Annotated in this window: 51 protein-coding genes and 1 pseudogene (1 of these 52 cut by a window edge); 31 read left to right on the top strand and 21 right to left on the bottom strand. The window is 67.8% G+C overall.

What is annotated here, in order from left to right:
• The 3 genes in view from DPV74_RS04900 to DPV74_RS04890 are tightly spaced (at most 35 nt apart) and all read left to right on the top strand, a layout consistent with a single transcriptional unit that may run on beyond the window.
• Positions 1-339, top strand: partial view of a hypothetical protein gene (locus DPV74_RS04900; RefSeq protein WP_119336651.1) — the 3' portion only. Its footprint begins 243 nt before the window's first position; the window shows 339 of its 582 coding nt (coding positions 244-582); the start codon falls outside the window, past its left edge; it ends in the stop codon at positions 337-339.
• A gap of 32 nt (positions 340-371) precedes the next feature.
• Positions 372-1331 (top strand): chemotaxis protein CheX, encoded by a 960-nt coding sequence (locus tag DPV74_RS04895; protein WP_119336650.1) that lies wholly within the window; start codon positions 372-374, stop codon positions 1329-1331.
• Between the two features lie 35 nt (positions 1332-1366).
• Positions 1367-1732, top strand: a complete 366-nt coding sequence (locus tag DPV74_RS04890) for a response regulator (RefSeq protein WP_011355572.1) — start codon at positions 1367-1369, stop codon at positions 1730-1732.
• Positions 1733-1772: 40 nt separating this feature from the next.
• Here the strand turns inward: DPV74_RS04890 and DPV74_RS04885 are convergent, their stop codons facing one another.
• Complete coding sequence (locus DPV74_RS04885; protein WP_119336657.1) at positions 1773-2303, bottom strand: DMT family transporter; 531 nt, start codon at positions 2301-2303, stop codon at positions 1773-1775.
• A gap of 90 nt (positions 2304-2393) precedes the next feature.
• Here DPV74_RS04885 and DPV74_RS04880 point away from each other — a divergent pair, with 90 nt between their 5' ends.
• The 5 genes from DPV74_RS04880 to DPV74_RS04860 all read left to right on the top strand — a co-directional run bounded on the left by DPV74_RS04880 (position 2394) and on the right by DPV74_RS04860 (position 6554).
• Positions 2394-3299 (top strand): LysR family transcriptional regulator, encoded by a 906-nt coding sequence (locus DPV74_RS04880; RefSeq protein ID WP_119336649.1) that lies wholly within the window; start codon positions 2394-2396, stop codon positions 3297-3299.
• Between the two features lie 138 nt (positions 3300-3437).
• Entirely contained in the window at positions 3438-4025 is a 588-nt protein-coding gene (locus DPV74_RS04875) for a hypothetical protein (protein WP_060207592.1), read from the top strand.
• Positions 4026-4038: 13 nt separating this feature from the next.
• Positions 4039-4488: a DUF3592 domain-containing protein gene (locus DPV74_RS04870; protein WP_059683808.1), complete on the top strand. Its 450-nt coding sequence runs from the start codon at positions 4039-4041 to the stop codon at positions 4486-4488.
• 152 nt (positions 4489-4640) lie between these two features.
• Positions 4641-5585 (top strand): hypothetical protein, encoded by a 945-nt coding sequence (locus tag DPV74_RS04865; protein ID WP_119336648.1) that lies wholly within the window; start codon positions 4641-4643, stop codon positions 5583-5585.
• A gap of 174 nt (positions 5586-5759) precedes the next feature.
• Entirely contained in the window at positions 5760-6554 is a 795-nt protein-coding gene (locus tag DPV74_RS04860; RefSeq protein ID WP_059683810.1) for an enoyl-CoA hydratase, read from the top strand.
• 136 nt (positions 6555-6690) lie between these two features.
• Here DPV74_RS04860 and alr read toward each other — a convergent pair whose 3' ends face one another.
• Entirely contained in the window at positions 6691-7812 is a 1122-nt protein-coding gene (gene alr / locus DPV74_RS04855; RefSeq protein ID WP_060085072.1) for an alanine racemase, read from the bottom strand.
• Between the two features lie 301 nt (positions 7813-8113).
• Here alr and DPV74_RS04850 point away from each other — a divergent pair, with 301 nt between their 5' ends.
• Complete coding sequence (locus DPV74_RS04850) at positions 8114-8485, top strand: MAPEG family protein (RefSeq protein ID WP_060085073.1); 372 nt, start codon at positions 8114-8116, stop codon at positions 8483-8485.
• A 42-nt stretch (positions 8486-8527) separates the two neighbouring features.
• Here the strand turns inward: DPV74_RS04850 and DPV74_RS04845 are convergent, their stop codons facing one another.
• Positions 8528-9481, bottom strand: coding sequence for a LysR family transcriptional regulator (locus tag DPV74_RS04845; protein ID WP_060315225.1), 954 nt, complete (start codon positions 9479-9481; stop codon positions 8528-8530).
• Between the two features lie 118 nt (positions 9482-9599).
• Here DPV74_RS04845 and DPV74_RS04840 point away from each other — a divergent pair, with 118 nt between their 5' ends.
• The 6 genes and pseudogenes from DPV74_RS04840 to DPV74_RS04815 all read left to right on the top strand — a co-directional run bounded on the left by DPV74_RS04840 (position 9600) and on the right by DPV74_RS04815 (position 17935).
• Complete coding sequence (locus DPV74_RS04840; RefSeq protein ID WP_119336647.1) at positions 9600-13139, top strand: ABC transporter ATP-binding protein; 3540 nt, start codon at positions 9600-9602, stop codon at positions 13137-13139.
• A 441-nt stretch (positions 13140-13580) separates the two neighbouring features.
• Positions 13581-13994, top strand: a pseudogene (locus DPV74_RS04835) (ATP-binding cassette domain-containing protein); the annotation flags it as partial.
• Positions 13995-14014: 20 nt separating this feature from the next.
• Positions 14015-15064, top strand: coding sequence for a C45 family peptidase (locus tag DPV74_RS04830; RefSeq protein ID WP_119336655.1), 1050 nt, complete (start codon positions 14015-14017; stop codon positions 15062-15064).
• Positions 15065-15079: 15 nt separating this feature from the next.
• Positions 15080-16414 (top strand): aspartate aminotransferase family protein, encoded by a 1335-nt coding sequence (locus tag DPV74_RS04825; protein WP_119336646.1) that lies wholly within the window; start codon positions 15080-15082, stop codon positions 16412-16414.
• Between the two features lie 29 nt (positions 16415-16443).
• Positions 16444-16998, top strand: coding sequence for a carboxymuconolactone decarboxylase family protein (locus tag DPV74_RS04820; RefSeq protein WP_027791286.1), 555 nt, complete (start codon positions 16444-16446; stop codon positions 16996-16998).
• Positions 16999-17158: 160 nt separating this feature from the next.
• Positions 17159-17935, top strand: coding sequence for an extensin (locus DPV74_RS04815; protein ID WP_119336645.1), 777 nt, complete (start codon positions 17159-17161; stop codon positions 17933-17935).
• Between the two features lie 94 nt (positions 17936-18029).
• Here DPV74_RS04815 and ahpF read toward each other — a convergent pair whose 3' ends face one another.
• The 5 genes from ahpF to DPV74_RS04790 form a co-directional block, all read right to left on the bottom strand.
• Entirely contained in the window at positions 18030-19628 is a 1599-nt protein-coding gene (gene ahpF / locus DPV74_RS04810; protein WP_059492406.1) for an alkyl hydroperoxide reductase subunit F, read from the bottom strand.
• A gap of 128 nt (positions 19629-19756) precedes the next feature.
• Positions 19757-20320, bottom strand: coding sequence for an alkyl hydroperoxide reductase subunit C (ahpC, locus tag DPV74_RS04805; RefSeq protein ID WP_006488685.1), 564 nt, complete (start codon positions 20318-20320; stop codon positions 19757-19759).
• 336 nt (positions 20321-20656) lie between these two features.
• A complete protein-coding gene (locus tag DPV74_RS04800) occupies positions 20657-21022 on the bottom strand; it encodes a type II toxin-antitoxin system VapC family toxin (RefSeq protein ID WP_060358899.1) in 366 nt (121 codons plus the stop codon).
• Positions 21016-21234 (bottom strand): hypothetical protein, encoded by a 219-nt coding sequence (locus tag DPV74_RS04795; protein WP_021160898.1) that lies wholly within the window; start codon positions 21232-21234, stop codon positions 21016-21018. Before DPV74_RS04795 ends, DPV74_RS04800 begins: the two co-directional genes overlap by 7 nt.
• 90 nt (positions 21235-21324) lie before the next feature.
• Complete coding sequence (locus DPV74_RS04790) at positions 21325-22221, bottom strand: LysR substrate-binding domain-containing protein (protein ID WP_048026027.1); 897 nt, start codon at positions 22219-22221, stop codon at positions 21325-21327.
• A gap of 177 nt (positions 22222-22398) precedes the next feature.
• On the opposite strand from DPV74_RS04790, the gene DPV74_RS04785 reads away from it, so the two are divergent.
• Genes DPV74_RS04785 through DPV74_RS04775 form a run of 3 tightly spaced genes read left to right on the top strand, consistent with a single transcriptional unit; the run spans position 22399 to position 25402 of the window.
• Positions 22399-23565: a branched-chain amino acid ABC transporter substrate-binding protein gene (locus DPV74_RS04785; protein WP_119336644.1), complete on the top strand. Its 1167-nt coding sequence runs from the start codon at positions 22399-22401 to the stop codon at positions 23563-23565.
• A 54-nt stretch (positions 23566-23619) separates the two neighbouring features.
• The gene (locus tag DPV74_RS04780; RefSeq protein WP_021160901.1) at positions 23620-24144 is read left to right on the top strand and encodes an L-2-amino-thiazoline-4-carboxylic acid hydrolase; all 525 of its coding nucleotides are present in this window, start codon (positions 23620-23622) and stop codon (positions 24142-24144) included.
• Positions 24137-25402 (top strand): Zn-dependent hydrolase, encoded by a 1266-nt coding sequence (locus DPV74_RS04775; RefSeq protein WP_119336643.1) that lies wholly within the window; start codon positions 24137-24139, stop codon positions 25400-25402. Before DPV74_RS04780 ends, DPV74_RS04775 begins: the two co-directional genes overlap by 8 nt.
• 87 nt (positions 25403-25489) lie before the next feature.
• On the opposite strand, the gene DPV74_RS04770 is transcribed toward DPV74_RS04775, so the two are convergent.
• Both DPV74_RS04770 and DPV74_RS04765 read right to left on the bottom strand, forming a co-directional pair.
• Positions 25490-25972, bottom strand: coding sequence for a GNAT family N-acetyltransferase (locus DPV74_RS04770; protein WP_119336642.1), 483 nt, complete (start codon positions 25970-25972; stop codon positions 25490-25492).
• A 29-nt stretch (positions 25973-26001) separates the two neighbouring features.
• A complete protein-coding gene (locus tag DPV74_RS04765) occupies positions 26002-26838 on the bottom strand; it encodes a cytochrome c (RefSeq protein WP_027791293.1) in 837 nt (278 codons plus the stop codon).
• Between the two features lie 304 nt (positions 26839-27142).
• Between DPV74_RS04765 and DPV74_RS04760 the strand changes: the two genes are divergently transcribed.
• On the top strand, positions 27143-27298 hold the full coding sequence (locus DPV74_RS04760) for a hypothetical protein (RefSeq protein ID WP_162922947.1): 156 nt from the start codon (positions 27143-27145) through the stop codon (positions 27296-27298).
• Between the two features lie 46 nt (positions 27299-27344).
• On the opposite strand, the gene DPV74_RS04755 is transcribed toward DPV74_RS04760, so the two are convergent.
• From DPV74_RS04755 to DPV74_RS04715, 9 genes are all read right to left on the bottom strand, one after another.
• Positions 27345-28610: a hypothetical protein gene (locus DPV74_RS04755; RefSeq protein ID WP_119336641.1), complete on the bottom strand. Its 1266-nt coding sequence runs from the start codon at positions 28608-28610 to the stop codon at positions 27345-27347.
• A complete protein-coding gene (gene glmS, locus DPV74_RS04750; RefSeq protein WP_119336640.1) occupies positions 28607-30430 on the bottom strand; it encodes a glutamine--fructose-6-phosphate transaminase (isomerizing) in 1824 nt (607 codons plus the stop codon). The genes DPV74_RS04755 and glmS overlap by 4 nt, the downstream gene beginning before the upstream one ends.
• 127 nt (positions 30431-30557) lie before the next feature.
• Positions 30558-31046, bottom strand: coding sequence for a hypothetical protein (locus DPV74_RS04745; RefSeq protein ID WP_027791296.1), 489 nt, complete (start codon positions 31044-31046; stop codon positions 30558-30560).
• Positions 31024-32295, bottom strand: a complete 1272-nt coding sequence (pgaC, locus tag DPV74_RS04740) for a poly-beta-1,6-N-acetyl-D-glucosamine synthase (protein WP_060172567.1) — start codon at positions 32293-32295, stop codon at positions 31024-31026. The genes DPV74_RS04745 and pgaC overlap by 23 nt, the downstream gene beginning before the upstream one ends.
• The gene (gene pgaB, locus DPV74_RS04735) at positions 32292-34382 is read right to left on the bottom strand and encodes a poly-beta-1,6-N-acetyl-D-glucosamine N-deacetylase PgaB (protein WP_027791298.1); all 2091 of its coding nucleotides are present in this window, start codon (positions 34380-34382) and stop codon (positions 32292-32294) included. The genes pgaC and pgaB overlap by 4 nt, the downstream gene beginning before the upstream one ends.
• Before the next feature lie 15 nt (positions 34383-34397).
• Positions 34398-36776, bottom strand: a complete 2379-nt coding sequence (gene pgaA, locus DPV74_RS04730) for a poly-beta-1,6 N-acetyl-D-glucosamine export porin PgaA (protein WP_119336639.1) — start codon at positions 36774-36776, stop codon at positions 34398-34400.
• A gap of 105 nt (positions 36777-36881) precedes the next feature.
• A complete protein-coding gene (locus tag DPV74_RS04725) occupies positions 36882-37679 on the bottom strand; it encodes a hypothetical protein (RefSeq protein WP_119336638.1) in 798 nt (265 codons plus the stop codon).
• Positions 37680-37742: 63 nt separating this feature from the next.
• The gene (locus DPV74_RS04720) at positions 37743-38153 is read right to left on the bottom strand and encodes a hypothetical protein (protein ID WP_027791301.1); all 411 of its coding nucleotides are present in this window, start codon (positions 38151-38153) and stop codon (positions 37743-37745) included.
• A 725-nt stretch (positions 38154-38878) separates the two neighbouring features.
• On the bottom strand, positions 38879-39877 hold the full coding sequence (locus tag DPV74_RS04715) for a LysR substrate-binding domain-containing protein (protein ID WP_027791302.1): 999 nt from the start codon (positions 39875-39877) through the stop codon (positions 38879-38881).
• A gap of 587 nt (positions 39878-40464) precedes the next feature.
• Between DPV74_RS04715 and DPV74_RS04710 the strand changes: the two genes are divergently transcribed.
• The 7 genes from DPV74_RS04710 (at position 40465) to DPV74_RS04680 (ending at position 51703) form a co-directional block, all read left to right on the top strand.
• Positions 40465-41880, top strand: a complete 1416-nt coding sequence (locus DPV74_RS04710; RefSeq protein ID WP_021162097.1) for a circularly permuted type 2 ATP-grasp protein — start codon at positions 40465-40467, stop codon at positions 41878-41880.
• A gap of 64 nt (positions 41881-41944) precedes the next feature.
• Positions 41945-42886, top strand: coding sequence for an alpha-E domain-containing protein (locus DPV74_RS04705; RefSeq protein WP_021162096.1), 942 nt, complete (start codon positions 41945-41947; stop codon positions 42884-42886).
• An 8-nt stretch (positions 42887-42894) separates the two neighbouring features.
• Positions 42895-43872, top strand: coding sequence for a transglutaminase family protein (locus tag DPV74_RS04700; protein ID WP_060372336.1), 978 nt, complete (start codon positions 42895-42897; stop codon positions 43870-43872).
• Positions 43873-43968: 96 nt separating this feature from the next.
• Entirely contained in the window at positions 43969-47382 is a 3414-nt protein-coding gene (locus DPV74_RS04695; RefSeq protein WP_027791305.1) for a DUF2126 domain-containing protein, read from the top strand.
• Positions 47383-47596: 214 nt separating this feature from the next.
• Positions 47597-50203: a circularly permuted type 2 ATP-grasp protein gene (locus DPV74_RS04690; RefSeq protein ID WP_060085090.1), complete on the top strand. Its 2607-nt coding sequence runs from the start codon at positions 47597-47599 to the stop codon at positions 50201-50203.
• Positions 50197-51246 carry a transglutaminase family protein gene (locus DPV74_RS04685; protein WP_119336636.1) on the top strand — a complete coding sequence of 350 codons (1050 nt, stop codon included), beginning with the start codon at positions 50197-50199 and terminating at the stop codon, positions 51244-51246. Before DPV74_RS04690 ends, DPV74_RS04685 begins: the two co-directional genes overlap by 7 nt.
• 184 nt (positions 51247-51430) lie before the next feature.
• Entirely contained in the window at positions 51431-51703 is a 273-nt protein-coding gene (locus tag DPV74_RS04680) for a hypothetical protein (protein ID WP_027791308.1), read from the top strand.
• 72 nt (positions 51704-51775) lie between these two features.
• Here DPV74_RS04680 and DPV74_RS04675 read toward each other — a convergent pair whose 3' ends face one another.
• Together DPV74_RS04675 and pip are read right to left on the bottom strand one after the other, a co-directional pair.
• On the bottom strand, positions 51776-52669 hold the full coding sequence (locus tag DPV74_RS04675; RefSeq protein ID WP_119336635.1) for an alpha/beta fold hydrolase: 894 nt from the start codon (positions 52667-52669) through the stop codon (positions 51776-51778).
• A 177-nt stretch (positions 52670-52846) separates the two neighbouring features.
• A complete protein-coding gene (gene pip, locus DPV74_RS04670) occupies positions 52847-53779 on the bottom strand; it encodes a prolyl aminopeptidase (RefSeq protein WP_060171220.1) in 933 nt (310 codons plus the stop codon).
• Positions 53780-54068: 289 nt separating this feature from the next.
• Between pip and DPV74_RS04665 the strand changes: the two genes are divergently transcribed.
• The 5 genes from DPV74_RS04665 to DPV74_RS04645 form a co-directional block, all read left to right on the top strand.
• Positions 54069-54317, top strand: coding sequence for a response regulator transcription factor (locus DPV74_RS04665; protein ID WP_059696484.1), 249 nt, complete (start codon positions 54069-54071; stop codon positions 54315-54317).
• A 7-nt stretch (positions 54318-54324) separates the two neighbouring features.
• Positions 54325-54480, top strand: coding sequence for a LuxR C-terminal-related transcriptional regulator (locus DPV74_RS04660; RefSeq protein ID WP_230942755.1), 156 nt, complete (start codon positions 54325-54327; stop codon positions 54478-54480).
• A gap of 168 nt (positions 54481-54648) precedes the next feature.
• Positions 54649-55011, top strand: a complete 363-nt coding sequence (locus DPV74_RS04655) for a hypothetical protein (RefSeq protein WP_059696483.1) — start codon at positions 54649-54651, stop codon at positions 55009-55011.
• A 110-nt stretch (positions 55012-55121) separates the two neighbouring features.
• Positions 55122-56432 (top strand): DUF2589 domain-containing protein, encoded by a 1311-nt coding sequence (locus DPV74_RS04650; protein ID WP_080981948.1) that lies wholly within the window; start codon positions 55122-55124, stop codon positions 56430-56432.
• Between the two features lie 61 nt (positions 56433-56493).
• The coding region (locus DPV74_RS04645) for a hypothetical protein (protein WP_162922948.1) at positions 56494-56827 on the top strand (334 nt) is incomplete at its 3' end.

Here is a 56827-nt window from a genome sequence, read left to right as displayed (position 1 = left end):
ACGCGCCGCCGTTTCGCTGGCGCAACTGCGGGCGCCGGCAGCCAGCGGCCGCTGCCCGAAGCGTTCATGGAAGTCGCGAACCTGTGCTGCGGCGCGATCAACCAGGCGCTGACCGCGCCGTTTCCCGACCTGGGGATGTCGACGCCTTATCTGCTGAGCGGATCGAGCATCGATTACCTGGGCGCGCTTTCGCCCGATCACGTGGCCGCTTACGACCTGACGCTCGACGGCGACGTGCGGGTCGGCGCGACGCTGTGCGTATGCGCGAACGCGCCGGTCGATTTCCATGTGCCGGAAACGGCCGTGATGGAAACCGGCGGCGAGCTCGAACTGTTCTGATCGACCCCGACCGACCATTAGGAAACCTTGAGATGACCGTAGACCAACCCGTCAGCAAGGTGCTCGTGCTGGACGACAGTCGCGCGCACGCCGACGCGATCAAGCGTTTCTGCGACGAGCACAACCTGGTCGGCCTGACCGTGCGGCGCAACCGGCTGCTGAAGGTGCTGCGCTCGAACATCGACCTCGGCGCGATCCTGCTGGCCGAGGATTACGGCGGCTCGCCGGCCGAGAGCGCGATCATCGCGACGCAGATCGATGCGCTGCGCCCCGAGCTGCCGATCATTCTGCGCCGCGACGCGCACGCGTCGCGCGACGGGTTGCCGGAGGCGCTCGCGCGCGTTGCGTGCGCGGCCTACGTCGCGGACGACATGACGCCGCTCAAGCGCGCGATCGACGAATACCTGTTCGGCCGCGATTACCCGAACGCGCTCGTGCGCGGCATCTCGGAGATCACCGAGGCGCGCATCGACGGCCTGTTCCCGGGCACGACGATCGAGCACGAAACGCCGTGCATCGTGCGCGACCAGATCATCTTCGGCGAAGTGTTCAGCCTGATCGCGCTCGAAAGTGCGTGGTGCCGCGGCTACATGCTGCTGCAGACGAGCGAGCAGCCGCTGCTCGACATGCTCGGCGGCACGCGCGACGCCGGCCGCGCGCCGGATTTCCGCGACGTGAACAGCATGCTCGGCGAGCTCACCAATCTCGTGTGGGGCGCGTTCAAGAACCGCTATCTCGGCGACGCCGAGGCACTGGCGCGCCATCCGGTGCAGGTGCCGCTCGTTGTCAATCACAAGCAGAAGTTCATCTCGTTCGGAGGCGACTGCCCGCAGCTCTGCTTCAAGTACCGGATGACCGACCCGGCGTCGGGGCGCGCCGTCTGCATCGACCAGCGCTTCGTGTTCAGCCTGAGCTGGTCGCCGGAGGATTTCCGCGAATCGGTGCAGGACGTGGGGCCGATGGTCGAATCGGGTGAACTCGAACTGTTTTGAATGTTGAAGTCGCAACGAGGAAAGGGGAATACAGCATGGCAAAGATTCTGGTGGTCGACGATTCGGGCACGGTGCGCGACGAGGTCGCGGGTTTCCTGCGCAATCACGGGCTCGACGTCGCGACGGCCGTCGACGGCAAGGACGGGCTCGCGAAGCTCAAGGCGACGCCCGGCGTGCGCCTCGTGATCAGCGACGTGAACATGCCGAACATGGACGGCCTGACGATGGTCGAGAAGATCCGCGGCGAACTGGCGAATTCGACGGTCAACGTCGTGATGCTGACGACCGAAAGCAGCCCGGCGATGAAGGAGCGCGGCAAGGCCGCCGGCGTGAAGGGTTGGATCGTGAAGCCGTTCAAGGGCGACGCGGTGCTCGACGCGTTGAAGAAGCTCGCGGGCTGACGCACCGGTCGCCGGGGCGCGCCCGCGACCGGTCGCGCATTCAGCGCTGCGGTTCGGGTTGCGCGGTCGCCGTTTCGCCGGCTGCGGCCGGCACGCGTGGCGCGGGCGTCTGCCATTGCACGACGATCATCCCCGCGAAGATCAGCGCGACGCCCGCGAGGCGGCCGGGTGTCGCGAGCCGCTGCGCGAGCCCCATCAGCCCGTAGTGGTCGATCAGCAGCGACGCGAGCGTCTGCCCGGCGACGACGCACACGATGAAGGTCGTCGCGCCGAGCCGCGGCGTCAGGATCAGCGCGAGTGTGATGTAGATCACGCCCGCGAGGCCGCCGAGCCACATCCACAGCGGGCGCTGCAGCGCGTCGCCGACGAGGGGCGCGTTCGCGCGGGTGGCCAGCAGCACGGGCAGCACCGCGAGCAGGCTGACCGTCAGCGACGCGACGCTCGCCCACAGCGGGTGGCCGAGCGCGCGCCCGAGCGCGGCGTTGCTGCCGCCTTGCAGCGGCACGAGCGCGCCGGCGGCGAAAGCCGCGGCGGCGAGCGGAAGGGTGGCGAAGGAAAGGGACGTCGTCATCGTGGTCGGTCGCGAAAGGATATTGAAATGAGTGTCGTCCATTAAGATGGCGAATGGAAATTCGTTCTTCGGATGCTTCATATTCCTTTCATGAATAACCTGGCCCGCATCGACCTGAACCTGCTCGTGACGCTGCATGCGCTGCTGAGCGAAAGGCACATCTCGCGCACCGCCCTCCGGCTGCACCGCAGCCAGCCGGCCGTGAGCCACGCGCTCGCGCGGTTGCGCGAGATCTTCGGCGATCCGCTGCTCGTGCGGCGCGCGGGCCGGCTCGAGCTGACCGCGCGCGCGAACGAACTTGTCGAACCGCTGAACGCCGTCCTCGGCCGGCTCGGTGCGCTGATCGAGCCGCCCGCGTTCGACCCGTCCGCGGCCACGCGCGTGTTTCGCATCGCGATGTCCGACTACGGTGCGCGGATCGTGCTGCCGGCGCTCGTGAAGACGCTGCGTGCCGATGCGCCGGGCATCGAGCTGATCGTGTCGCAGGCCACGCGCGAGGCGATGCGGATGCAGTTGATGGACGGCGAGATCGACCTCGCGCTCGGCGTGCTGCCCGCGTTGCAGCACGACCTGCATGCGCAGCCGCTGTTCGTCGAATCGTTCGCGTGCGTGGCCGATGCGGGCCGCCTGCCGCGCCGCGGCGAACTCGCGCTCGACGCGTGGCTCGCGCGGCCGCATGCGCTGGTCGCGATGCGCGACGGGATGGACAACGAAGTCGATCGCGCGCTCGCGCGGCTGCGGCGCGAGCGGCACATCGCGGTGATCCTGCCGTTCTGGGGCGTCGCGAACGACCTGATCGCCGGCACCGACCTCGTGCTGACCGTCGCGCGACGCAATCTCGACCGCGTGCGCGACGATGCGCGCCTGCGCGTGTTCGAACCGCCGTTCCCGATCGATTCGTTCGAGTTCGCGCAGCACTGGCACGCGCGCCGGCACGGCGACGCCGCACATATCTGGCTGCGGCAGACGATCGCGCGAGTGGCGGGCGGCGGGTAGTCGCGCGGCGGGTCGGCCGCGTGCGCAATTTACAGCGTGCCGCGATGTCCGTATCCTGCGGGTGCCGAGGGCGGCGTGCCTGCGCGACATGCGCAGCACGCCCGGCATCCACAACAATCAGGAACGGGACACTTTCCCATGAAACACAAAATCGCTCGGGCTGCGCTCGTGCGCGCCGCATGCACGACGCTGGGGGCTGCGCTGGCAGGCGGGTGCGCCGGTACCGCGCAGCAGAATGCACAACAGGCCGCCGCCGTCGGCAGCGGTTCGTCGTACACGTGCTATCCCACGCAGGCCGATGGACAGGTGACGGCCGGCAAGGGCGCGAACGGGTGTTATTTCGTGCTGCACGATCCCGCGACGAAACAGCCACTACCGAACACGCACTATGCGTTTGCGCTGTACACGAGCGCGGCCCAGGACAACCAGGAACTCGAAGTCGAAGGCACCACCGACGCGCAGGGGCGCACGGCCTACGTGCGTTCCGCCGCGCCGATCGACGCGGCGCGCATGGTGCTCGTCCGCACGATCGGCGACGGCCCGATGGGGCGCATCCCGGTGCTGGTCCGGCCGACGGACGGCAAGCGCGTTCCGTTCGCGAAGTACAAGGTCATCGGCTGCAACGGGCCGTACGAAGGCACGACCGACGAAACGGGGCGCGGCGTGATGTACCGCTGCAAGACGCAGTCGAAGATCGACGTGTCGTTCTACTCGTCGCGCCCGTAAGGTGAGCGGCCGGGTGTCCGGATCCGGCGCCGCCGCCGCGCCGCAGACGGAGACGCTGATCGCGAAGGGCGTCGTGTTTACCGTCGTGGGCACGTGCATGCTGATCGCCATCGCGCTGTACGCGCAGTCGACGCGTGAATTCCTGCGGACCTCGGTCGTCGTGCCGGGGCGCGTCATCAAGCTGAACGCGGGTCCGCATCATCCGGAGATCGCGTTCACGACGCTCGCGGGCGAGAAGGTCGAATACGCCCAGGGCGGCGGTGTCAGCGTGCAGGACGGTGCGGCGGTCGAGGTGCGCTACGCGCCCGACGCGCCCAAGATGACCGCGCAGATGAATACGTTCGGTGCGATTTGGGGAACCGTACTGGCCCTCGGCGGGATGGGCATGGTCTTTTTCGTCGGCGGCGTCGTTCAACTGCGGTCGGGCGTGCGCGCGTGGCGCAGCGGGCGCACGCGCGCGTGACAGCTGGCGTCGTGCTGAATCCTGCCGAACCCCATCGAGCAAAACATCATGAAACCCATCACGAGACTGCCGGGCCGATTTCGTTGCCGCGCGGGCGATCGCATGCGCGACGTCGCTGCTGGCTGCCTCGTCACTTCACGGGACTTTCGGGCATGACCATCCGCTTGATACCCTGGTTGATCGTGATCGGCACCGCATGCACGGGCCTGGCCGCGCACGCGGCGGGCACCGCACATTCGCTTGACGAGGTGCCCGGGAAGTTCAGTTCGCCCGACGCACGCGCCGCGTACGCGCGCGACATGAGCGGCGTGCCCGAACAGGACGGTTTCGGCGTGCGCCTGCCGCCCGGCTTCACGAAAGAGGCATTGGTTGCGCAGCTTGCGCCGGGCCAGCCGCTCGGGCGCGTCGTGCTGGTCGGCGCGAAGCCGTGGCCGCAGCGCCCCGGTGCGTTTGTCGCGATCGTCTGTGCTGCACTGACCGACGACCTTGCGCGTGAAGTGCTGCAATTCCGCGCGCCAACCGATTGTGAGGGCTATGAGCGCCACCCCGATGCCGATGAAACGAAGGAGCTGGTCTGGCTGGGCGTGTTCGAGCGCAGTCCCGACGGTGCGCCGCGCCTCGTCGCGCGTACCGAACAGCCGCTCGACCAGGGGATTGACTGGAGCCAGACGAACATCGAGAGTCCCGACTCCTTCAGAAAGACGGACGATTTCGCCATACGGCCCCAGCGGTGGTTACGGTTCGATCTTGCCCCCTACGCACTGCGGGCGGGCGATGCGGCATTCGGCGTGCGTGCGGGCTGGTCAATCGGTTATGCGGGCGGTGGCGCATCGTTCGAGGCGCTGTACCTGTTCCGGATCGACGGCAAGACGCTGCGCATCGCGTTCGCGCAGCCGATGATGTTCTACCAGGACCTCGCCGGCGACTGGCATCGCGACGGCACGCGCGATCACGATATCTCGGAGGCCAGCAATACGCTGAACGTGCTGCCGACGTCGACGGAGGGTTTCCACGACCTGCAGCTGCGCCAGCGCGGCGGCAAATGGCGCCAGACGTTTCGCTGGTCGGTCACCGACGGAGCGTATCAGCCGCGCTGAAGTGGCGCGATCGCCGCCTTTGCCGCGCGGACGGCGGGCAACGCGAGTGGTATGCGACTGGACGCCGCACGGAATGTGGAGGACGATTTCAACACCGCGCCGTGAACGTGCGTGCATCACCGCCGCGCGTTCACGTCGTGCCGAATCCTGCCGAACCCCGTCGAGCGAATCATCATGGAACCCGATCAAGAGACTGCCGAGCCGATCCTGTTGCGCGACGCGCACGACGGCGTCGTCACGCTGCGATTGAATCGCCCGCAGCAATTCAACGCGTTATCCGAGGCGATGCTCGCGAGCCTGCACGATGCGTTCGATACGCTGGCGGCCGATCCGCACGTGCGCTGCGTCGTGCTGGCCGCCGAAGGCCGGGCGTTCTGCGCGGGCCACGACCTGCGGCAGATGCGCGGCACGCCCGAGCTCGATTACTACCGCACGCTGTTCGCGCAGTGCAGCCGCGTGATGCTCGCGATGCGCGCGTTGCCGGTGCCGGTGATCGCACGCGTGCACGGCATCGCGACGGCGGCCGGTTGCCAGCTCGTCGCCGCGTGCGATCTGGCCATCGCGGCCGATACCGCGCGCTTCGCGGTATCGGGCATCAACGTCGGGCTGTTCTGCTCGACGCCGGCCGTTGCGTTGAGCCGCAACGTCACGGCGAAGCGCGCGTTCGACATGCTCGTGACCGGGCGTTTCGTCGATGCGGCGACGGCCGCCGCGTGGGGGCTCGTCAACGAGGCCGTGCCCGAGGACGCGCTCGACGCGGCCGTCGCACGCAAGGTCGCCGAGATCGTCGCGAAGAGCCCGGCTGCGGTGCGGTACGGCAAGCAGATGTTCTACCGCCAGCGCGAGTTGCCGCTCGACGAAGCCTATGCGTATGCGGGCGACGTGATGGCGCGCAACATGATGGAAGAGGATGCGGGCGAAGGGATCGACGCGTTCCTCGAGAAGCGCAAGCCGACGTGGCGTTCGTAGTGCGACGTCGAAGGCCGGCGAACGGCGCAGAAGGGCCGTAACCCGGGCCTGTCCCGTACACCGGAAAACAAACGGGCTGCCCGAGGCAGCCCGCAACCGAAGCGGCACTTGCGGCGCGCCGCCGCAGCGACCCGTGTCAGCGCCCGTAGCTTCCGGTCCGCAGCGCCGGCTGTTCGCTCGACGCACCGGGCGGCACGATCACGACCGGCACGCGGCGCGCGAGCGCGCACATCAGCTCGTAGCCGATCGTGCCGCTGGCTTCCGCCACGTCGTCCACCTTCACCTGGTCGCCCCACAGCTCGACGCTCGACCCGATGCCCGCGTCCGGGCACGGCGTCAGGTCGACGGTCAGCATGTCCATCGACACGCGGCCGACGACGCGCGTCATCACGCCGTCCACCGCGATCGGCGTGCCGGTCGGCGCGTGGCGCGGATAGCCGTCCGCATAACCGCATGCGACGACGCCGATCCGCATCGGCCGGTCGGCCGTGAAGCGGCGGCCGTAGCCGACGGTTTCTTCCGGCGCGAGCGTCTGCACGCCGATGATCTTGCTCGTCAGCGTCATCGCGGGCATCAGCGGCGTGTCGGCGATATCCCGCGACGCACCCGTCGGCGATGCACCGTACAGGATCGTGCCGGGCCGCACCCAGTCGCGGTGCGCATGCGGATGCCACAGCACGGCCGCCGAGTTCGACGTCGAACGCTCGCCGGGAATCCCCGCCGTGGCCGCATCGAACTGTTCGAGCTGCCAGTCGGCCTGGCCTTCGTCGGCGTTCGCGAAATGCATCATCAGCGTGATCTTGCCGATCGACGGCGCGCCGGCCGCGCGCTCCCACGCCGCGCGGAAAACGTCGGGCCGGTAGCCGAGGCGGTTCATCCCGGAGTTCATCTTGAGCTGGATGTCGATCGGTTGCCGCGGCTTTGCCGCGATCAGCAGGTCGAGCTGTTCGTCGCAGTGCACGGACACCGTCAGCCGATGACGGTCGGCCAGCTCGACGTCGGCCGGCTCGAAGATCCCTTCGAGCAGCAGCACGGGCTTGTCCCAGCCGAGTTCGCGCACGCGCACGGCTTCGTCGAGGTCGAGCAGCGCGATGCCGTCGGCGGCGGCGAGGCCCGGATAGACCCGCTCGATGCCGTGGCCGTATGCGTCGGCCTTGACGACGGCCCACACGCGCGATTGCGCGGCGGTGCGGCGGATGAAGTCGAGGTTGTGGCGGATGGCGTCAGGGCGGATATGGGCGACGATGGGACGGGGCATGGCGATGTCTCGGATCGGATGTCGTTGGGCGCGCGCGGCGGCGTGGGTTCGGCTGTCCGGCGCGAAAACACGCCGGGCCAGTGTTGAGCGCTATCTTATTGGTGTTCGACCAGTTTTAATTAACGTATTTGTCGACGATTTGGTGGAAATTTTTGTGTTCGTCCCGGCTGGGCGCGGCTGTCGACAGGCCGCGCAGCCGAGTCTCCCGTCTAGAAAACCGGTGCGCGAACGGCATGACGCAATGCTAAGCTCTCGGCGATCTTGTCATTGATCAATGTAACGATAAAGGAGGAGACTTTTGATGACGACGTCCCAGCTGTGCCTGTTCATCGTCGCGCTGTTGCCGTTCACGATGACGTTTCTCGCGAAGGCCCGCAAGGGTTACGACAACCGCGCGCCGCGCGACTACCTGGCGAAGCTCGAAGGCTGGCGCGCGCGGGCGCAGGCCGCGCACCAGAACGCATGGGAGGCGCTCGCGCTGTTCACGGCCGCGCTGGTGGTGGCATGGCACAACGGCGCGAACGTGCATCGCGTCGACCAGCTCGCGATGGCGTTCGTCGCGATCCGGATCGTCTACATGCTGATGTACCTGCTGAACTGGGCGTCGCTGCGTTCGCTCGTGTGGTTCGGCGGGATGGCGTGCGTGGTCGCGTTGTTCTTCGCTGCGCCGTAGGTGCCGGCAGGCAAGGCGAGGCCGGCTTCGTGCGCCGGCCCGTCAGGCGCCGCCCGCGCCGCGCGCGTGGCTATCGTTGGATGCGGGCGCAACGATCTTTGCGAGCGTGGCGGGTGGCGCGGCTTCGGCTTCGCGACGCAGGAACGCGATCAACGGATCGAGCAGCCGGTGCCGCGCGGACGGGTTGCGACGCAGCACGAAGCGCCATGACGCATCGCGTGCGAGGCCCGGCACCAGCGGAACCAGGCGCCCGCTGCGCAGTTCGGGTTCGATCAGCGGCACGCGGCCGAGCGCGATGCCCGCGCCGCCGACTGCCGCGCCGATCACCTGGCTGAAACTGCTGTAACGGACGATCTTCGTCTCGAAGTCGTCCGGCAAGCCGAATTCCGATGCCCAGTTGTGCCAGTCGATCTCGGGGCTGTTCTCGTGCATCTCCTGCAGCAGCCGCGAGCGGCACACGTGCCCCGATGCGTACGGAAACAGCTCGGGGCTGCACACCGGGAACACCGTCTCCCGGATCAGCACGTCGTCGTCGTCCCGCAGCCGGTGCGCGGGCACGTGCACGATCGCCAGATCGACGCCGCTGCGCGCGAAATCCGGTTCGTCGTCGAGCACGACGGCGTGCAGCGGCGTGTCGGGATGAAGCGACGAGAATTCCGCGAGGCGGCGTGCGAGCCACATTGCCGAAAACGGCGCGTTGGCGGAAACGGTGAGCCGTTGCGCGGTGCCGCGAATCTCGGCGCAGGCATCGGTGAGGCGCGACAGCGCATCGCTGACGGCCGGCAGCAGGCGCTCGCCGGCCGGCGTGAGGCCGATGCCGCCGAGCCCCGTGCTGCGTTCGAGCAGCCGCGCGCCGAGCGATTCCTCGAGCGCGCGAATCTGGTGGCTGACCGCGCTCGTCGACACGTTCAGCTCGACCGCCGCGCGCGCGAACCCGCCGAGGCGGACGGCCGCCTCGAAAGCCCGCAACGCGCTGAGGGGAGGGAGGTGCGACATGGCGGGTATTGTAGTTGACTCAACACCCGTTGAAAAATCATCTTTTGCCGCGCGCGGGCCGCGCGGGTAGCCTCGATCCGGTCAAGAAAAATGCAACCAGACACTACCGGAGGGCTTCATGTATTTCGACCGACGACTATGGGCAATGATGGCGGGATTGCGCTGGCGGGTCGCCGCGGCCGTCGCGCTCGGACTGCTCGCGATGGGTGTCGGGATCCTGCGCTTCGTGTTCCTCGGCCGCGTGCTGGCGCTGGTCTTTTCCGGCGCGCCGGCGCGCAGCATCGGCGAAGCCGTCGTTGCAACGGCGGCCTGCGTGCTGCTGCGCGCGTGGCTCGACCATCGCCGCACGGTGCTCGCGCAGCACACGGCCGGGCGTGTGCAGGCCACGCTGCGCGCGCGGCTGTTCGACCGGATCGCGGCGCTCGGCCCCGCATGGTTCAGCGGCGAACGCACGGGCGGCGTGATGCTGGCCGTCGTCGACGGCGTCGAGCAGCTGCAGACCTTTTTCGGCACCTACCTGCCGCAGCTCGTGATCGCCGCCTGCGCGCCGGTGATGATCTTCGCGGTGCTCGCGTGGTGGGACGTGCCGACGGCCGCCATCCTGCTGGTCGCGGCGCTCGTCACGCTCGCGCTGCCGCAACTCGTGCATCGTGCCGACAAGCGCGCGGCGCTCGCGCGCTCGGCCGCGTTCAAGGCGTTCGGCGAGGAGTTTCTCGACGCGGTGCAAGGCCTGCCGACGCTGAAGGCGTTCGGGCAAGGCACGGCGTTCGGCGCGAAGCTGGCCGCGAAGGCACGCGCGCTGTCCGACAGCACGTTCTGGGTGCTCGCGCTCGGCCTGCTGACGCGGCTCTTCACCGATCTCGGCACCGGCCTCGGCGCGGCCGCCGCGATCGCGGTCGGCGCGTGGCGCGTGCGGCACGGCGACATGAGCCTCGAGGCGCTGCTGATCGTGCTGATGGCCGGCAGCGAGATCTTCCGGCCGCTGCGCGACCTGCGTTCGGTGTTGCATCAGGGGATGATCGGCCAGTCGGCGGCGAATGCGATCCATGCGCTGCTCGACGCGCAGAGCCACACGCCTTCCACCGATGCGCCGCGCGTGCAGGGCCTGCGGCCGGAGATCGCGTTCGACGCCGTCAGCTTCGCGTATCCGGGGCGTCGCGCCGACGCGCATGCGGCGCTGAGCTTCTCGGTTCGCGAAGGCGAGACGGTCGCCATCGTCGGGCCGAGCGGCGCGGGCAAATCGACCATCGTGCGCCTGCTGCTGCGCCAGCACGATGCGCAGGGCGGCGCGGTCCGCATCGGCGGCCGCGACGTGCGGACGCTCGATGCCGGCCAGGTGCGCGAGATGATCGCGGTCGTCGCGCAGGATGCGACGCTGTTCGACGGCAGCGTCGCCGACAACCTGCGGCTCGGCCGCCCCGACGCGAGCGACGCGGACATGATCGCCGCCGCGCGTGCGGCCAACGCGCACGATTTCATCTCGGCGCTGCCGGACGGTTATGCGACGCGCATCGGCGAACGCGGGCTCATGCTGTCGGGCGGCCAGCGCCAGCGCCTCGCGATTGCCCGCGCGCTGCTGCGCGACGCACCGATCCTGCTGCTCGACGAGGCGCTGTCATCGGTCGACGCGGAGAACGAAGCGTTGATCCAGCAGGCCCTCGACCGGCTCACGCGCGGGCGCACCACGCTCGTGCTCGCGCACCGGCTGTCCAGCGTGATCGGCGCCGACCGCATCCTGGTGCTCGACCAGGGGCAGGTGGTCGACGAGGGCACGCACGCGGCGCTGATCGCGCGTGACGGCCCGTATCGGCGGTTGATGGGGCCGCAACTGGAAGCGGTCGCCGAATCGGCCGGCGTGGCGACGACGGCCGGCGCGACCGCGCGCGCGTCGTCCGGCCCGCAAGTGCGGCCGCTGAACGACGATGCGGCGGAGATCGGCTGGCCGGAAACACTGCGGACGCTGCTGCGGTTCGTGCGGCCGTGGACGGGCAAGGTCGTGCTGACGGTGCTGTTCGGGATCGGCCGCGTGCTCGCGTTCATCGGCGTCGGCGTGATCGGCGCGCTGGTGGTCGGTGCGGTACCGGGCGGCCATGTGAGCCCGGCGCTCGTCACGGCGCTGCTCGTGATCGCGCCGGTGGCGGCCGTGCTGCACTGGCTCGAATCGTGGCTCGCGCACGACATGGCGTACCGGCTGCTCGCGGAAATGCGCATCGCGCTGTTCGCGACGCTCGAACGCCTCGCGCCGGCCGGGCTGCTGCGCCGCCGTTCCGGCGATCTCGTGTCGCTCGCGACGCAGGACGTCGAGACCGTCGAGTATTTCTATGCGCATACGCTGGCGCCCGCGTTCGTCGCGGTGCTCGTGCCGGCCGCCGTGCTGGTGCTGCTCGCGTCGGTCGCGTGGCCGCTCGCGCTCGCGCTGCTGCCGTTCCTGTTGTGGGCCGGGCTTGCACCGGTGCTGGCGCGGCGCGAGGTCGACCGGCTCGGCACCGGCGCGCGCGAAGCGCTCGGCCAGCTCGGCGCGCACCTGACCGAGACGATCCAGGGGCTCGCGGAGCTGACCGCGTTCCAGGCCGTCGCGCGCCGGCGCGAAGCGTTCGTGGCCGAAGTCGATGCATACCGGAAGCAACGCGCCAGGCTGCTCGACGATCTGTCGACGCAGAGCGCCGCACTGGAAGTCGCGAGCGGGCTCGGCGGGCTGGTCGTCGCGGCGCTCGGTGCGCTGCTGTGCGCGCGCGGCTGGTTTCCGCGCGAGTCGTTGCCGCTGCTGGTGCTGGTCGCGGTGGCTGCCTTCATGCCGGTTGCCGAAATCGGCCAGGTCGCGCGCCAGCTCGCCGACACGATCGCGTCGACGCGCCGCCTGCGCGCGCTCGAGAAGGAGCCCGTGCCGGTGACGGACGGCACGCATGCGCTGCCCGCCGATCCGGCGGTGCGCTTCGAGGCGACGTCCTTCACGTACCCGGGCCGCAACGTGCCTGCGCTCGACCGCGTGAGCTTCGAGATGGCGCCCGGCAGCACGGTCGCGCTCGTCGGTGCATCGGGCGCCGGCAAGTCGACGGTCGCGAGCCTGTTGTTGCGCTTCTGGGATCCGCAGCAGGGCCGCGTGACGCTCGGCGGCGTCGACCTGCGCGACCTGCGGCTCGACGACCTGCGGCAGCACATCGCGCTGGTTGCGCAGGATACCTACTTGTTCAACGACACGCTGGAGGCGAACATCCGGCTCGCGGCGAACGACGCGTCCGACGCGGACGTGCAGCGCGCGATCGAGCATGCGGCGCTCGGCGAATTCGTCGCGCGGCTGCCGGACGGGCTCGCGACGCGCGTCGGCGAGCGCGGCGTGCAGTTGTCGGGCGGCCAGCGCCAGCGCGTCGCGATCGCGCGTGCGTTCCTGAAGGATGCGCCCGTGCTGATCCTCGACGAAGCGACATCCCACCTCGATACGATCAGCGAGCAGCAGATCCGCGCGGCGCTGGAAGACCTGATGACGCAGCGCACGTCGATCATCATCGCGCACCGGCTGTCGACCGTGCGCAATGCCGACCTGATCCTCGTGATGGAGCAGGGCAGCGTGATCGAGGCCGGACGGCATGCGGACCTGCTGGCGCGGCAGGGTGCGTATGCGCGGCTCGTGTCGCATCAGGCAAGCGGGGTGGCGGTGTAAGCGACGTCGCATCGGCGCGCGGGCCTCGCTTCCGGCGGTTCCGCGCGCACGTCGCAACATTCGTTGAGACACGCCGGCGGTAGCCTGCGTCGCGGGGGACGCCGCCCCGCCACGGCACCGTACCCGATCGCCGACGCTTCACGCTGACAAACCCAATGCGCGGGCCGCGACGGTTGTCCGGGCGCCCGCGCCATCCTCCTCCTCTCGTGCGTGACGCCTGGGGCAGCAAGCCGGCCCGGTCACCGCCAACTACGCTCAGGCGCCGACGCCGTTCGGCGCGGGTGCTTCGCCCCGCGCCACACTCCCATTCTTCCGATTTATCCGCGCCGCGCGCCCCGGGTTTGTTTCGATGCATTTATCCGTTGCGCGTTTTTTTGTTGTCGTAGTATCGCGGTTGACAACACTTGTTGCACTAAGGTCTAATTCGACATCGCATGTTGCCAGGTGCGCGGCGCGTCACGTGCCGACGCACGCGACCAGGCGATGGCGCTGCTCGACAAGGTCGGCCCCGAATCGCGCGCGAATCATTACCCGTCGGAGCTGTCGGGCGGCCAGCAGCAGCGCGTCGCGATCGCGCGTGCGCTCGCGATCCGGCCGCGGCTGATGCTGTTCGACGAGCCGACGTCGGCGCTCGATCCGGAATTGCGCCACGAAGTGCTGAAAGTGATGCAGGATCTCGCCAACGAAGGGATGACGATGATCGTCGTCACGCACGAGATCGGCTTCGCGAAACGGGTCGGCACGCGCCTGCTGTTCATGGATCAGGGCGGCATTGCCGAGGACGGCCATCCGGTCGACCTGATCGACCGGCCGCCGACCCCGCGCCTGAAGGAATTCCTGAAACACGTGTCCTGAACGAAACCGAAATGGCCGACATGCCGCTTTCCCTTTCCCCCGTCATCGCCGGTGCGCCGTTCGACATCGGCGTGCGCCTCGGCGAGCTCGCCCGTCCCGTGTTCGACGCGTACATGCAGCAGAGCAGCGCGTGGCAGGCCGTGCGCCGCTGGCGCGGCCATCCGTTCGTCGATGCGCTGCGGCAGGCGGCGCTGGCCGCGTACCCCGATCTCGTCGCGGAACTGGACGGGATCGCGGCGGGTGTCGGCTGGCCGGCCGGGGATATCTTCCTGTGGAACTGCCGCGGCGAGCTGATCCACAACGCGCCGGACGGCTGCACGACGCTGGCCGCGCGCGACGCGGCCGGCACGCGCTGGATCGCGCACAACGAGGACGGCGATCCGTTCCTGCGCGAGCGCTGCCTGCTCGTCGACGTGCAGCCCGTGGGCAAGCCGGGCTTCGTCAGTTTCTACTACCCGGGCTCGCTGCCGGGGCACACCTTTGCCGCGAACCGGGCCGGGATCGTGCAGGCGATCAACAACCTGCGGATCAGGACGCCCGCGCCGGGCGTGCCGCGCATGATCCTGGCGCGCGCCGTGCTCGATGCGGCGTCGCTCGACGAGGCCGTCGACGTGCTGCGCGTGAATGCGCGCGCGAGCGGCTTTCACCATACGCTCGGCGCGACCGGCGACACGCGGCTGCTGAGCATCGAGGCGAGTGCTGCGCGCTGCTCGGTCGTCGACGTGGCGACGCTCGCCGGGCACGCGAATCATCTCGTGCATCCGGGCTGTGGAGCAGAGGCGCAGATCGTCACGCAATCGTCGGCCGACCGCCAGCGCCGCGTCGACGCGCTCGTTCCCGGTATCGACGCGATCGATGAAGCCGCGCTGCTGCGCGTGCTCGGCGATCGTGCACCGGAAGGGCTGCCGATCTACCGCGACGATCCTGCGGACCCCGACGACGAAAATACGCTGGCCACGGCCGTGTTCGCGATCGGCGCGGCGTCGATCGACGTCACCATTCACCAACAAGGCACGCAGCGTTTCGCGACGCGCATCGTGCCGTCCGGACGCGCGCACGACGCATCCTGATCCATGAGGCAACGCATGACGACCGTTTTCCATCGCGCTCCGCGCGCCACCTTGCCCGTCGCCGTCGCAGGCGACGGCATCGAGATCATCGACTCGACCGGCAAACGCTATATCGACGCGTGCGGCGGCGCGGCCGTTTCGTGTCTCGGCCACAGCAACCAGCGCGTGATCGACGCGATCAAGCGGCAGGCGCAGCAACTGGCCTACGCGCACACGTCGTTCTTCACGACCGACGCGGCCGAGGAACTTGCCGACCGGCTCGTCGAAGCCGCGCCAGCCGGCCTCGAACACGTGTATTTCGTGTCGGGCGGCTCCGAGGCGGTCGAGGCCGCGCTGAAGCTCGCGCGCCAGTATTTCGTCGAGAAGGGCGAGCCGCAGCGCCGCCATTTCATCGCGCGACGCCAGAGCTATCACGGCAACACGCTCGGCGCGCTCGCGATCGGTGGAAATGCGTGGCGGCGCGAGCCGTTCCTGCCGCTGCTGATCGAGGCGCACCACGTGAGCCCGTGTTTTGCCTATCGCGACCAGCTGGCGGGCGAAACCGACGAAGCGTATGCGCAGCGCCTCGCGGACGAGCTCGAGCAGAAGATCGTCGAGCTCGGCGCGGACAATGTCGCGGCGTTCGTCGCGGAGACGGTGGTGGGCGCAACGGCCGGCGCGGTGCCGCCGGTGCGCACGTATCTGAAGAAGATTCGCGCGGTGTGCGACAAGTACGGCGTGCTGCTGATCCTCGACGAGATCATGTCGGGGATGGGCCGCACGGGCTACCTGTACGCGTGCGACGAAGACGGCGTCGCGCCCGATCTGCTGACGATCGCGAAAGGGCTCGGCGCGGGCTACCAGCCGATCGGCGCGACGCTGGTGAGCGACCGCATCTACCGGACGATCGTCGACGGCTCGGGTTTCTTCCAGCACGGCCACACGTACCTCGGCCATGCGACCGCGTGCGCGGCCGCGCTCGAAGTGCAGCGTGTGATCGCCGAAGAGAAGCTGCTCGACAACGTGAAGGCGCGCGGCGAGCAGTTGCGCGCGTCGCTGCGCGAGCATTACGGCGCGCATCCGCATGTGGGTGACGTGCGCGGCCGCGGGCTGTTCGTCGGCGTCGAGCTCGTGCGCGATCGCGACACGAAGGCGACGTTCGATCCCGCGCTGAAGCTGCACGCGGCGGTCAAGCGCGAAGCGATGCAGCGCGGGTTGATGGTGTATCCGATGGGCGGGACGATCGACGGCGTTCACGGCGATCACATCCTCGTTGCGCCGCCTTTCATTTGCACCACGCAGCAGATCGACACGATCGTCGAGCGGCTGTCGGGCGCGATCGATGCTGCGCTCGCGTCGGCCGGCGCGTGAACGCATCCGCACCTCATCGGGACATGACCATGACAGACAGACTACCGCCGTTCGATCCCGCGTCGGCCACCGACGCACAGAAGGCCGTGCTGGCCGACATCCTCAGCGGCCCGCGCGGCAACCTGAACGGGCCGTTTCTCGGCTGGATCGCGAGCCCCGAGCTGGCCCAGCACGCGCAGAAGCTCGGCGCGTTCTGCCGTTATCGCACGGGCCTGCCGCTGCGGTTGTCGGAACTCGCGATTCTCGTGACGGCCGCGCGCTGGCGCTCGCAGGCCGAGTGGCACATCCACCATCCGATCGCGCTCGAAGCGGGGTTGCCGGCCGCGACGGCCGACGCCATTCGACTCGGCGTCGCGCCCGCATTCGAATCGGACGACGATGCGCTGATCCACGCGTTCGCGAGCGAGTTGTACGACACGCGGCGCGTGAGCGACGCGACGTTCGCGCGGGCGCAAGCACGCTTCGGCCACGAAACCGTCGTGAATCTCGTTGCATTGCTCGGCTACTACGCGCTCGTCGCGATGACGCTGAACACGTTCGGCATGCGCGCGGACGGGCAGACCGAATTGCCGTTTCCGGAGTAAGGGCGGCGTTCCGGCCGTGCCGGAGCGGGGCGGCGATACGTCTGACGAACATCGTGACGACCTGCTGCCGGCACAATGCAACCAAATGTATTCATGCGGGATCGGCGGCCGATCGCCGCGTATGATGGCTTGTTCACGTCGACATGATCGGTGAGCAAGCATGACGAGTACCCGCAAGACCTTGATGATCGCCGGTGGGCTCCTGGTAGCCGCGGCCGGCACTGCCTACGTGATGCTCCTGCGCGCGGACCACCGTGCGATCGAAGACGCCGGCATCGGCGATTCGGCCGCGCCGGCGGCCGTGGCACCGGCGAACAACGATCACGCGGTGCAGGGCGCCATCGCGCCGCCGGCCCCGGCGGCCCGGGCCGATACCGCATCGAAGCAGGCAGCCGTTTCCCCGCAGCCACCCGCCCCGGCAACGCCCGCACCCGCACCCGCGCGTGTCAGTGCCGCACCCGCATCCGTCCCCGCCGTTCCTGTCGTCAGCGAGAAAGCGCAGCCGAGCGCGCCGCCGCCGAAGGTCAACGTCGTGACCGTCGATGCGCAGGATTCGACCCCGCCGGCCGCAGCGCCGGCTGCGAAACCTGCCCGGGCGGTTGCCCCCGCGCAGGTCACGGAACGCGCGCCGCGCAAGCGCGACGGTCTCGAACGCCACGCGGCCGCGGCGCCTTCCGCCACGAAATCCGAAACGCCGGAGACGGCCGCGCTCGTGAGGGAATCGGCGAAGCTCGATCCGTCGTTGCCGCCGCCGGCGTCGTCGATGTCGTCGACATCATCGATATCGTCGAGCGCCGGTTCGTACCGGCAAGGCGGTTCGTCGTCGGGCGCGAATCCGGTTGCCGCTGCGATGACCGAGCAACTGGTCAGGCAGTCGAGCAGTGTCAAGCCGCCGTCACCGGCGCCGGTGAACGACGCCCCGACCACGACCAAGTAACCGCGATCGCACCTGGAATAAAAAGGGCCCCGCACGCCGACCAAAGCATGCGGGGCCAAGAGAGACAAACTGTTGTGCCGATGTGCGACGCGCGTTACGCGGCGACCGCTTCCTCGGCCTGCGGCTGCGCGGCGGCAACCGGTGCAACGTCCTGCCGGATCAGGTGGTCGAACGCGCCGAGCGATGCCTTCGCGCCTTCACCCACCGCGATCACGATCTGCTTGAACGGCACCGTCGTCACGTCGCCGGCCGCGAACACGCCCGGCACCGACGTCGCGCCGCGCGCATCGACGACGATCTCGCCGTGCTTCGACAGTTCGACCGTACCTTTCAGCCATTCGGTGTTCGGCACGAGGCCGATCTGCACGAACACGCCTTCCAGATCGATGCGCTGCGTGTCGCCCGAGCGCAGATCCTTGTAGACGAGGCCGTTCAGCTTGCTGCCGTCGCCGGTCAGCTCGATCGTTTGCGCCTGCGTGACGATCGTGACGTTCGGCAGGCTGCGCAGCTTGCGCTGCAGCACTTCGTCCGCGCGCAGTTGCGCGCCGTATTCGATCAGCGTGACGGCCTTCACGATGCCGGCGAGGTCGATCGCGGCCTCGACGCCCGAGTTACCGCCGCCGACCACTGCGACACGCTTGCCCTTGAACAGCGGGCCGTCGCAGTGCGGGCAGTACGCGACACCACGGTTGCGGTATTCGCGCTCGCCGGGCACGTTGATTTCGCGCCAGCGCGCGCCGGTCGCGAGGACGATCGTCTTCGCCTTCAGCACCGCGCCGTTCGCGAGGCGGATCTGGTGCACGTCGCCCGGAATCAGCGCATCGGCACGCTGCACGTCCATGATGTCGACGTCGTACTGCTTCACGTGCTGCTCGAGCGCGGTCGCGAACTTCGGCCCTTCGGTTTCCTGCACCGACACGAAGTTTTCGATTGCCATCGTGTCGAGCACCTGGCCGCCGAAACGCTCGGCGACGACGCCCGTCGCAATGCCCTTGCGTGCCGAGTAGATGGCGGCTGCCGCGCCCGCCGGGCCGCCGCCGACGATCAGCGTATCGAACACCGGCTTGTTCTCGAGCGACTTCGCCGCACGTGCGCTGGCACCCGTATCGAGTTTCGCGAGGATTTCCTTCACGCTGCTGCGGCCCTGGCCGAACGACGCGCCGTTCAGGAACATCGTCGGCACGGCCATGATCTGGCGCGACTCGACTTCATCCTGGAACAGCGCGCCGTCGATCGCGACGTGGCGGATGCGCGGGTTGATCAGCGACATCACGTTCAGCGCCTGCACGACTTCCGGGCAGTTCTGGCACGACAGCGAGAAATACGTTTCGAACGCGTAGTCACCGTCGAGCGCGCGGATCTGTTCGACCACGTCGTCGTCGAGCTTGATCGGGTGGCCGCCGGTCTGCAGCAGCGCGAGCACGAGCGACGTGAATTCATGGCCCATCGGGATGCCGGCGAAGCGGATGCCGGCCGGCTTGCCGGGCTCGCCGATCGAGAACGACGGCTTGCGCTCGGCGTCGTCGCGGCGTTCGGTCACGGTCACGCGATCCGTCAGCGACGCAATCTCGTTCAGCAGCGCCAGCAGTTCCTGCGATTTCGCGCCGTCGTCGAGCGAAGCGACGAGTTCGATCGGGCGCGTGATTTTTTCGAGGTACGCTTTCAGTTGGTTCTTGAGATTGGCGTCGAGCATGGCGTTTCGGATTCCGTATTGATGATTCTGGTCGGGCACGTCGTGCCGGAGGAGGGCGCGGGCCGCATGCGGCGGCGGCCCGTCTTCGTGTGTCTCGCGCGCCTCGGGCGAGGCGCGCGGAGCGATCGTCAGATCTTGCCGATCAGGTCGAGCGACGGGGTCAGCGTTTCCGCGCCCGGCGTCCACTTGGCCGGGCACACTTCACCCGGGTGCGCCGCGATGTATTGCGCAGCCTGCACCTTGCGCAGCAGTTCGCCTGCGTCGCGGCCGATGCCGTTGTCGTGGATTTCGCACAGCTTGATCTCGCCTTCCGGGTTGATCACGAACGTGCCGCGCAGTGCCATCCCTTCTTCCTCGATCAGCACGTCGAAGTTGCGCGACAGCGTGAGCGTCGGGTCGCCGATCATCGGGTACTTGATCTTGCCGATCGTGTCCGACGTGTCGTGCCATGCCTTGTGCGTGAAGTGCGTGTCGGTCGACACGCCGTAGATTTCGACACCCAGCTTCTGGAATTCCGCGTAACGGTCGGCGAGGTCGCCCAGCTCGGTCGGGCAGACGAACGTGAAGTCGGCCGGGTAGAACACGACGACGGACCACTTGCCCTTGAAGTTCTCTTCCGAGACGGGCACGAAGTCGCCGTTGTGGTAAGCGGTTGCCTTGAACGGCTTGATTTGGGTGTTGATGATCGGCATCTGGTGAGTTCCTTTGCTTCAGTGGTGAGTGGAGTGTTGCCAGTATCCGGGTTCACCCTGAGCTTGTGAAATTGCTTGTTTCAATCCGGGGCATCGGGAATTTCTATCTGCTTCCGGCCCTTGATTGGGTGGGGCTTGGGGGGCTTGTGAGGCGGTGGGCGGATAGCCGATGAATGCGGGTTGACAGCGGGGCAGTTTGGCGTGACGTGCCGGCGCGAGTAGCTGGCACATTGCGTGCGCAGGATGGTCGTCTCGCGCGTTCGTATCAGGTGCTGCGGGAGGGCCGAGTTCCGGCGCATACAACGGGCTCGGACTCGGAGGTGACTTGGCGCTGACTCAGAGCTTGTAGGGCACGCGAACGCCGGGTTCGGTGGCAGGGAAGTCCTTCGTGTTGCGCGACACGAGCAGTAGACCGTTCACTTGTGCCGATGCCCAGACGATTGCATCGGGAAGGCGTATGCGGCGTTCCTTGCGGATTGCCACGGCACGATTCGCAACCGGGCTGTCCAGTGCGATGACATCGAACGACGACAGCCACGCGCGGATGGGTGCCTCGTCCTGTGCGGACGTGCCGGCCAGGACCTCCATCCACGAGATCGTGCTGATCGCCCGATAGTCGTAGCGGCCCAGTTCCGCACGAGCGGATTCCACGCCGCCCAGATAGTCGATCAGGATGTTGGTATCGAAGAGAGCTTTTACCATTCCGAGCGCAGTTCTTCCTGATAGGTGAGCCCGTCGACCTTGCGATCTTTCCAGAGACCGAAGACGTCGTCGGCAAGCCGGTGCTTGTGCAAGGCAATATAGGCATCGATCGCGTCGCGGATGATTGCGGCGCGGGGACGATGTTGAGTCTCGACGATGACGGCCAACTCGTCGAGTTGGCCGTCCGACAGATCGACCAGAATTCGGCTCATGATAGCCTCCGATATATGATATGCATATCATATATACCAGATCTTTCGGCCGCAAGACGGTAGCAAGCGAATCGGCGCAGCGTACCCCGCTCACATCCCCGCCATCTTCCTCAACCACTCCGCCAGCCGCCGCGCCCCGTCCGGCATGTCTGCGTCCTCGCGTGTGCACAGGTAGTAATCGCGCCCGTCGTCGAGCGCGTGATCGAACAGTTTCACGAGCTCGCCATTCGCCAGTTCGCGTTCGACCAGCGGCGCGCGCAGCAATGCCGCGCCGAGATCCGCGCGCGCGGCGCTCAGCGTCAACTGGCCGTCCTCGAACATCGGCCCCACCGCATGCGACACATGCCGCACCCCGGCGCCCTGCAGCCAGTTGACCCACGTGCTGCGATCCTCGTCGTGCACGAGCGGCGCGCGCGCGAGATCGGCCGGCGTGCGGAACGGCCCGTGGCGCTTCAGGAACGACGGGCTGCACATCGGCACCATCGCGCCCGGCAGCAGGCGTTCGCAGCGATAGCCGGGCCAGTCGCCGGTGCCGAAGCGGATCGACAGGTCCGACGCATCGCTGCGGTAGTTGCGGTGATGCGCATACAACACCGTGACGTCGACGTCCGTGTTGTCGGCCAGGAACGCATGCAGCCGCGGAATGAACCAGCCGATGCCGAGCAACGGAATCAGGCTGACGGTGATCTGCCGCAGCGACGAGCGGTCGCGCACGAAGCGCGTCGCGCTGCGCAGCACCGAGAACGCGGCGCTGATCGAGCGGTAGTAATCGCGGCCTTCGTCGGTGAGCGCGAGCAGCCGGCCCTCGCGCACCGTCAGCGGCGTCTGGATGAACGCCTCGAGCAGCTGCAACTGATGGCTGACAGCCGACGGCGTGATGTCGAGCTCGCCCGCGGCGGCGGTCACCGACCCGAGGCGCGCGAAGGCTTCGAACGCACGCACCGCGCGCAGCGGTGGATCGTGCGGCAATTGTTCGATATTTTTCATGTGTCGAATTTTATCGAAAAATCAGGGTAAGCGACAACACAAAAATATCCTGCATTTACAGTGATATAGGTTAATGTGTCGCCAGCGGTATAAGCATCCAACAATTGGATATTTGGGGTTTGGGTGCTCAATATTTAATATTTTTCATGTTTTGATTCGATCCACCGATCCCCGCACATGAAAATCGCTTTCCTCCACGCCAGCCTCGCATTCTCGGCGGCCGCCCTGGTCGCCTCGGTTCCCGCCTTCGCGCAATCCGCGCCGCAGACGGTCCTGATCGGTCTCGCCGCGCCGCTCACCGGCCCGTCCGCGCGGATCGGCAAGGACCTGCAGAACGGCGCGCAACTCGCGATCGACGATGCGAACGCGAAGCATCCGACCATCGGCGGCAAGCCGGTCGTCTACAAGCTCGTCGCGGCCGACGATCAATCGGATCCGCGCACGGCCGTCGCGGTCGCGCAGCAGCTCGTCGACCAGCACGTGATCGGCGTCGTCGGCCACTGGAACACGGGCTGCAGCGTGCCGGCATCGCGCGTCTACCGCGATGCGGGCATCCCGCAGATCGCGCCGGCGTCCACCGGCCATCAATACACGCAGCAGGGTTATGCGACGGCGTTCCGCATCATGGGTCACGACGATGCGGGCGGCAACTTCACGGGCGCGTATGCGGTGAAGACGCTGAAGGCGAAGCGTATCGCGGTGATCGACGATCGCACGTCGTTCGGCGCGGGGCTCGCCGACCAGTTCATCAAGGGCGTGCAGGCGAACGGCGGGGCGATCGTCGATCGCCAGTACGTGAACGACAAGACGACCGATTTCAGCGGCGTGCTGACCGCGATCAAGGGCAAGCGCGCGGATCTCGTGTTCTTCGGCGGCCTCGATGCACAAGCCGCGCCGATCGCGCGCCGGATGCGCCAGCTCGGCGTGAACGCGCCGCTGCTCGGCGCGGGCGGCTTCGTGAGCCAGACCTTCCTGTCGCTCGCGGGCAAGGACGGCGACGGCGTGACGGCGCTCGAACCGGGCCTGCCGCTCGACCGGATGCCGGGCGGCAAGGCATTCGACACGCAATACCAGGCGCGCTTCCGTGCGCCGATCGAACTGCATGCGCCGTTCGCGTACGACGCGGCGGCCACGCTGATCGCGGCCGCGCAGAAGGCCGGCACGACGCAGCCGGCGAAGCTGGTCGCGACGGTGCGTGCGATCGACCGGCCCGGCGTGACGGGGCGGATCGCGTTCGACGGCGAAGGCAACCTGAAGGACCCGGCCTTCACGATCTACCAGGTGCGCGGCGGCAAGTGGACCGTCGTCGACGTGCTCGGCGGCTCGCGCACCGCGACCAAGTAAACAACACGGCGCGACACAGCGCGACACATCGATAAAACGACCCGGACGATCCCCATGACCGAAGCGACCCAGACATCCGCCGCCGCACCCGAGGACACGCGCCTCGGGATCCTCGCGCGGCGCCGCATCGAAGCGGAAATCATCAAGCCGATCTACGAGATCATGAAGCGCGAGTTCGGCGCCGAGCGCGCGCAGGCCGTGATCGCGGAAGCCGTGCGCGGCGCGGCCGTCGACGCCGGCCGCACGTTCGCCGCGCAGGAGCCGGGCGGCACGAGCGTGAAGTCGTTCATCGCGCTGCAGGTGCTGTGGGAGAAGGACGATGCGCTCGACGTCGAGGTGCGGCGCGCGGACGATGCGCACTATGACTACGACGTGCATCGCTGCAGCTACGCGGAGATGTATCACGCGATGGGGCTTGGCGAGATCGGGCATCTGCTGAGCTGCGCGCGCGACAGCCATTTCATCCAGGGTTATGCGCCGGACATCGCGCTCACGCGCACGAGCACGATCATGCAGGGCGGCAAGCGCTGCGATTTCCGTTACGCACTGCAATCCGCGCCGGAGAACGGCGATGCGTGACGATCATGGCAGCGTGGATATCGTGAGCGCGCCGCGCGTCGACGGCGACCGCCTGTGGGCGTCGCTCGAGCGGATGGCGCAGATCGGCGCGACGCCGAAGGGCGGCGTCTGCCGTCTTGCGCTGACCGACCTCGATCGCGAGTCGCGCGACCTGTTCGTGCAATGGGCGCAGGACGCCGGCTGCACGGTGCGCGTGGACCGGATGGGCAACGTGTTCGCACGCCGCCCGGGGCGCAATCCCGACGCCGCGCCGGTCATGACGGGCTCGCACGCCGATTCGCAGCCGACGGGCGGCCGCTACGACGGCATCTACGGCGTGCTCGGCGGGCTCGAGGTCGTGCGCGCGCTGAACGACGCGGGCGTCGAGACCGAGCGCCCGATCGACGTCGTGATCTGGACCAACGAGGAAGGCTCGCGTTTTGCGCCGGCGATGGTGTCGGCCGGCGTGTTCTCGGGTGTCTATACGCTCGAATACGGGCTGTCGCGCACCGACGGCGCGGGCAGGACGATCGGCGAGGAACTGGCGCGGATCGGCTACGCGGGCACCGAGCCCGTCGGCGGCTATCCGGTGCACGCGGCGTATGAACTGCATATCGAGCAGGGCCCGATTCTCGAACGGGCGGGCAAGACGATCGGCGTCGTGACGGGCGGGCAGGGGCAGCGCTGGTACGAAGTGACGCTCACCGGCGTCGACGCGCACGCGGGCACGACGCCGATGGAGGTCCGCCGTGATGCGCTGGTCGGCGCCGCGCGGATGATCTCGTTTATCGAGGTGCTCGGCCGCCGTTACGCGCCGGACGCACGCGCGACGGTCGGGATGATCGAGGCGCGGCCGAACTCGCGCAACACGGTGCCGGGCGGCTGCTTCTTCACGGTCGAGTTTCGTCATCCGGACGATGCGGTGCTCGACGAACTGGACGCGGCGCTGCGTGCCGAACTTGCGCGTGTGGCCGATGAAGCGGGTCTCGGTGTGCAGATCGAGCAGATTTTCACGTATGCGCCGATCCCGTTCGCGCCGCGCTGCATCGACGCGGTGCGTGACGCGGCACGGGCGCTCGGGCTGTCGCACATGGACATCGTGTCCGGCGCGGGTCATGACGCGTGTTATGTCGCGCGCGTTGCGCCGACCGGGATGATCTTCGTGCCGTGCGTCGACGGGTTGAGCCACAACGAGGCCGAAGCGATTACGCCCGAGTGGGCGGCGGCGGGGGCGGATGTGCTGTTGCGTGCGGTGTTGCGGAGCGCGCAAGAGGCCTGAGCCCGAGCGTGACGGCAGCGGCCAGGCGGCTGGGTGTGCGCCGGGCCGCGCCGGTTTCGGCCTGGCGCCGCGAACGCGAAATTCGCGTCAGGCCGCCGGCGAATGTCGATCGATGTATCGACGCATCACGTAAAACGCAGTATCGGTGCGCCCCGGCATCGTGACCAATGCACCATCGGCCGCAAACCCGAGCTTTTCATAGAACCGGTACGCCACTTCGCGTGCCGTACACCACACGAGCGCGGCCCCGTGCACTTGCGCATGCCGCATGCATACCTGCACCAGCACGCGCCCGAAGCCCATGCCGCGCACGGCAGGATGAACGGCCATTCCGCGAAGCCGCCACGCGGGCCGTGCCGGATCGTCGTCGCGCGGCTCCTCGCAGAGCGAGGCGACCGCCACGATGTTCGACCGGTCGTCGCGCACGCCGACATGCAGCGTCGTCGGCGCATGGTCGCCAGCCAGTTCGCAGGCGTTCAGGTCGCCGTTCAGCAGGATCGCTGCCCGGAGCGGGTGCGTCTGCGCGGCGTCGATCGATGCGATGGTGAACAGCGTGTCGCCTGAAGTCATCAACGTTCCTCGTGCAATCGGGCCGCGCGTTATCGAGCGGCCTTGCGCCGCGCCATATACGCGAGATACGCGACGATCTGTTCGAGTTCCCGGTCGCTCAGCTGGTCGGGCGGAAACGCCGGCATGACGCGGCCCGGCCAGTCGCGCACCGATGCCGGGTTGCGGATGTAGCGGCGCAGCGCGGCCGGCTGGAAGTAGTCGACCGGGTTCATCGGCGTGTTCAGGTCAGGGCCGGCATGGCTGCTGCCCGCGCCGTCGAGCCGGTGGCACGCGAGGCATTGCGTGACGAACAGGTGCTGCCCCGCACGGGCCGGATCGTCGGCAGGCAACGCGGCATCCACGGCAAGCGACGGCCAGCGCGCGAGCGGCGACGATTCGATCGTGACGCGCACGATCTGGTACGGCCACTGCTCGCCGCGCACCGACGCGGCGTCCGGCCCGAGCCACACCAGATAAAACGGCCCCGCACTGACCTGCTTGCCGGGCAGCTTCGGCCATGGATGGGCCGGGTCCTCGATCGCGAGCCACGGAACGGCACCGGCCGGCGCACGGCGGCGCACGAGATCCAGCGGCAGTTGCGCGGCGAAGCCGTCGGCGGCGCGCGTTTCGAGCACGCCGTCGGCGGGCAGCGGCGTGTCGCCGAGCAGCGCGGCGAACGGCACCGCGCGGAACGTCATCGGCCGGCCGTACGCGATGTCGCGCGGCACACGGATGTCCGTCGCGTCGGGGCGTGCGAGCAGCGTCTGCCGGGTGAGGGTGCGGGCCGTGCCGTCGGTGTCGAGTTCGAGCGTGGACTGGGCCGACGCGCGTTGTCCTAGCAGGCAAACCGTCAGCAGCACGAGCGAAAACCACTGGCGCTTCAGCATTCGTTCTCCGGGAAGGGGCGTTCCGGCGGCGGCAGGAGGCGGGGCGCCGCGGCCGATGGAAGGAATCGGGCGACAGTCTATCCGGTACGCGCGGCGCTGGCGACTGCGGCGCGGGGCGGGTGACCGGTTCCGCGCGACGGTGTATCGTGCTTCGTCACGCACCGGGGTGCGGCCAGCCGCAACCGACGCCGGGCCGCGGGCGCGAGGATACCGTCGGCGCCGCGCGGCCCGGCGGCATTCAACGAGACCGGACAACACGCATGGACTCCCCGGCAGAGCGGGCGCTTGCCCATATCCGACGATCGTGGCCGCCGGCGCGATCGAACGCCTCGCCGTCGACCGCATCGTGACGCCGGCCGTGCTCGGCCGCGTGCGCGACGGCACACTCGACTATCAGACGGCCAAATGGGTGTGGCATTGCATGGCGCGGTTTGGACTGGAGCGCGAAAACGCGGACTGACCGCACCCATCCGGCATGAGCCGCGCGATACCGGCGCGATGTCGCTTCAATGACTCGAGCAAGGCGCTTCGCGTTTCGGCATCGGCGTGTCATGCGCCGGTTCGAAATCGGCTTCGCGCGTGCCCGACGGTGTCAGCGACACGAAATGCATCGCGCTGCCGCGCGCCGGGAAACCGGCGATGCCCGTCATGCCCCACGGAATCGGCGAACGCTGCACACCACCGACCGCGATCTCCGCCGGCCCGAGCGCCAGCGTCAGCAGCCGCCCGTCGCGGATCGGCACGTACGCATGCGTGCCGGACACCCCGATGCCGGATTCGCGCACCGACGCCGGCAGGCAGTCGAGCGTCGCCGTGCGGCGGCCGTCCGGCGCGATCAGCATCGCGATGCCGCGATCGTCCGCCGTCGTCGTGACGACGATGAAGCGGTCGATCTCCGGCACATACGCCGACGCGTAAACGTAGTACTGGATCGCGTCGTTCAGCGTCCCCAGCTTGTCCAGCTTCGCAGTGACCGGGTCGAACATCGCGTATTCGAGCGTCGCGTCCGTGCTGCCTTCGATGAACTTCTGCCACACGAGCAGGGCGGCATGCGGGGAGCCCGCGACCACGGGCCACCACTCGCGGCGGTGCGGCGCGACCGCGACGTGGTTCAGCACGCGCCCGGCCGCGTCATAGGTCTTCACGTAAACGCCGTTGCCGGTGCCGAGGTTGTCGACGCCGCCGCCGTCGATCCAGTCGGCGGAATAGAACACGACGAAGCGGTCGGCAGCCGTGGCGACGTGCCCCGAGTGGCCGCCCGATTCGACGTCGTTCGGGTAGGGCTTGACCGGCTTCAGGTCGCGGCGGTACACGCCGTAGCGCTGGCTGACTTCCTGCGGCGCGTTCCAGCCGTCCTCGAACGTCACGAAGATGTCGCCGCGCGCGTTCTGCGCGATGGACACGGGTTCCTGCGCCTCGGGGCGGCTGATGAACGTATGGACGTGCAGCAGGTGCGCCGCGCCGGGCAGCCATTCGCCGACGTACACGTCATGCGGCCAGTTGCCGCTGCGCATCGCGCCGCGCGGCACGATGCCCGAGCTGCTGAAGAACACCCAGCGCTTGCCGTTGCCGGCGTCGGCCACGCCGATGCCGTGCATGAAGCTGCGCGGATCGGCGGCCGGGTGGGGGGACGGGGCGGCCGGCACGGTGACCGTATGCACGGCCGGCGTGGCGGCGAAGGCCGGCGGCGCCGTGACGATGCCGCATGCGCCGCACAGCGCGGCCGCGACGCACCGCGCGACCGCCTGCGTCGGGCGCGCTCGCCACCTCATTCGACGGTCACCGATTTCGCGAGGTTGCGCGGCTTGTCGACGTCGGCGCCGCGCGCGCAGCCGACGTGATACGCGAGCAGTTGCAGCGGGATCACGTTGACGATCGGCGACAGCAGGTCGCTCGATTCGCGCACGCGGATCAGGTGCGTGTCGCGGTCTGCGTCGATCTCGAGTGCGCTGCCCGCCAGCACGTAGAGCCGCCCGCCGCGCGCGCGCACCTCGGCCATGTTGGACTTCAGCTTCTGGAACAGGCGGTCGTCCGGCGCGATCGTGACGACCGGCATCGCGCTCGTGACGAGCGCGAGCGGGCCGTGCTTCAGTTCGCCGGCCGCATAGCCTTCGGCGTGGATGTACGACACCTCCTTGAGCTTCAGTGCGCCTTCCAGCGCGATCGGAAAATGAATGCCGCGCCCGAGGAACAGCGCGTTTTCGGTACGCGCGAACTTCGCGGCCCAGCCCATGATCTGCGTTTCGAGCGCGAGCGCGTGGCCGATGCGCTCGGGCAGCGCACGCAACTGCTTCAGGTGCTGCGCGACCTGCGCCGCGTCGAGCCGGCCGCGCAGCTGCGCGAGCGTCAGCGTCAGCACGAACAGCGCGACGAGCTGCGTCGTGAACGCCTTCGTCGACGCGACGCCGAGCTCGATGCCGGCCCGTGTCAGGAACCGCAGCGGCGCGTTGCGTGCGATCGTGCTGGTCGCCACGTTGCAGATCGCCATCGACATTTCCTGGCCCATGTCGCGTGCCCGTTCGATCGCGCCGATCGTGTCGGCGGTTTCGCCCGATTGCGAGATGCCGACGACGAGCGTGCGCGGATCGGCCACCGTGTCGCGGTAGCGGAATTCGCTGGCGATCTCGACCTGGGCGGGCACGCCCGCGATCGACTCGAGCCAGTATTTCGCGGTCAGGCCCGCGTAGTAGCTGGTGCCGCAGCCGAGCAGCAGCACGCTCCTGACTCTCGACAGTTGCGCGCGCGCGACGTCGGTCGCGTCGAACAGCGCCGGCGAGATCGTGTCGATGCCGTCGAGCGTGTTGTCGATCGCCTTCGGCTGCTCGAAGATCTCCTTCTGCATGAAGTGCTGGTACGGGCCGAGCGCGGCGTCGCCTTCGCGCGCCTTCACCTGGCACAGCGGGCGCTGGGCGTCGTGTCCGCCCGAGTCGACCACGGCGATGCGCTCCGGCGTGATCAGTGCGACGTCTCCGTCCTCCAGGTAAACGAAGCGGTCGGTCAGGTCGCCGAGCGCCGCGCAATCCGACGCGAGGTAGTTCTGTTCGGCACCGATGCCGATCACGAGCGGCGAGCCCGCGCGTGCGGCGACGAGGCGCTGCGGCTCGCGCGCGCACAGCACGGCGATCGCATACGCGCCGTGCAGCCGCTTCACCGCGCGCACGACCGCGTCGAACAGGTCGTCGCGATAGAGGCTGTGGATCAGGTGCGCGATCACCTCGGTGTCGGTCTGGCCGCGAAACGTGTAGCCGCGCTCGCGCAGCTCAACGCGCAGCGCGTCGTGGTTCTCGATGATGCCGTTGTGCACGACCGCGATCGTGTCGCCGGACATGATCGGATGCGCGTTCATTTCCGACGGTGCGCCGTGTGTCGCCCAGCGCGTATGCGCGATGCAGGTCTGCGCCTCGAGGCCCAGCGTCAGCACGCGGGCCTGCAGGTCGGTCACGCGCCGCAGCGTGCGCTCGCTGCGCAGGCGGCCGTCGTCCTGCACGGCGATGCCGCACGAATCGTAGCCGCGATACTCGAGCCGGCTCAGCGCATTGACCAGTTGCGGCACCTGATTGTTCAGGCCGCTTGCTCCGACGATTCCGCACATGATTCACCTCGTCTGCAAAAACTGCAAAAGGTTGCCGGCCTGCCGGCACAGCGCGGCAGTGCGGCTTCAGGAGTGGCGCCGCGCGGCACCGATGCGGCCTCGTGCGCGGCGGCGCGGCTCCGCTGACCTACTCGCGGGGCGGCGGCCCCGCGTGGGCGACCCATTCGATGCCTGAAATCGAGCCGTTCGCGTCGTGCGACGCGACGAGAATGCGCGTCGTGCGGCGCGCGCCGCGCCGACGGGCGCTGGCCAGTACGGTCGGCGGCACCGAGCGCACCTTTGCGCTGGCCGAACGCCGCAGCATCTTCGACACGCGCAGCCGGAAGGCCAGCGGATGCACGACGCGCCCGGCGATCAGCCACATGACAATGGCGCCCGCGATGATCGCGATGCTGGTCGCGTAGAACACCATCTGTTCGATCGGCATCTCGGCCGGGTTGAACGGCAGCAGGTAGCGATACGTATAGATGCAGATCGACGCCCATACGGCGCCCACCAGCGCGGGCCGCACGAGACGGAACCAGACGACCTGCGCGAGCCCGGCGACGCGGCCGCGTTCGGTGATCATTTCGCGCGGCGTGCGCAGGGAGAGGTCAATAATCGGCGCGTTCTTCATGTTGAATGCCTCGGTCGGGGCTGACCCACACGGCCCGCTTGCCGCGGCCCCGCAGCACGACGGCCGGCAGGGCGACGACGGTGGTGATCATGCTGATCAGCCAGAAAGCAACGGGGTACCAGATGGTGTCCAGGAAGTACATCAGGAGTTTTTCGTCATACTGACGATCTATCATGCTGCCGATGATCAGTTGCAGGATGCAGGTCGCAACCAGCAACATCCCGTGCCAGTGCGGCACGACCGATACGTGCCAGCTCAGCGGCAGCGGATAGACGACGTCCACCAGCGCGAGCAGCAGGATGAACGACATCGAATAGGCCCACGCGATGCCGATCAGGTACTCGGCGAACAGCGGCCACATCATCATCTGCGTCGGCCGCGCGAGCGTGCCCGCATATTTCAGCAGCACCTGGATGCCGCCTTTCGACCAGCGCAGCCGCTGCCGGTAGAGCCCCATCAGCGTCTCGGGCATCAGGATCCAGCTGAGCGCGTGCGGCTCGTATACGACGCGCCAGTCGCGGCATTGCAGCTTCCAGCTGATGTCGATGTCCTCGGTCAGCATGTCCGCGCTCCAGTAGCCGACGTCGGCGAGCGCGGTCTTGCGGAACATCGTGACGACGCCGGACACCGTGAAGATGCGGCCGTACACCTGCTGCGTGCGCTTGATCAGCCCGACGATCGACGAGAATTCGCCGACCTGCATGCGGCCGAGCAGCGAGGTGCGCGTGCGGATGCGCGGATTGCCGGTCACGGCGCCGACGCCAGGGTCGGTCAGGAAGTGCTCGAGCATCCAGCCGATCGCATCGTGCGCGAGCAGCGAATCGCCGTCGATGCACAGCAGGTATTCCGCGTTCGACATCGCGGCCGCGGTCGTGAGCCCGACCGCCTTGCCTTCGTTGCGCGCGTGATGGATCACGAGCAGCCGCGGGATCTCGACGGCCAGCTCGTTGAGGATCTCGCCGGTGCGATCCTGGCTGCCGTCGTTGACCGCGATGATGTCGTAGTTCGGGTAGTCCATCGCGTTCAGGTGGCGGATCACGCTCTGCGCGTTCGCCGCCTCGTTGAAGCACGGCACGACGATCGAGATCTTCGGGATCCCGCTCGCCGCGATCGTGCGCGTCGACAGCACGCGCCCTTCCTCGAGGAGGAAGTAATGGACGACGCCGCCGATCATCCACAGGTACGACATGAAGAACGGGTAGTAGAAGACGAAATCCTGCAGGCGCTGGATGATGCTGTGGCTGGTCATGGCGTCTTCGTCCCCTGTGTTTTCTGCATCTGCATCAGCGCGTTGATCGAAGTCGGATCGAGGCGCGACTTCAGCGACATCACGTCGCGCATCGTGTCGAGATCCGGCTGGTTGTTCAGGAAGTTGTCCGGGTAGTAGCCGAAGTTCACCGCGCCCTTGCTGCGCAGGCGCCGCATCTGCGCGAGCAGCGCGGTGCCGCCGATGTCCTTGCGCGCGTGCCAGTCGTACGACTGCAGTTCGAACACGGTGCGCCTGGTGCCGAGCTGTTTCGCGCGGACGGCGTCGACGAGCTGGTCCATCCAGCGCTCGGGATCCTGCGCCTGTTCCATGTACGGCATCGCCATCAGCGCGACGAAGTCGTAGGTGGCGAGGAAATCGTCGTAGTTCTGCGCGAACCACGCTTCCGATTCCGGCTTCAGCACCGGCAGCGCGAAGATGTTGCGCGCCGTCAGCACGTCGCCGGCGTTCTGGTTCGCGAGCACGATCTGTTCCAGCTGGCGCGTCAGGTCGATCAGGTAGCGGCTTTTCTGCCGCGTCCAGCGCTTCATCAGGTCGGGTGTCGCGCGGATCTTGCCGATGTCGGCCGGCAGGCCCCATTGCGCATACGTGCTCAGCGCGTGCCGGCCGGCGTCTTCGTAATCGTCGAGCACGGCGTCGTCGCTGAACAGGATGCCGCTGAACGACGCGTACTTGCCGAGATCCTCGTAGATCTGCTCGATGAACAGCCGCGCTTCGGGGTCGAACGGGCTCAGGCGGTACACGCGCGAGCCGTTCTCGCGCGCCGGCGCGCCGCCGTATGCGCTGACGGCTTCCAGGCCGCGATGCTTGTCCGCCCGCGGCCGGAACGCGAGCACCGGCATCCACGCATACACCTGCACGTTCGAGCGCGTGCTGAGCTGCCAGGCGGCGCGCGAGAACAGGTCGCCGCGCATCGGCAGGTGCCGGTTCGGGAAATACAGCGATTCCGCGACACCCGTGCCCTTCGGGTCGGCGTACGCCTGCAGGTACACCGATTTCGGCTGCATCCGGTAGATGCGCTCGATCAGCTTGCCGAGATTCGCTTCCTGGCGCGCCGGGTCGGGATCGTAGACCTGGTCGAGATCGACCTGCACGACGCGCTCGGGAATGTCGACGTCGCCGCGGTTGGAGGCCGGCTCGCGCATCGACCGCTCGAACCCGCCGATGTCGACGTCGTACATCATCAGGATCCGCCGCAACCGGTCGAGCGGCACGTCCGGCGTATTCGGGCCGGCATCGAGGCTGAACTGGATGTCCATGCCGAGCGACGTCGAGATCTTGCGCACGGGCTGGTTTTCCGCGCCGTATGGCCAGACCATCGAGCGTGCGACGATGCCGGTGCGTTCGCGGATCTGCCGCACGCATGTCTGGAGGTCGTCGTGCACGCGCGCTTCGAATTCGGCGTCGGTTTCATAGCGTTTCTGGTCCTGCAGGTAGAGGTGCGACGTGGTCGCCGGCAGTTCGTTGCCTTGCGGATTCGCGACCGCGCCGTGATGAAGGTTGTGCGTGTGGCACCCGAGCTCGACGAATTCCGACTGGCCGACCTTCTTCACCTGGTCCCACGTCATGAAGTAATCGCGCGGCATCTGGACCTTGTCGCTGATCTTGATCGGCGTATCCAGCGGCGCATCGATCCAGGCGGTGACGATGCCCATCACGGCCGGATACTTGAAGCGCTCGAGCAGCGGCAGGACTTTCGTGTAGTGGCTGCTGTAGCCGTCGTCGAACGTGAGCAAGACCGCGCGCGGCGGCAGCGGCTTGCCGCCGTGTCGTGACGCTTCGATCTGCCTGACCGTCACGGTGTGGTAGTTGTTGGTCTGCAGCCACGAGAAGATGGCCGTCAGCGTGCCGGTATCGACCGCGTACGGATCGACCATCGTCGACGACGAGAACGTCGCGAGCAGGTTGTCGCGCACGTCATGCATGCAGATCACGCGGAACGTCTTGCCGTCGACCGGATCGGACGGCGGCAGCAGGTCGATCATCCTGGCGTTCGACACGCCGGGGAACAACGAACAGGCCGCAAACGTACCGAGGCATCCGCACATGAAGGTCCGTCTGGATTGCATTGTCCGATCTCCTTGCTAGAACGGCAGGTTGACCGACAGGAAGCCGGTTTCGGAGCGCTCGCGCTGGCCGTCGTACGCATGACTGCTGATTTCGACGCCGTAGGTCAGCGTGATGTCGTGCTTGAACGTCCACGCGTGCTCGAGGCGCGCGGTCCACAGCGGGCTCGTGCCGAAGCCGCGCTCGTTGTAAACACCGCCTGACGCCGACAGGCGCTGCTGCAGCGACATGTCGCCCTTCTTCCACAGCGTCATCTGGTGCATGACGGTCGCCGCGGCCGCATAGTCGCGGCCCGGGTTGAAGTAGGGGGCGTCCTGCCGCGTGTTGCTGTCGGTGCCGAGGTCCAGCGATACGTTGACGAGCTGGGTGGCGGACGTGTACACGCGCTGCGTGGCGGTCGCGGAAATCTCCTGGTGCAGGTTCGAATCGCTGTAGCGGCTCACGCCGTAGTTCAGCTTGACTTCGCGGCGGTCGCTCTGGCGATACACGACCGAGACGTTCGCGGAGCGGCCCCAGATGTGCGCCGCATACGCCTTCCACGGCAGCGAGTTGTCGTTGGTGTCGAGCCCGGCGCCGACCGTCCAGTAGTCGTTCAGCGCGTACGCGATCGACCCGCGGCCGCCGGTTCGGCCGTCCGCGCCGAACGAGCGCGTGACTTCGCCCAGCACGGTGAGCGGGCCGTGCCGGTAGTCGCCGCCGACGCCCGTGCGCGTGCGGCTGACGTTGCCGCCGTCGGTTTGGGCATGGCCGAAGAACGTATGCGAGAAGACCCGCCAGTTGTCGCCGAACGGTTGCGAATACACATAGCTGTCCGACGTGAAGCTGTTGTCGGCCAGTGCACTGTTGCCGTGCTCGAAGCTCAGGTCGGTCGTGAACACGGGGCTGCGGTACGCCTTGTAGTCGCGCTTGAACCCGCGCACGGCGCCGCTGTCCGGGAACGTGTTGCCGAGGGTCTGGTCGACGTTCCTCGCGCTCGCGTAATCGTCTGCCGTCAGCGATGCGCGGCCGAGCCCCGCGAGCATCTCGACGCTGTCCGGGTGGTCGGTCAGCGACGCGCGATACATCGCGATCGCTTGGCGCGGGTGCGACTGGCCCGAGACCGCGTCGGCATGCGCGGCGCGGACTTCCGCGTTGAACGGCACTTCCTTCTCGAGTTTTTCCAGCGAGGCGATCCCTTCGTCCACCTGGCCCGTGTAGATCAGGTATTGCGCGCGCAGCCGGTAGTAGCGCAGGTAGTCGTCGTTTTCCGGCCCCCAGGTGCGCACGTCCTTGGCCGGCGGCAGCGATTTGCCCATGTCCTCGAGCGCCAGGTTCGCATCGGCCGCGCGTCCCTGGTCGACGTACGACCAGAACAGCCCCTCGCGCAATTCGATCGGGCGCGTGCGTGCGCCGTACTGGAAGCCGCGCGTCGCGATGTCGGCCTGCGGCGCGGTCGCCTGCTTCAGCGCGCGCTGGTACACCGCGTTGGCCTTGCCCGGTTCGCTCAGGTACAGGTACGCGTCGCCGACGGCCGCCAGTGCGTCGATCGAGATCTCCGCGTCCGGCGGGATCGTCTCGAACGTCGCGACGGCCTGCTTCATCTCGCCGCGTGCCGCCAGCGCTACGGTCCGGTCGCCGGCGAGCGCCGTCCCGACCGGCGAATACTCGGGCGTGGACGGCATCCGCTTGTCGAGGTCGTTCGCGGCGGCGAGCGCGCTGTCGATCCCGTCGAAGCGGTCGGGGCTCGTCATCGAGCGCGACTTGTCGCGTCCGCCGCGCACCTGCTGGCGGATCGACAATTCCTCGAGCCGCGCGAGATCGACCGCGGAGAACACGTCGGGGCGCGCTTTCGCTTCCTCCAGCGCCTTGACCGCGCCGCCGCTCGACGCGAGACCGAACACGTCGTTGCGGACCGTGGCCGGATCGGCGGTGCGGAGGTCGGGTATCTGCGCGTTCGGCGCCTGGGCTTCGGGTACCTGGGAGGCTGGCGGCTGCGCGCCGGGGGCCTGCGCGTTCGGCGCCGGCATGCCCGGTGTCGATGGGCTCGACGTCGGCGCCCCCGGTGTTTGCGGACCGGGGGGCTGACCGGTCGGCGAAGCGGGCTGAGAAGCGGGCTGCGAACCGGCAGGAGTCGACGTGTCGGACATCTGCGCACTCGATGCCTGCGCGATCAGCGTCCGCGCATTCGGCGGTTGCACATCCGGCGCGGGCGAACCCTGTGCCGACACGTCGGGCGGCCTCCGGTCCGGTGCGCCGGCGGACCCGGCGATTTCACTGATGCGGCCCGACTCCGTATCGCCTTCGGCGGAGAAGCAGGGGCCGGACGCGACGAGCAGCAATACCAGTGGCGCATGCAGGAGGATCCGCCGGTTGGACGGAGCGACGGCCGTGCAGGATTGTTGATGATTGTTGGCCACGAGGTGTCCTCCTTTCGAAACGATCACATCGGTGACACGCGTGACGAGGCACGTCGTCGCGTGTCGCGCGGCCGGGCTGCGAGTGCCCGGCAATGCGGCGCCGGCTCACAGCCGGTTACGGATCGCCTGGCCGAGCAAGGCACGCGATTCGCTGTTCGTCGGGTCGATCGCGAGCGCCCGGCTCGCGTTTTGCTCGACACAGTTCCATTCGTCGATCACCGCGCACGAGCGCGCCTTCGCCAGCGCACGCGCGCTTTCCAGTTCCGCGTGCGTGACACTCGCCGTCTGCATGCGCGTGGAGTCGGTGCCGTACGCCCGGGGTTTGGGCGCGAAGTTCATCCGCTTGTCCGTGCCTGCCAGCGTGTCCGCATGCGGCGGGCGGTGCGTGGCGCCGTGCCGCGTGGCGGCGCGACCGGAGGCGGTTGCCGGCTGCGTACCGGCCGCGAGTGTCACGGGTGGCGCATGCGACGGCCGCCGGTGCGTCGCGACGGCGCGGGAAGCGGGGCGCGGCGCGGTTTCCGGTGCGACTGCGAGCGTGACGGGCGGCACGGTCGATACCTCGGGTGCAGCCGACGCCGATGCTGCCTGCCATTGCGGCGCGGGTGGTACGGCCTGCGCGCGTGTCGACGCCGGCACGGGCGCGACGGATGTGCCGGACGACGCGCTCGCGCGGGAGGCCAGGGTTACGATCGCGTTGCGATACTTCCCGACCGCGGTTCCGATTGCGCTGGAGATGTCGTGCGCCACGCTCGGGTGGCCGACTGTCGTGTCTCGCTCGGCATACGCGAAGATGCCGAAGATCGTGGCGAACGCGACGAAGCTGAGTGCTGCGTTCTTTCCCGGGCCCCAGGAGGGTTTCGGCTGGGGGGCGGGCGAGCGGTCCGGTCGTTCGGCAGGAGGCATGCAATGCTCCTTGATTCGATGCGCGGCGGTGAATGGCGTGATCGGGGCGGGGTCAGGCGGGACTTACCATCGCAACTGCGTGGAGAGTGCCCCCGTTTCCACGATCGCGAACTGGGTGGCGCCCTGGTACGTCCCCTCCACCCGGTAACTTGCGTCGGGCACGCTGAACAGGCAGCGCGACCCCGACGCGTTGAATTCGACGAGCACGCGCCCATGGCGCCGCAGGCGCACCTGCACATTGGCAAGCGGCTGCCCGGTGCTGGCCGAAGCAAACGACACGCCCAGGTTGTACGGCCGGCCGTCGGGAGGCAGCGGCGCCGTGCCGTCGATCCGCGCGTCGCCGCAGATATACGAGATCACGTAGCGTCCGTCGCCGGGACCCGACGCAGGCGTCTGGGCCGTTGCATTCATGCAGAGCGCGGAGAGGGCGGCGCTCAGGAAGGGGCGAGCGTGCTGTCGAATCGAGGAAGGCATTGCAACCTCCGTTCCGGAATCAATGACGAGTATTTATTCCGAGTCAAATTTGCCAGCGTTCTTTTTGCGACACGCTATTGATACACGATGGATTACGAACCAACAATCGCGTGTGGCCCGAATGGGACGGCGGTGAAATATCCTATTTACATAGGATAAGGGCGGATTTGCATGACTCTCTTAATACTGAAGAAAGTCGATATTGCCGAATATGAATATTGCTATTCGGTAGCGATGATCCCGCACGCATTGAATCACGTCTGTCGTATCGGCATTCGTGCCGAAAAATAACGACTGATAAAAGGAATATTTGCGACTGTGTTTGCGGCGAATCGAGGTCGATTCGGGTACAGGTCGAGCGAAATAACAGGGCAGTGTGACGTTGCTGGTATTTTAGATTGTTACGGGTGAATCGAAACTTTTAATTTGTTCTGTAACAGGTTATTTCTGTCCTGATAATAAGACGGAATATATCCGGGTATCGTGTCGGATGTAAAAAATCAAGCGTGAATTGCAAACGTTTGCGATTCCACTGATAACGATTACCGGTCTGGCGCGTTATTTTTCAGGCGACGGCGGGATCGCAGTTTGCTGTCGGAAAAGCGGGTCGCGTTCGCCGGGAAGCGACGCGGATGCATGTGCACTCCGCATGGCTGAAATTCGCGGTTGCGTTCGCGTCGTCGCCGGACACGACGCGAACGCGAACGCAAACACAATCGCGAAGATCAGCGGCCGGCGCCCGCGCTGCGCCGTGCGATGCGCGTCGCCGGCGCGGATGCCTGTTCGTCTGCGCCGACGGCACCTTCGACCGCTGCGCGCGGCCGGTTCATGATGTACGTCCACAGTTGCTCGGCCGCGAGCCCGCGCTTGCGGGCCGACCGATACAGGCGGATTTCGAGTTCGGTGATCCAGTCGCCGGAACCCGCGCATACGAGCGTGCCTTCCGCGAGTTCCTTCGCGACGCAGCTTTCCGGCAGCCAGCCGATCCCGTGCCCGGCCACGACCATGCCCTTCAACGCCTCGGACATGTGCGTCTCGAAGCACCGGTGCACCACGTACGGCTCGGTTGCGTTCAGCAGCAGCATCTCGACGATGTTGCCGAGGAACGCGCCCGACGAATACGCGAGCAGCGGCAGCGGTGCGTCGGGTGTGCCCGGCAGCTGGAACACGGGCTTGCCGCGCGCATCGGGCGTCGATACGGGCAGGATCCGTTCGACGCCGAGGCTGACGAACGGGAAGTGGTTCGGGTCGAGCACGATCGGCAACTGCGGATGGTGATAGCCGAGCAGCAGGTCGCATTCACCTTCGACGAGCTGCTGCACGCCTTCCGGCACGTTCACCGCGTTCACGCGCGCGGTCACGTGGCCGACTTCGCCGTTGAGCTGCTTGAGCCATTCGGGAAACAGCGTGAAGACGAGCGTATGGGCGACCGCGAAACGCACGACCTGATCGCTGGCCGCGAACTGGTCGTAGCCGTTCACGAGATTGCGCGCCGCATACATGCTGCGCAGGATGTCCGCGGCGAGCCCGCGGAACATCTGGCCGGCCGGCGTCAGCGTGATCGGGTTGATGCTCCGGTCGACCAGCTTCGCGTCCATCCAGGTTTCGAGTGCGGCAATTCGTCTGCTGAATGCCGACTGCGTGAGGTGCCGGTGACGTGCGGCCCGGGAAAAACTCTTGGTATCCGCAAGGCTCAGGAAATCTTCCAGCCACTTTGCTTCCATTTCGATCTTCGCTTTTTATAGTCGGGCGCCTGAAGGGCGGCACCCCGTGCTGCACCAATTTTCTAGCGTACCGCGCCTCGCATGGGTCGGCCCGATGTTTTTTTTCGATCGGTGTCAGTCGAAATATGCATGGGCGTTGTCGGCGGGATTACGGCTGCATAGCGTTGAGGTGCCGGATCCGGCTAACCGGACAGTTCACAGCATCGAACTGCCGGCGCGCCGCAGACGGTACTTCCCCCAGGGCCGGTTGCGCCGTGTGCGTGCCGGCCCGCCTCCATTGTGGCGGCCCGGTGCCCGGTCGCGCCGTTTTTTTTGTGCAGTGCAGATTGCACATTCGTGACACGCGGGGGAACTATGTTCGGAAGACGCGGCGCAGCATCGGCCGTGCGCGCCTGCGACGCACCGTCGTCGCACGTCGCGTCGGGTGCTGCACCACTGTGGTGCGCAATATCGCCCGGGCGTGCCTGGCGCGGCGCAAAAAGGGGGGATTATCGAGGGAGCCCGCAAGGCACGTTCCTTGCAACGCAGTCGTTACGCCGGTCCGGCATGCGCAATGCCGGGGAAAACGATCGATGGAGAAAAGATCGATGAAGCCATTCGATGAAATGCTGCAATCCGGCGACATGGTAAGGGCGCCTTACGCGCGCCTGAAGCAGTGGCTCGACACGCAGAATCCCGCGAGCCTCGCCCAGAAAGCCCACGACGCGGAAGGCGTGTTCCGCAAGACGGGCATCACGTTCGCCGTCTACGGCGACGCGGAGGCCGCCGAGCGGCTGATTCCGTTCGACATCGTCCCGCGCATCATCTCGGGCACGGAATGGAGCCGGCTGTCGCTCGGCATCGAGCAGCGCGTGATGGCGCTCAACGCGTTCCTCGACGACATCTACCATCGTCAGGAAATCGTGCGCGCCGGCATCGTGCCGAAGCACCTGATCGCGCACAACGAAGCGTTCATCCCGGAGATGATCGACTTCCGGCCGCCCGGCAACGTTTACACGCACATCATCGGCGTCGACATCGTGCGCACCGGCGAGAACGAGTTCTACGTGCTGGAGGACAACGCGCGCACGCCGTCCGGCGTGTCGTACATGCTGGAAAACCGCGAGACGATGATGCAGCTCTTCCCGGAGCTGTTCCAGCAGGTCAAGGTGCGCCCGGTCGAAACCTATCCGCAGATGCTGCGCCAGTCGCTCGCGGCCGTATGCCCGCCGGGCGGCAACGCCGACAACCCGACCGTCGCGGTGCTCACGCCGGGCATCCACAACTCCGCTTACTACGAACATTCGTTCCTGGCCGACCAGATGGGCGTGCATCTCGTCGAAGGCAGCGACCTGCAGGTGATCGACGGCCGCGTCGCGATGCGCACGACCGAAGGTTTCCAGCCGATCGACGTGCTGTACCGCCGCGTCGACGACGCGTTCCTGGATCCGCTCACGTTCCGCCCCGATTCGGTGCTCGGCGTCGCGGGGATCATGGACGTCTACCGCGCGGGCAACATCACGATCGCGAACGCGCCCGGCACCGGCATCGCCGATGACAAGGCGATCTACTCGTACATGCCGGAGATCGTCGAGTTCTACACGGGCCGCAAGGCGCTGCTGGAGAACGTGCCGACCTGGCGCTGCGGCGAGGCCGACAGCCTGAAGTACGTGCTCGACCATCTCGACGAACTGGTCGTGAAGGAAGTGCACGGCTCGGGCGGCTACGGGATGCTGGTCGGGCCGGCCGCGTCGAAAGCGGAGATCGAGGCGTTCGCCGCGAAGCTGCGCGCGCGCCCCGCGAACTACATCGCGCAACCGACGCTCGCGCTGTCCACGACGCCGATCCTGACCGACGCCGGCCTTGCGCCGCGCCACGTCGACCTGCGGCCGTTCGTGCTGGTGTCGGACCGGATCCGCATCACCCCGGGCGGGCTCACGCGGGTCGCGCTGAAGGAGGGATCGCTCGTCGTCAACTCGAGCCAGGGCGGCGGCACCAAGGACACCTGGGTGCTGGCCGACTGAGCCGGATGCTACCGCGCGCGCCGGAGCCGGCGCGCGAACCGAACGAAGACGGAGTGGACACGAGATGCTTCTGGGACGTACTGCAAGCGGTCTCTACTGGATGTACCGCTATATCGAGCGCGCGGAGAATATCGCGCGCATCGTCGATGCCGGGCTGCGGATGGCGCTCACGCGCACGTCCGACGCGCCGGCCGAATGGTCGTCGGTGCTCGTCAGCTCGGGCACGGATGAAGGTTACCGGCAGAAATACGACGCGTATGCGGCCGATACCGTGACCGACTACCTGCTGCGCGACCGCGACAACCCGTCGAGCGTGCTGTCGTGCATCGAGGCCGCGCGCTCGAATGCGCGGATGGTGCGCACGGCGCTCACGCGCGAGGCGTGGGAGAGCGTGAACGGCGCTTGGCTCGCGCTGCGCCGCGCGCTCGCGCAGCCGGTGCCGGAAAGCGAGCTGCCGGCCGTGCTCGACCAGGTGAAGCGCGAAACCGCGCTGATCCTCGGCAGCTTCTACAGCACGATGCTGCGCAACGAGATCTTCGATTTCGCGCAGATCGGCGCGTTCGTCGAGCGCGCCGACAACACCGCGCGGATCATCGACGTGAAATACCACCTGCTGCTGCCGTCGGTGTCGCACGTCGGCACGATCCTCGACAACTACCAGTGGGAGACGATCCTGCGCTGCGTCGCCGCGCACCGGTCGTACCGCTGGGTGTACGACGTGCAGTACAAGCCGATGAACATCGCCGACTACCTGATCCTGAACGGCCGCATGCCGCGCTCGCTGCGCTATTGCTACGGGCGCGTCGTGTCGAGCCTGAACCTGCTCGCAAAGGATTACGGCGTGACACACCCGTGTCACGACACGGCCACGAAGATCCTGCAGATGCTGTCCGATACGTCGGTCGAGCGGATCTTCAAGAGCGGCCTGCACGAATTCCTGACCGACTTCATCGGCCGCAACAACAGCCTCGGGATCGAAATCGCCCAGGCTTACAACTTCGACTGAGACTTGCCATGCGACTCGCCATTCGACACATCTCGCGTTATCAGTTCGACGATCAAGCCACCCATGCGCTGCAACGGCTGCGGCTGCGCCCGCAATCAGGCCCCGGGCAGACGGTGCGCGCGTGGCAGGTCACGATCGACGGCGTCGAGCCGTCGCTGTCGTACGCCGACGGGCTCGGCAACCGCATCGACCTCGTGCGGCACGAGCGCGGCGCGAAGGCCGAGATCGTCGTCATCGCGGCCGGCGTCGTCGAGACGCAGGACCGCGCCGGCATTCTCGGTAATCCTGAAGGCTATGCGCCGCCGTGGATCTTCGAACGCGAGACCGCGCTCACGAAGGCCGGCGACACTGTGCGCGAGCTCACGGACGCGCTGCCCATCGACCCGCGTGGCCTCGACGCATTGCACTGGCTGATGACGGAAGTGCACGACCGCATCGCGTATGCGCCGAACCTGGCCGCCGACGCGCCCGTCGACGCGGAAACCGCGCTGCAAAGCGGCGAGGGCACGAGCCGCGACCATGCGCATGCGTTCATCGCGGCCGCGCGCGTGCTGAAGATTCCCGCCCGCTATATCTCGGGCTACGTGCTCGCGGACAGCGCGATGCAGCGCATCGCCGACGCGAAACAGAACGTGGGTGACGACGAGCAGGAAGAAGCGCTCGCGCTGCAGAGCGGCGAGGGCATGCAGCAGGTGCTCGGCGCGTCGCACGCCGCGCAATCGCAGGGGCTGCCGCAGCCGGCGCTCGGTGCGCAGCCGCAAGCGGCCGGGCTGATGCAGCAGCCGGCCGGCCATGCGTGGGCCGAGGCCTATGTCGAAGGGCTCGGCTGGGTCGGGTTCGATCCGTTCATGAATCGCTGCCCGGACGAGCGTTACGTGCGCATCGCGGTCGGCCTCGACTATCGCGACGCGCAGCCGGTGACGGGGCTCGGTGCGACGACCGTCGGCGTCGAGATCAGCGTCGTGCAGACACCCGAGCTCGTCTGACCCGACGCGCGTTTTCGCCGAATCCGCCAGGCCGGGCCGCCGCGTCGCGTTCAACGCGACGCGGCGCGCGGCCGGCCCAACCCGAACCGAGCTCCCATGTCCATCCACGTCGCGCTGCATCACACCACCCGCTATCGTTACGACCGGCTCGTCAACCTCGGCCCGCAGGTCGTGCGGCTGCGGCCCGCGCCGCACTGCCGGACGCCGATCCTCGCGTATTCGATGACGGTCGAGCCCGCGCAGCACTTCATCAACTGGCAGCAGGACCCGTTCTCGAACTATCTCGCGCGGCTCGTGTTTCCGGAGCGCACCGAGCACTTCGAGATCACGATCGATCTCGTCGCCGAGATGTCGGTGTACAACCCGTTCGACTTCTTTCTGGAGGCGAGCGCGGAGCAATACCCGTTCAGCTATGACGATGCGCTGAAGACCGAGCTCGCGCCGTATCTCGTGTGCGACCCGCAGACGAGCGCGGCGCCGCTGTTCCGCGCGTACGTCGACGGCGTCGATCGCACGCCGGCCGGCACCGTGAACTTCCTCGTCGCGCTGAACCAGCAACTGCAGCGCGACATCGGCTATCTCGTGCGGATGGAGCCGGGCGTGCAGACGCCCGAGCAGACGCTCGAGCTGGCGTCCGGCTCGTGCCGCGACAGCGCGTGGCTGCTCGTGCAGCTGTGCCGCCATCTCGGCATCGCCGCGCGTTTCGTGTCGGGCTACCTGATTCAGCTGACGCCCGACGTGAAGTCGCTCGACGGCCCGAGCGGCACGTCGGTCGACTTCACCGACCTCCACGCATGGTGCGAGGTGTACCTGCCGGGCGCCGGCTGGATCGGCTTCGACCCGACTTCGGGCCTGCTCGCGGGCGAGGGCCACATTCCGCTGGCCTGCACGCCGCAGCCGACGAGCGCCGCGCCGGTCGAGGGGCTGATCGACGAGTGCGAGGTGTCGTTCGAGCACGAGATGACCGTGACGCGCGTGTACGAATCGCCGCGCGTGACGAAGCCGTATACGGATTCGCAATGGGACGCCGTGCTGACGCTCGGTTCGCAGGTCGACGGCGCACTCGCGGCCGGCGACGTTCGGCTCACGCAGGGCGGCGAGCCGACCTTCGTGTCGATCGACGATCGCGACGGTGCCGAGTGGAACACCGACGCGCTCGGCCCGACCAAGCGCGGTTACGCGACCGAACTCGTGCAGCGGCTGCGCGCCGAATACGGCGACGGCGGCTTCCTGCATTTCGGGCAGGGCAAGTGGTATCCGGGCGAGCAGCTGCCGCGCTGGGCGTTGTCGATCTTCTGGCGTGCCGACGGCCAGCCCGTGTGGCACGACCCGTCGCTGTTCGCCGACGAGCGCGAGCCGTCCGCGTATACGACCGACGACGCGAAGCGCTTCATCGATGCGCTGGCCGCGCGGCTGAACCTGACCGGCGAATTCATCCGGCCCGGCTACGAGGACGTCTGGTACTACCTGTGGCGCGAGCGCCGGCTGCCGGTCAACGTCGACCCGTTCGACTCGCGCCTCGACGACGAGCTCGAACGCGCGCGGCTGCGCAAGGTGTTCGAGCAGCAGCTCGACAGCGTGGTCGGCTACGTGCTGCCGGTCAAGCGCGTGGACACTGCGCCGGGCCTCGACGGGCCGCGCTGGCAGACGGGGCCGTGGTTCTTCCGCGACGAGCGGATGTACCTCGTGCCCGGCGATTCGCCGATGGGTTATCGGCTGCCGCTCGATTCGCTGCCGTGGGCCAGCCGTGCCGACTATCCGTATCTCGTCGAGCGCGATCCGTTCGCGCCGCGCGACGCGCTGCCGGAAGCCGCCGCGATCCGCGCGCGCTACGCGGGGCCGGCCGATGCGCCGCGCTACCTGTCCGGCGTGCATCGCGAGGCGTCCGCGCAGACCGTGATGCAGTGGCGCGACGACGGCCCGGCCGGGAACGGTCGGCCTGCCGCGCGCGACCCGGGTCGCGTTCCCGAGCGCTTCGAGTCGGCTGCGTGGATCACGCGCACCGCGCTGTGCGTCGAAGTGCGCAACGGCATCCTGTACCTGTTCATGCCGCCGCTTGCCGCGCTCGAGGATTATCTCGACCTGCTCGGCGCGATCGAGCTGACCGCGCATGCGCTGGGCGTGAAGCTCGTGCTGGAAGGCTATCCGCCGCCGCGCGACGCGCGGCTGAAGCTGCTGCAGGTGACGCCCGATCCCGGCGTGATCGAGGTGAACATCCATCCGGCCGCCAACTTCGACGAACTCGTCGACCACACCGAATTCCTGTACGACGCCGCGTGGCAGTCGCGGCTGTGCAGCGAGAAATTCATGGTCGACGGCCGCCACGTCGGCACCGGCGGCGGCAACCACTTCGTGCTCGGCGGTGCGACGCCGGCCGACAGCCCGTTCCTGCGCCGCCCGGACCTGCTCGCGAGCCTGATCGCGTACTGGCACAACCATCCGTCGCTGTCCTACCTGTTCTCCGGGCTGTTCATCGGGCCGACGAGCCAGGCGCCGCGCGTCGACGAGGCGCGCAACGACCAGCTCTACGAGCTCGACATCGCGTTCGCCGAGATCCAGCGCAACAAGCTGCTGTTCGGGCAGGACATGCCGCCGTGGTTGGTCGACCGCGTGCTGCGCAACCTGCTGATCGACGTGACGGGCAACACGCACCGCAGCGAATTCTGTATCGACAAGCTGTATTCGCCGGACTCGTCGACCGGCCGGCTCGGCCTGCTCGAACTGCGTGCGTTCGAGATGCCGCCGCATGCACGGATGAGCATCGTGCAGCAACTGCTGCTGCGCGCGCTGGTCGCGCGTTTCTGGGCCGCGCCGTACACGACGCCGCTCACGCGCTGGGGCACCGCGCTGCACGACCGCTTCATGCTGCCCGAGTTTCTTCAGATGGATTTCGACGACGTGCTGGCCGAGCTGCGCGACGCCGGTTTCGCGTTCGATCCGGCGTGGTTCGCGCCGCACTTCGAATTCCGCTTCCCGCTGTTCGGCCAGATCGCGGTGAACGGCATGCAGCTGTCGCTGCGCGGCGCGCTGGAACCGTGGCACGTGATGGGCGAGGAGGGTGCGCCCGGCGGCACGGTGCGCTACGTCGATTCGTCGGTCGAACGGCTCGAAGTGCGCGTGACGGGGCTGAACGACAACCGCCACGTCGTGACCGTCAACGGCCGCGCGTTGCCGCTGCAGCCGACCGGCACCGTCGGCGAATACGTCGCGGGGGTGCGCTACAAGGCGTGGTCGCCGCCGTCCGCGCTGCATCCGACCATCGGCGTGCACGCGCCGCTCACGTTCGACATCGTCGATACGTGGCTGCAGCGCTCGCTCGGCGGCTGCCGCTACCACGTCGCGCATCCGGGCGGACGCAACTACGCGACGTTCCCGGTCAATGCCTACGAAGCGGAGAGCCGCCGGCTCGCACGCTTCGTCGAGATGGGGCATACGCCGGGGCGGATGGAGGTCGCGCCCGCCGCGCCGAGCCGCGAATTCCCGTTCACGCTCGACTTGCGGCGGCCGTGACCGGACGATGACGAGGCGGACGACGATGCGCGGTGTGCGGTCTCCCGGCAAATGGGGTGATGGCGGCCCCGCCGGAATGCTAGGATGCGGGCAGATTGCGGCCGCACGCCGCGTATCGCCGCCGGCGCGGCGGCGCGCGTGCGCGGCCGCGCCCTGACGACGGAACGACACCGTGCCGCCCATAAACACCGACCATCTCGCCGCCCTCGACGCGATGCCCACGCTTTTCGATACCGGCGCGCAGCCGGATGCCGCGGAACTGGCCGCCGCGCTCGCGGCGCCGGCGGCCGCCGGCCGCTACGACGAACTGCGTGGCAGCGCGGCCGGCCTGAACGCGCCTGCGCTCGCGCCCGCGTGGCGCAGTTTCTTCACATCGATCGGCAGCGACGGCGTGGCCGACCTCGATCGCCGCGCCGACGCGCTGCATCGGCGCATGCGCGAGAACGGCCTGTTCTACCAACTGCACGAGCAGCGCGCCGGCGACGGCGCGGCCGGCCCGTGGTCGCTCGACCTGCTGCCGCTGATCGTCACGCCCGAGGACTGGGTCGCGATCGAGCGCGGCGTGCTGCAGCGCGTGCGGCTGCTCAACGCGACGCTGGCCGACCTGTACGGGCCGCAGACGATCCTCGAGCGCGGGCTGCTGCCGCCCGCGCTCGTCACCGGGCACCCCGGCTACCTGCGCGCGATGCGCGGCGCGAGCGTGCCGGGCGACACCTGGCTGCACGTGGTCGCGTTCGATCTCGCGCGTGGTCCGGACGGGCAGTGGCGGATCGTCGCGCAGCACACGCAGGGCGCGGCCGGCCTCGGCTACCTGCTCGAAAACCGGCTGATCGTGTCGCGGCTCTTTCCGCGCGGATTTCGCGGGCTGCGCGTGCAGCGGCTCGCGTCCGCGTATCGCGCGCTGCTGCAGAGCATGCAGGCGCTCAGCCCGGCCCGCAAGAACTCGCGGATCGTGCTGCTGACGCCGGGGCCGCACAGCGCGACGTATTTCGAGCACGCGTATCTCGCGCGCTACCTCGGCCTCACGCTCGTCGAAGGCGGCGACCTGACCGCGCGCGACAACCGCGTATTCCTGAAGACGCTGAGCGGCCTCGAACCTGTGCACGGCATCCTGCGGCGTGTCGACGACGCGTGGCTCGATCCGCTCGAACTGCGGCCCGATTCGATGCTCGGCGTGCCGGGGCTGCTGCAGGCCGTGCGCGCGGGCAATGTGCTGCTCGCGAACGCGCCGGGCTCGGGCTTCCTCGAATCGCCGGCGATGCTCGGCTTCATGCCGCGTCTCGCGGAAGGGCTGCTCGGCGAAACGCTGACGCTGCCGGCCGTGCATTCGTGGTGGTGCGGCGAGGCGGCCGCGTGCGACGACGCGTTGCCGCAACTCGCGCGCGCCATCGTGAAGGCATCCTATCCACCCGACGTGCAGCCCGGCGGCCCGCTCGAGCCGGTGATCGGCGCGCGGCTCACGCAGGCGCAGCTGGCCGAGTGGCGCGCACGCATCCTCGCGCGGCCCGAACACTACACGGTGCAGGCCGACCTGCCGCTGTCGCAGGCGCCGACCTGGCCGCGTCAGGACGCGCCCGACGGCCACGGCGGCGCGCGCATCGTGCCGAAGCCGGTGCTGCTGCGCGTCTTCGCGCTCGCCGACGGTGCGCAGCGCTGGCGGCTCCTGCCGGGCGGGCTGTCACGGGTCGGCACGCGCGACACGCTGTTCAATGCGCCGATGCCGCGCGGCGGCAGCACCGTCGATACATGGGTGATGACCGAAGGCATCGTCGATTCGACGACGCTGCTGCAGACGCATCTCGGCCCCGACGACCTCGTCGAACGGCCGCGCGCGATCGCGAGCCGCGCGGCCGAGAACCTGTTCTGGCTCGGCCGTTACACCGAGCGCGCGACCAACCTGATGCGGCTCGCGCGCGCGGCGCTCGAACGGCTGCGCGGCGAGGACGACGTCGACAGCCCCGCGCACCTGGAGCTGCTCGACACGCTGTGTCGCGACACGGGCCTGATCGCGGCCGATGCACCGAACGCCGTCGATGCGCCGCGTGCGTTCCAGCACGCGCTCGCGACGTCGCTGACGCGCGGCGCGGATCGCACGTCGGGCATTGCGTCGTGCCTGTTCGGGATGCGTGGCGCGGCTGCCGCGATCCGCGAACGGCTGTCGAGCGACCAGTGGCGCCTGATCGACGATGCGACCCAGCTGTTCGCGGACAGCGCGGGCCAGCCGGAAGCCGAGGAACAGATCGGCAACGACGCGCTGCAGTTGCTGGAGCGCCTCGGCCTGCTGCTCGGCGCGATCACGGGCGCGCAGACCGACAACATGACGCGCGACGACGGCTGGCGGCTGCTGTCGATCGGCCGGCAGATCGACCGGCTGGACTTCCTGTGCAGCGTGCTGAAGTGTGCGTTCGACGAAGGCGCGGTGCACCGGCAGGACGGCTTCGAGCTCGTGCTGGAGCTGTTCGACAGCACGATCACGTTCCGTTCGCGTTTCCAGCGCGGCTTCGATGTCGCGCCGCTGCTGTCGCTCGTCGTGCTCGATACCGACAATCCGCGCTCGCTCGGCTGGGTCGTGCAGGCGCTGCGGGGCCGGCTGACGAAGGTCGAGCGCAGCGAAGGTTATGCGCTGTCCGAACTGGCCGAGACGATTCCGGACGTGCCCGCGTGGTCGCTGCACGAGCTGTGCGAAACCACCGACGGTGGCCGGCACGGCGCGCTGCTCGAAGCGCTCGACACGACGGCGAAGGCGGTCTGGGAACTGTCGAACCGGATCGGCGAGCGCTATTTCAGCCACGTACGCGAGGCGGGCAGGACGTTATGGTGACGACGAAAGGCGCGGGGAAAGCCCCGCCGGGTTCCGGCGATGCCCGGAACGCATCGGCATCGGCATCGGCCGCGAAAGCAACGACCGCCGACGTCGCGCCGGGCCGGTTGCTGCGCGTCACGCACGACACCGAATACCGTTACGCGGCGCGCGTCGAATCGGCGCAGCACCAGGCACGGCTGCAACCGCTCGAGACGCCGCGCCAGCAAGTGCTGTCGTTCGCGCTCGACATCGATCCCGAGCCGGAATCGGTCTGTACCGAGATCGATGCATTCGGCAACGCGCGCGCATCGTTCGCGTTGAACCTGCCACATGACGCGCTGCTCGTGCGCAGCCGCAGCACGGTACGCGTGACGCCGCCCGTGTGGTCGCGCGGTGCGCGCGGCGCGCCGCCGCCCGCCATCGCGCATCCCGACGCGAAACAGGCGACTGCGTGGGAAGCCGTGCGCGACCGCCTGCGGTTTCGCGCGGGGCAGCCTTACGATGCCGCGAGCGAATTCGTGTTCACGTCGCCGCATGTCGCGTGTGATGCCGAACTCGCCGCGTATGCGGCCGCGAGCTTCACGCCGCAACGGCCGCTCGTGCAGGCTGCCTGGGACCTGATGCGGCGCGTGCATGCCGATTTCGCCTATACGCCGAACAGCACCGACATCACGACGTCGGCGCTCGACGCGCTGCGCTTGCGCAAGGGCGTGTGCCAGGATTTCGCGCACGTGATGATCGGCGGGCTGCGCTCGCTCGGGCTGGCCGCGCGTTACGTGAGCGGCTACCTGCTGACGCAGCCGCCCCCCGGGCAGCCGCGGCTGATCGGCGCCGATGCGTCGCATGCGTGGGTCGAGGTGTACGACCCGGCATGGCCCGAGGACAACGGCTGGTTGCAGCTCGATCCGACCAACGATCGCGCGCCGGGCGACGACTACGTGATGCTGTCGATCGGCCGCGACTACGCGGACGTGACGCCGTTGCGCGGAGTGATCCGTGGCGGCGGTGCGGATCAGGAGCTGAAGGTCGGCGTGACGGTGGAGCCGCTCGACACGCCGTAATGTCGCGCGATGCCGCGTGCCCGCGCGCATTGCGGTTTAAGTCTTCGTTAATACTGCACGCCTAGCATGGCCATGCCGGCGAACGGATCTGGCTTGATTCGGGCACCGGCGGCACGCGCGGGTGCGTCGACGTCACGGCGCCGCACCGTCGCGCAGCGCCATTCCCTTGCAACGGCGGCGGATCATGATCAAGACCTTCGACTACACGCTCGGCAGCGAGACGATTGCGCTTTGTGCGAGCTTCGGCGCGGGGCCGGCGTGGCGCCGCGTGCTCGTGAGCCGTGCGGATTCGATGGAGACGCTGGTGGTGCTCGACGCGCGCGGCCTGTCGGGCTTGCTGAAGGTGGCGACCGAAGCGCCGGAGGGGCTGCTCGACGACGCGATCCGCAAGGTCGGCGACGAGCAGCTCGTCGAGCGGGCGATCAGCGGCAGGGCGATCGTCGAAACCGCGCTGTGAACCCCCGGGCAGGATCAAGCTGCTGACGGCACATCCCGGCGGCTTGCGGCGATCGTCGGCAACCGGCGGACATCATCGCGCGAGAAAGTCGAGAAGGACGGACGCAAGCTGTTCCGGCTGTTCTTCGGCGGGATAGTGGCCGGAGTCGCGCAGCACGATCCCGTGCACATCGGACGCGACCTGCGCCATGGTGGCCTTCGATCCTTCGCCGTACCCGAATTCGCATCCGATGGCGAGGACAGGCATGTCGAGTTTCTTCGCGCCGAACGTCTTGTTGTCGTCGAGATCAACGAACAGGGTGCGGTAGTAGCTGAAGCTCGCACGAAGGGCGCCGGGCTGCGTGAGCGCGGTCGCGTAGACGTCGATGTCCGCTTCGGTGATGGACTCGGGATCGACGGTGCCTACCGTGTCGCGCCGGATGAAGTGGCGCACGAACAGTGCTTCACGGCCGCGAACCAGCTCTTCCGAAATGTCCCCCGCCATATTGAAGCCGAAGTGCCAGCTGCCGCCCGTGGCCACGTTCATCGCCTTTTCCTGGCCGAAGCCCGGCAAGCCGCTCTCGATGAACACGAACCGCTCCGTGAGTTGCGGATACAGCGCCGCGAACGCGTAGCCCACCTGGCCGCCCATGTCGTGTCCGACGATGCAGGCCTTTTCGATCTGCAGCGCATGCAGCAACGCGGCGATGTCGCCTGCGACGGTCTTCTTGTCATAGCCTGCCGCGGGCTTGCTGGAGTGGCCGAATCCGCGCAGGTCGGGGGCGACGACCATGCAGTGAGGCGAAAGCAACGGCACGAGCTTTCGCCACGCATACGACGTTTGCGGCCAGCCGTGCAGCAGCACGACGGCCCGGCCGGCTCCGGCCACTTTCGTGTGAATGCGCAAGCCGTTCACGCGGACGGCAAGCGACTTGACCGCAGGGCGGTCGAGACGCTCGGAACGGGGTTCGGTCGGGGGCAACGCCATGAATCAGCCTTCGAAGTGGAAAGAGTGGCCGGTGTGCGTGCCATCCGGCAAACCGCAGCGACCCGCGATGACGGAACGGCCTCCAACTTCCCGGCCGGCAGACATCCGGCCCGCGCAATGGCTGGAGGCTCGACGCGGATCAATCGGCGCGCGCGCGGCGTTGCCCGATGGCGCGCCTTAGTTCGCGAACCGGTCCGTGGCCGCGATCAGCGCCTCCAGGATCCCCGGTTCGTTGTACGCATGCCCGGCGCCGGGCACGATCTCGAACGTCGCATCCGGCCAGGCCTTCGACAGCTCCCATGCGGTGCGAGCAGGCGTCGCGACGTCATAGCGGCCCTGCACGATCACGCCCGGAATGCCGGCGAGACGATGCGCGTCACGCAGCAGCTGGCCTTCCTCGACGAAACCCTGGTTCACGAAGTAATGATTCTCGATCCGCGCGAACGCGAGTGCGTAGTGGCCGTCCGCGAAGTGCGCGGCGAGTGCGGGGTCGGGCAGCAGCGTGATCGTGCGGCCTTCCCAGATGCTCCAGGCGCGCGCTGCTTCGAGCTTCGCGGCTTCGTCGTTGCCGGTCAGCCGGCGATGGTAGGCGGCGATCAGGTCGCCGCGCTCGGCTTCGGGAATCGGTGCAAGGAAGGCTTCCCACAGGTCGGGGAATAGCCACGACGCGCCTTCCTGGTAGTACCACAGCACTTCCGCGCGGCGTATCGTGAAGATGCCGCGCACGACCAGCGCGCTCACGCGCTCCGGGTGCGTTTCCGCATACGCGATCGACAGCGTGCTGCCCCACGAGCCGCCGAACACGAGCCACTTTTCCGCGCCGACCATCTCGCGCAGGCGCTCGATGTCGGCAACCAGATGCCACGTCGTGTTGTTCTCGAGGCTCGCATGCGGCGTCGAACGCCCGCAGCCGCGCTGGTCGAACAGCAGGATGTCGTAGCGCTCCGGATCGAACAGGCGGCGATGGTCGGCGCTGCAGCCGGCGCCGGGGCCGCCGTGCAGGAACACGGCGGGCTTGCCGGCGGGGTTGCCGCAGCGCTCCCAGTAGATGCGGTGGCCGTCGCCGGTGTCGAGATGGCCGTGGGCGTAGGGTTCGATCGGTGGGTACATGACGTTTCCTGATTGAAAGGTCGGTGGGGTGCCGGGCAACCGGTGCCGAAAGCAGTACGCCATTATGCCCAACTCGCCGAAATGGCGCGCTTCGGTTCCGGCATGCCGCACGACTGTCGTTCCTGTCGATCGGCATTGAAAAATCCGTAAAAAAACGCATCGCATCATTCACGCATTCCGATTCAATATGTCGTTGTGTTTCATGCGCGTGCCACGCATGAAATGCACTCATGACGCTGGCCATGCGTCGCGAATCAACGAGAAATCAAAATAATTCCGGGGATTGTGAATGGTTAGCGATTCTCTGACGAGGAAGGAGCGCGAGATCGTGTCGTTGATCGCGCGGGGGATGCGCTGTACGGAAATTGCCGAGGCATTGGGGGCCGCGCCGATGACGGTGCGCAAGCATCGCTCGAACATCGTGCGCAAGCTCGGGCTGACGGGCACCGCGCAACTCGTCGCGTATGCGGTCGAACATGCGCCGCCGCTCGCGGACGACCTCTCTCCTTGCGAAGATCGCCGCGCTCGGGCCGCGTGAGCGGGATGTGCTGCGCCTGATCGGTGCCGGTCTCGCGAGCAAGGAAATCGCAAGGTTGCTCGATGTCAGCCCGCGCACGGTCAGCAAGCATCGTGAAAACATCATGCACAAATTGTCCATTCACGAACTTGCCCGCCTGATGAAAATCGGCCGCGAATTGTGATTCCGGCGATTCGCTTTTCACTACGCAATCGGAGGTATTGAGCGGCATTCGCATTCGGCGCAATTTGAATGGCGGGCGGATATTGCGTTGCATTCGCCCGCGGACGGGAGAATGCGCGATATTCCGAGGGCGAATTCACCCGGTATTCTTAATGAAAAGGAGTGAAAAATGGAAAGCGAAAATGTGATTGTCTGGAAGGACGATCGCGCCACACAGGTCGAAGTGGCGCAACTCGTCAATCGATTCGCCGGGGAGATCCTGGTCGACGTCACCGACGCGCAGCAGGTCAAGGAGTGGACGAAGCTGCTCGAACCTCGGGCCGCCGACGATCACGCGGAAGGGGACACCGCGCTGTTCACCTGGCCGTTTCGTCCCGTGCCGAACGCCGCGATCTACGGCGGCGTGGTGGTCACGACCGTCAGCACGTTCGCGCTGCTGACCGGTTTCGCGATCTGGCGGCGCTACAGCGTGGATGCGGAGCTTTCCGCAAACCGCATGCGCTTCCGCCTGCGCCCGCCGCCGCGCCCGTAACCGCCGGCCCGGCCGTCGCCCGCCGAGGGCCGGCGGCCGCATGACGTACCGCACGCGCCGGCGAGACAGCACGGCGGCGCGTGCGGAACCGAAATCACAGGAGATCAATCATGCCAGTTGACAATTCGGCGGCCGAGTCCGCCCGGAGTCTGTTGAACGGGATCGACTACAGCGCCCTGATCGGCGGCCCGTTGCAGGCCGCGATCACCGCGCAGGCGATGGCCGCGAAATCCACCTACGAGTTCATCGACAAGGTCGGCCTCACGACCGACACCGACGGAGTGAAGCAGGCCGTCAACGTCACCTTCCTGTACCAGAAGGACGGGCAGATGGTGAAGCTGATCGTGCCGCTGCTGACGATCGTGCCGGTGCCGCTGATCCTGGTCGACGAAGTGACGATCCAGTTCAAGGCGAACATCAACGCGGCGGCGTCGTCGACGTCGGAAGAGTCGAAGTCGGAAGCGATCGCGGGCGAACTGTCGGCGCAGGGCAAGATCGGCTGGGGGCCGTTCAGCCTGTCGGCGCAGATGAAGGCCAGCTATTCGAGCAAGAAGGATTCGAAGGCGACGCAGGACTCGCGCTATTCGGTCGAGTACACGCAGGACGTGTTCGTGCATGCGTCGCAGGCCGGCGTGCCGGCCGGGCTCGCGACCGTGCTCAACATCCTGTCGAGCGCCGCGACCGGCGCGAGCCGCAACGGTGACATGCAGGTCAGTCCGGCGTTGTCGACCGTGATGTCGGGCGATCCGTCACAGCAGCAGATGCTGCAGGTGCGCCTGCAGAATTCGAGCGGGCTGTTCGCCGGCAATACGGAGGTCGCGTTCCAGATCGATCCCGCGCTCGCGGACAAGTTCCGGATGAGCCGCGCGCCGTTCGGTTCGACCATCCCGTTCGATGCAGCCGGCAAGGTCACGTCGTTCAAGACCGACGGCGACGGTTCGTTGTCCGTCCTGTTCTGGGCGGAAGGCGAGGTCGACGCGCAGGCGATCGACCTGACGGTGTCCGCGTCGATCCCCGCGCCGGACAGCGGCAAGGTCGATGCGAAGTCGGTTGTCGTGCCGGTGCGCGTGCTGCACCGGCTGCCGCCGCCGTCGGCGCCGTCACTCAAGAGCGCGCAGGCGACGCTCTCGATTGCCAAGGGAGACTCCGGCAAGGACGTGCTGACCGCGCTTAAGCCGGACGGCACGCCGGCAGTGGGTGTCGAGCTGAAGTTCGCGTTCGACGCCGGCGGTGCGGGGTTCGAGGTCACCGCGAACGGCGACAGCGTGAAAGCCGATCCGCCGCCGAAGACCGACGCCAACGGCAAGGTCGAGATCGATTGCAAGGCGCTCGACGACACCAGCAAGTCGGTCGTGACCGTCAGCGCGACGATCGACGGCGCGGGCGTGTCCACGAGCCTCACGCTGCAGGCCAAGCCCTGATCCGTCCGATGTGACAACCCGCCCGCGCCGGCCTGCCGGCGCGGGTTAGAGGAGAACACCGATGACCAATCTGCGGGATATCGCCGCCGCGTTCCTCGACAGTCTCGCGGGCGCGCAGCACGAAGCGAACCTGTATTCGAAGCGCCTCGCCGTGAAGTATCGCGAGGATCCGTTGCTCAAGTATTTTCCGGTGCCGAACGGCCTGCTCGACGAAGCGGACGTGACGCTGCGCTTCGCGGTGCCGCCGGGCGCCGATGGCGACGAACGGGCATCGCGGCTCGACGCGGACACGCTGGCGGCCGATGCGCTGCCGTCGCAGGTCGCCGTCGCCGACCTGGCGACGGAGGCAGGCGCACTGCTGCTGCGCGATCTCGCCGGCGCGCTCGGCCGCGTGC

The sequence above is a fragment of the Burkholderia sp. HAN2018 genome (genome assembly GCF_024704855.1).
Classification (GTDB): domain Bacteria; phylum Pseudomonadota; class Gammaproteobacteria; order Burkholderiales; family Burkholderiaceae; genus Burkholderia; species Burkholderia cepacia.
Note: the sequence above shows the minus strand (reverse complement) of the source record. Positions and strands in the feature narration are given on the sequence as shown.

Bases quoted from the DNA above. Each gene is read 5' to 3' on its own strand.
- DPV74_RS04700 (WP_060372336.1), top strand. From the start codon at position 42,895: ATGCGACTCGCCATTCGACACATCTCGCGTTATCAGTTCGACGATCAA.
- pgaB (WP_027791298.1), bottom strand. From the start codon at position 34,382: ATGCAATCCAGACGGACCTTCATGTGCGGATGCCTCGGTACGTTTGCG.
- DPV74_RS04675 (WP_119336635.1), bottom strand. From the start codon at position 52,669: ATGGCGTTGCCCCCGACCGAACCCCGTTCCGAGCGTCTCGACCGCCCT.
- DPV74_RS04820 (WP_027791286.1), top strand. From the start codon at position 16,444: ATGACAGACAGACTACCGCCGTTCGATCCCGCGTCGGCCACCGACGCA.
- DPV74_RS04860 (WP_059683810.1), top strand. From the start codon at position 5,760: ATGGAACCCGATCAAGAGACTGCCGAGCCGATCCTGTTGCGCGACGCG.
- DPV74_RS04725 (WP_119336638.1), bottom strand. From the start codon at position 37,679: ATGCCTCCTGCCGAACGACCGGACCGCTCGCCCGCCCCCCAGCCGAAA.
- DPV74_RS04815 (WP_119336645.1), top strand. From the start codon at position 17,159: ATGACGAGTACCCGCAAGACCTTGATGATCGCCGGTGGGCTCCTGGTA.
- DPV74_RS04665 (WP_059696484.1), top strand. From the start codon at position 54,069: ATGGTTAGCGATTCTCTGACGAGGAAGGAGCGCGAGATCGTGTCGTTG.
- DPV74_RS04655 (WP_059696483.1), top strand. From the start codon at position 54,649: ATGGAAAGCGAAAATGTGATTGTCTGGAAGGACGATCGCGCCACACAG.
- DPV74_RS04785 (WP_119336644.1), top strand. From the start codon at position 22,399: ATGAAAATCGCTTTCCTCCACGCCAGCCTCGCATTCTCGGCGGCCGCC.
- ahpF (WP_059492406.1), bottom strand. From the start codon at position 19,628: ATGCTCGACGCCAATCTCAAGAACCAACTGAAAGCGTACCTCGAAAAA.
- DPV74_RS04685 (WP_119336636.1), top strand. From the start codon at position 50,197: ATGGTGACGACGAAAGGCGCGGGGAAAGCCCCGCCGGGTTCCGGCGAT.
- DPV74_RS04770 (WP_119336642.1), bottom strand. From the start codon at position 25,972: ATGACTTCAGGCGACACGCTGTTCACCATCGCATCGATCGACGCCGCG.
- pip (WP_060171220.1), bottom strand. From the start codon at position 53,779: ATGTACCCACCGATCGAACCCTACGCCCACGGCCATCTCGACACCGGC.
- DPV74_RS04865 (WP_119336648.1), top strand. From the start codon at position 4,641: ATGACCATCCGCTTGATACCCTGGTTGATCGTGATCGGCACCGCATGC.
- DPV74_RS04895 (WP_119336650.1), top strand. From the start codon at position 372: ATGACCGTAGACCAACCCGTCAGCAAGGTGCTCGTGCTGGACGACAGT.
- ahpC (WP_006488685.1), bottom strand. From the start codon at position 20,320: ATGCCGATCATCAACACCCAAATCAAGCCGTTCAAGGCAACCGCTTAC.
- DPV74_RS04690 (WP_060085090.1), top strand. From the start codon at position 47,597: ATGCCCACGCTTTTCGATACCGGCGCGCAGCCGGATGCCGCGGAACTG.
- DPV74_RS04695 (WP_027791305.1), top strand. From the start codon at position 43,969: ATGTCCATCCACGTCGCGCTGCATCACACCACCCGCTATCGTTACGAC.
- DPV74_RS04705 (WP_021162096.1), top strand. From the start codon at position 41,945: ATGCTTCTGGGACGTACTGCAAGCGGTCTCTACTGGATGTACCGCTAT.
- DPV74_RS04765 (WP_027791293.1), bottom strand. From the start codon at position 26,838: ATGCTGAAGCGCCAGTGGTTTTCGCTCGTGCTGCTGACGGTTTGCCTG.
- DPV74_RS04875 (WP_060207592.1), top strand. From the start codon at position 3,438: ATGAAACACAAAATCGCTCGGGCTGCGCTCGTGCGCGCCGCATGCACG.
- DPV74_RS04795 (WP_021160898.1), bottom strand. From the start codon at position 21,234: ATGAGCCGAATTCTGGTCGATCTGTCGGACGGCCAACTCGACGAGTTG.
- DPV74_RS04775 (WP_119336643.1), top strand. From the start codon at position 24,137: ATGCGTGACGATCATGGCAGCGTGGATATCGTGAGCGCGCCGCGCGTC.
- DPV74_RS04745 (WP_027791296.1), bottom strand. From the start codon at position 31,046: ATGAAGAACGCGCCGATTATTGACCTCTCCCTGCGCACGCCGCGCGAA.
- glmS (WP_119336640.1), bottom strand. From the start codon at position 30,430: ATGTGCGGAATCGTCGGAGCAAGCGGCCTGAACAATCAGGTGCCGCAA.
- DPV74_RS04840 (WP_119336647.1), top strand. From the start codon at position 9,600: ATGTATTTCGACCGACGACTATGGGCAATGATGGCGGGATTGCGCTGG.
- DPV74_RS04680 (WP_027791308.1), top strand. From the start codon at position 51,431: ATGATCAAGACCTTCGACTACACGCTCGGCAGCGAGACGATTGCGCTT.
- DPV74_RS04650 (WP_080981948.1), top strand. From the start codon at position 55,122: ATGCCAGTTGACAATTCGGCGGCCGAGTCCGCCCGGAGTCTGTTGAAC.
- alr (WP_060085072.1), bottom strand. From the start codon at position 7,812: ATGCCCCGTCCCATCGTCGCCCATATCCGCCCTGACGCCATCCGCCAC.
- DPV74_RS04800 (WP_060358899.1), bottom strand. From the start codon at position 21,022: ATGGTAAAAGCTCTCTTCGATACCAACATCCTGATCGACTATCTGGGC.
- DPV74_RS04885 (WP_119336657.1), bottom strand. From the start codon at position 2,303: ATGACGACGTCCCTTTCCTTCGCCACCCTTCCGCTCGCCGCCGCGGCT.
- DPV74_RS04780 (WP_021160901.1), top strand. From the start codon at position 23,620: ATGACCGAAGCGACCCAGACATCCGCCGCCGCACCCGAGGACACGCGC.
- DPV74_RS04755 (WP_119336641.1), bottom strand. From the start codon at position 28,610: ATGAGGTGGCGAGCGCGCCCGACGCAGGCGGTCGCGCGGTGCGTCGCG.
- DPV74_RS04715 (WP_027791302.1), bottom strand. From the start codon at position 39,877: ATGGAAGCAAAGTGGCTGGAAGATTTCCTGAGCCTTGCGGATACCAAG.
- DPV74_RS04790 (WP_048026027.1), bottom strand. From the start codon at position 22,221: ATGAAAAATATCGAACAATTGCCGCACGATCCACCGCTGCGCGCGGTG.
- DPV74_RS04720 (WP_027791301.1), bottom strand. From the start codon at position 38,153: ATGCCTTCCTCGATTCGACAGCACGCTCGCCCCTTCCTGAGCGCCGCC.
- DPV74_RS04880 (WP_119336649.1), top strand. From the start codon at position 2,394: ATGAATAACCTGGCCCGCATCGACCTGAACCTGCTCGTGACGCTGCAT.
- DPV74_RS04850 (WP_060085073.1), top strand. From the start codon at position 8,114: ATGACGACGTCCCAGCTGTGCCTGTTCATCGTCGCGCTGTTGCCGTTC.
- DPV74_RS04830 (WP_119336655.1), top strand. From the start codon at position 14,015: ATGCCGCTTTCCCTTTCCCCCGTCATCGCCGGTGCGCCGTTCGACATC.
- DPV74_RS04845 (WP_060315225.1), bottom strand. From the start codon at position 9,481: ATGTCGCACCTCCCTCCCCTCAGCGCGTTGCGGGCTTTCGAGGCGGCC.
- pgaC (WP_060172567.1), bottom strand. From the start codon at position 32,295: ATGACCAGCCACAGCATCATCCAGCGCCTGCAGGATTTCGTCTTCTAC.
- DPV74_RS04890 (WP_011355572.1), top strand. From the start codon at position 1,367: ATGGCAAAGATTCTGGTGGTCGACGATTCGGGCACGGTGCGCGACGAG.
- DPV74_RS04825 (WP_119336646.1), top strand. From the start codon at position 15,080: ATGACGACCGTTTTCCATCGCGCTCCGCGCGCCACCTTGCCCGTCGCC.
- DPV74_RS04710 (WP_021162097.1), top strand. From the start codon at position 40,465: ATGAAGCCATTCGATGAAATGCTGCAATCCGGCGACATGGTAAGGGCG.